Origin of the sequence: Amycolatopsis sp. NPDC047767 (assembly GCF_040704195.1) — a bacterium.
Taxonomy (GTDB): domain Bacteria; phylum Actinomycetota; class Actinomycetes; order Mycobacteriales; family Pseudonocardiaceae; genus Amycolatopsis.
In genome coordinates this window covers 1-55,844 of the sequence record NZ_JBEYSJ010000032.1, presented here as the reverse complement: position 1 = coordinate 55,844, position 55,844 = coordinate 1, and the positions used below count along the sequence as shown (strand labels likewise).

At 70.7% G+C, this 55,844-nt stretch carries 60 protein-coding genes and 2 tRNA genes; 23 read left to right on the top strand and 39 right to left on the bottom strand.

Annotated features, from left to right (window positions below; translation table 11 throughout):
• Positions 1-68 precede the first annotated feature (68 nt).
• Positions 69-815 carry a trypsin-like serine protease gene (locus tag AB0878_RS38850; protein WP_366586023.1) on the top strand — a complete coding sequence of 249 codons (747 nt, stop codon included), beginning with the start codon at positions 69-71 and terminating at the stop codon, positions 813-815.
• Between the two features lie 167 nt (positions 816-982).
• Here the strand turns inward: AB0878_RS38850 and AB0878_RS38845 are convergent, their stop codons facing one another.
• From AB0878_RS38845 to AB0878_RS38750, 20 genes are all read right to left on the bottom strand, one after another.
• Positions 983-1,150, bottom strand: coding sequence for a hypothetical protein (locus AB0878_RS38845; protein WP_220245467.1), 168 nt, complete (start codon positions 1,148-1,150; stop codon positions 983-985).
• Positions 1,151-1,189: 39 nt separating this feature from the next.
• Positions 1,190-1,993, bottom strand: coding sequence for a thiopeptide-type bacteriocin biosynthesis protein (locus AB0878_RS38840; RefSeq protein ID WP_366586021.1), 804 nt, complete (start codon positions 1,991-1,993; stop codon positions 1,190-1,192).
• Positions 1,986-4,223: a hypothetical protein gene (locus AB0878_RS38835; protein WP_366586019.1), complete on the bottom strand. Its 2,238-nt coding sequence runs from the start codon at positions 4,221-4,223 to the stop codon at positions 1,986-1,988. Before AB0878_RS38835 ends, AB0878_RS38840 begins: the two co-directional genes overlap by 8 nt.
• Positions 4,224-4,227: 4 nt before the next feature.
• Positions 4,228-5,712 carry a SagB family peptide dehydrogenase gene (locus AB0878_RS38830; RefSeq protein WP_366586017.1) on the bottom strand — a complete coding sequence of 495 codons (1,485 nt, stop codon included), beginning with the start codon at positions 5,710-5,712 and terminating at the stop codon, positions 4,228-4,230.
• On the bottom strand, positions 5,709-8,042 hold the full coding sequence (locus AB0878_RS38825) for a TOMM precursor leader peptide-binding protein (protein ID WP_366586015.1): 2,334 nt from the start codon (positions 8,040-8,042) through the stop codon (positions 5,709-5,711). Before AB0878_RS38825 ends, AB0878_RS38830 begins: the two co-directional genes overlap by 4 nt.
• A gap of 10 nt (positions 8,043-8,052) precedes the next feature.
• Positions 8,053-9,948: an ATP-binding cassette domain-containing protein gene (locus tag AB0878_RS38820; RefSeq protein ID WP_366586013.1), complete on the bottom strand. Its 1,896-nt coding sequence runs from the start codon at positions 9,946-9,948 to the stop codon at positions 8,053-8,055.
• Positions 9,945-12,068 (bottom strand): ATP-binding cassette domain-containing protein, encoded by a 2,124-nt coding sequence (locus AB0878_RS38815; RefSeq protein WP_366586011.1) that lies wholly within the window; start codon positions 12,066-12,068, stop codon positions 9,945-9,947. Before AB0878_RS38815 ends, AB0878_RS38820 begins: the two co-directional genes overlap by 4 nt.
• A complete protein-coding gene (locus tag AB0878_RS38810; protein ID WP_366586009.1) occupies positions 12,065-13,306 on the bottom strand; it encodes a cytochrome P450 in 1,242 nt (413 codons plus the stop codon). Before AB0878_RS38810 ends, AB0878_RS38815 begins: the two co-directional genes overlap by 4 nt.
• Before the next feature lie 127 nt (positions 13,307-13,433).
• Complete coding sequence (locus AB0878_RS38805) at positions 13,434-13,577, bottom strand: hypothetical protein (RefSeq protein ID WP_158688140.1); 144 nt, start codon at positions 13,575-13,577, stop codon at positions 13,434-13,436.
• Between the two features lie 50 nt (positions 13,578-13,627).
• A complete protein-coding gene (locus tag AB0878_RS38800; RefSeq protein WP_220245459.1) occupies positions 13,628-13,777 on the bottom strand; it encodes a thiocillin family RiPP in 150 nt (49 codons plus the stop codon).
• Positions 13,778-13,822: 45 nt separating this feature from the next.
• A complete protein-coding gene (locus AB0878_RS38795) occupies positions 13,823-13,972 on the bottom strand; it encodes a thiocillin family RiPP (protein WP_220245458.1) in 150 nt (49 codons plus the stop codon).
• Between the two features lie 13 nt (positions 13,973-13,985).
• A complete protein-coding gene (locus AB0878_RS38790; RefSeq protein WP_285971290.1) occupies positions 13,986-14,144 on the bottom strand; it encodes a RiPP peptide in 159 nt (52 codons plus the stop codon).
• 41 nt (positions 14,145-14,185) lie between these two features.
• On the bottom strand, positions 14,186-14,329 hold the full coding sequence (locus AB0878_RS38785) for a thiocillin family RiPP (protein ID WP_220245456.1): 144 nt from the start codon (positions 14,327-14,329) through the stop codon (positions 14,186-14,188).
• 40 nt (positions 14,330-14,369) lie between these two features.
• Complete coding sequence (locus AB0878_RS38780) at positions 14,370-14,510, bottom strand: hypothetical protein (protein ID WP_366586005.1); 141 nt, start codon at positions 14,508-14,510, stop codon at positions 14,370-14,372.
• Between the two features lie 297 nt (positions 14,511-14,807).
• Positions 14,808-15,959 (bottom strand): amidohydrolase, encoded by a 1,152-nt coding sequence (locus AB0878_RS38775; protein WP_366586003.1) that lies wholly within the window; start codon positions 15,957-15,959, stop codon positions 14,808-14,810.
• Complete coding sequence (locus AB0878_RS38770) at positions 15,956-16,564, bottom strand: response regulator transcription factor (RefSeq protein WP_285971294.1); 609 nt, start codon at positions 16,562-16,564, stop codon at positions 15,956-15,958. The genes AB0878_RS38775 and AB0878_RS38770 overlap by 4 nt, the downstream gene beginning before the upstream one ends.
• Positions 16,561-17,682, bottom strand: a complete 1,122-nt coding sequence (locus AB0878_RS38765; protein ID WP_366586001.1) for a histidine kinase — start codon at positions 17,680-17,682, stop codon at positions 16,561-16,563. The genes AB0878_RS38770 and AB0878_RS38765 overlap by 4 nt, the downstream gene beginning before the upstream one ends.
• Positions 17,683-17,694: 12 nt before the next feature.
• Complete coding sequence (locus AB0878_RS38760) at positions 17,695-18,552, bottom strand: ABC transporter permease (RefSeq protein WP_366585999.1); 858 nt, start codon at positions 18,550-18,552, stop codon at positions 17,695-17,697.
• Positions 18,552-19,469 carry an ABC transporter ATP-binding protein gene (locus tag AB0878_RS38755; protein WP_366585997.1) on the bottom strand — a complete coding sequence of 306 codons (918 nt, stop codon included), beginning with the start codon at positions 19,467-19,469 and terminating at the stop codon, positions 18,552-18,554. The genes AB0878_RS38760 and AB0878_RS38755 overlap by 1 nt, the downstream gene beginning before the upstream one ends.
• Positions 19,470-19,720: 251 nt before the next feature.
• Positions 19,721-19,803 (bottom strand) — tRNA-Leu (locus tag AB0878_RS38750).
• 130 nt (positions 19,804-19,933) lie between these two features.
• On the opposite strand from AB0878_RS38750, the gene AB0878_RS38745 reads away from it, so the two are divergent.
• From AB0878_RS38745 to pknB, 7 genes are all read left to right on the top strand, one after another.
• Positions 19,934-21,178, top strand: coding sequence for a DUF3662 and FHA domain-containing protein (locus AB0878_RS38745; RefSeq protein ID WP_366585995.1), 1,245 nt, complete (start codon positions 19,934-19,936; stop codon positions 21,176-21,178).
• 101 nt (positions 21,179-21,279) lie between these two features.
• Entirely contained in the window at positions 21,280-21,741 is a 462-nt protein-coding gene (locus AB0878_RS38740; RefSeq protein WP_037718919.1) for an FHA domain-containing protein, read from the top strand.
• On the top strand, positions 21,738-23,141 hold the full coding sequence (locus tag AB0878_RS38735) for a PP2C family serine/threonine-protein phosphatase (RefSeq protein ID WP_364043452.1): 1,404 nt from the start codon (positions 21,738-21,740) through the stop codon (positions 23,139-23,141). The genes AB0878_RS38740 and AB0878_RS38735 overlap by 4 nt, the downstream gene beginning before the upstream one ends.
• Positions 23,141-24,634 (top strand): FtsW/RodA/SpoVE family cell cycle protein, encoded by a 1,494-nt coding sequence (locus AB0878_RS38730; protein ID WP_364043449.1) that lies wholly within the window; start codon positions 23,141-23,143, stop codon positions 24,632-24,634. Before AB0878_RS38735 ends, AB0878_RS38730 begins: the two co-directional genes overlap by 1 nt.
• Entirely contained in the window at positions 24,631-26,094 is a 1,464-nt protein-coding gene (locus tag AB0878_RS38725) for a penicillin-binding transpeptidase domain-containing protein (protein ID WP_366585992.1), read from the top strand. Before AB0878_RS38730 ends, AB0878_RS38725 begins: the two co-directional genes overlap by 4 nt.
• 3 nt (positions 26,095-26,097) lie before the next feature.
• Positions 26,098-27,408, top strand: a complete 1,311-nt coding sequence (locus AB0878_RS38720; protein WP_366585990.1) for a serine/threonine-protein kinase — start codon at positions 26,098-26,100, stop codon at positions 27,406-27,408.
• Positions 27,405-29,414 carry a Stk1 family PASTA domain-containing Ser/Thr kinase gene (pknB, locus tag AB0878_RS38715; RefSeq protein ID WP_366585988.1) on the top strand — a complete coding sequence of 670 codons (2,010 nt, stop codon included), beginning with the start codon at positions 27,405-27,407 and terminating at the stop codon, positions 29,412-29,414. Before AB0878_RS38720 ends, pknB begins: the two co-directional genes overlap by 4 nt.
• A gap of 81 nt (positions 29,415-29,495) precedes the next feature.
• Here the strand turns inward: pknB and AB0878_RS38710 are convergent, their stop codons facing one another.
• The 4 genes from AB0878_RS38710 to AB0878_RS38695 form a co-directional block, all read right to left on the bottom strand.
• Positions 29,496-29,846 (bottom strand): hypothetical protein, encoded by a 351-nt coding sequence (locus tag AB0878_RS38710; protein WP_366585986.1) that lies wholly within the window; start codon positions 29,844-29,846, stop codon positions 29,496-29,498.
• A 379-nt stretch (positions 29,847-30,225) separates the two neighbouring features.
• Positions 30,226-30,870, bottom strand: a complete 645-nt coding sequence (locus AB0878_RS38705; RefSeq protein WP_366585984.1) for a hypothetical protein — start codon at positions 30,868-30,870, stop codon at positions 30,226-30,228.
• Positions 30,858-31,661 (bottom strand): ABC transporter ATP-binding protein, encoded by an 804-nt coding sequence (locus AB0878_RS38700; protein WP_366586115.1) that lies wholly within the window; start codon positions 31,659-31,661, stop codon positions 30,858-30,860. The genes AB0878_RS38705 and AB0878_RS38700 overlap by 13 nt, the downstream gene beginning before the upstream one ends.
• A gap of 8 nt (positions 31,662-31,669) precedes the next feature.
• Positions 31,670-32,314 (bottom strand): aminodeoxychorismate/anthranilate synthase component II, encoded by a 645-nt coding sequence (locus AB0878_RS38695; protein ID WP_366585982.1) that lies wholly within the window; start codon positions 32,312-32,314, stop codon positions 31,670-31,672.
• A gap of 215 nt (positions 32,315-32,529) precedes the next feature.
• Between AB0878_RS38695 and AB0878_RS38690 the strand changes: the two genes are divergently transcribed.
• Positions 32,530-33,849, top strand: coding sequence for an FAD-dependent oxidoreductase (locus tag AB0878_RS38690; RefSeq protein WP_366586113.1), 1,320 nt, complete (start codon positions 32,530-32,532; stop codon positions 33,847-33,849).
• A 12-nt stretch (positions 33,850-33,861) separates the two neighbouring features.
• Here AB0878_RS38690 and AB0878_RS38685 read toward each other — a convergent pair whose 3' ends face one another.
• Both AB0878_RS38685 and AB0878_RS38680 read right to left on the bottom strand, forming a co-directional pair.
• The gene (locus AB0878_RS38685) at positions 33,862-34,461 is read right to left on the bottom strand and encodes a response regulator transcription factor (protein WP_366586111.1); all 600 of its coding nucleotides are present in this window, start codon (positions 34,459-34,461) and stop codon (positions 33,862-33,864) included.
• Positions 34,458-36,320, bottom strand: a complete 1,863-nt coding sequence (locus AB0878_RS38680) for a histidine kinase (protein ID WP_366585980.1) — start codon at positions 36,318-36,320, stop codon at positions 34,458-34,460. The genes AB0878_RS38685 and AB0878_RS38680 overlap by 4 nt, the downstream gene beginning before the upstream one ends.
• Before the next feature lie 169 nt (positions 36,321-36,489).
• On the opposite strand from AB0878_RS38680, the gene AB0878_RS38675 reads away from it, so the two are divergent.
• From AB0878_RS38675 to AB0878_RS38665, 3 genes are all read left to right on the top strand, one after another.
• Positions 36,490-37,200: an ABC transporter ATP-binding protein gene (locus AB0878_RS38675; RefSeq protein ID WP_366585978.1), complete on the top strand. Its 711-nt coding sequence runs from the start codon at positions 36,490-36,492 to the stop codon at positions 37,198-37,200.
• A gap of 2 nt (positions 37,201-37,202) precedes the next feature.
• The gene (locus AB0878_RS38670; RefSeq protein WP_366585976.1) at positions 37,203-37,937 is read left to right on the top strand and encodes an ABC transporter permease; all 735 of its coding nucleotides are present in this window, start codon (positions 37,203-37,205) and stop codon (positions 37,935-37,937) included.
• 93 nt (positions 37,938-38,030) lie between these two features.
• Positions 38,031-38,423 (top strand): SCO5389 family protein, encoded by a 393-nt coding sequence (locus AB0878_RS38665; protein ID WP_366585974.1) that lies wholly within the window; start codon positions 38,031-38,033, stop codon positions 38,421-38,423.
• On the opposite strand, the gene AB0878_RS38660 is transcribed toward AB0878_RS38665, so the two are convergent.
• From AB0878_RS38660 to AB0878_RS38650, 3 genes are all read right to left on the bottom strand, one after another.
• Positions 38,420-39,355, bottom strand: a complete 936-nt coding sequence (locus AB0878_RS38660; protein ID WP_366585972.1) for an LLM class flavin-dependent oxidoreductase — start codon at positions 39,353-39,355, stop codon at positions 38,420-38,422. The genes AB0878_RS38665 and AB0878_RS38660 overlap by 4 nt on opposite strands.
• Before the next feature lie 62 nt (positions 39,356-39,417).
• Entirely contained in the window at positions 39,418-39,576 is a 159-nt protein-coding gene (locus AB0878_RS38655; RefSeq protein ID WP_364174134.1) for a hypothetical protein, read from the bottom strand.
• Positions 39,576-40,469, bottom strand: coding sequence for a class E sortase (locus AB0878_RS38650; protein WP_366585970.1), 894 nt, complete (start codon positions 40,467-40,469; stop codon positions 39,576-39,578). Before AB0878_RS38650 ends, AB0878_RS38655 begins: the two co-directional genes overlap by 1 nt.
• 889 nt (positions 40,470-41,358) lie before the next feature.
• On the opposite strand from AB0878_RS38650, the gene crgA reads away from it, so the two are divergent.
• A complete protein-coding gene (crgA, locus tag AB0878_RS38645; protein WP_220245435.1) occupies positions 41,359-41,625 on the top strand; it encodes a cell division protein CrgA in 267 nt (88 codons plus the stop codon).
• A gap of 118 nt (positions 41,626-41,743) precedes the next feature.
• Positions 41,744-42,115 (top strand): PH domain-containing protein, encoded by a 372-nt coding sequence (locus tag AB0878_RS38640; RefSeq protein WP_366585968.1) that lies wholly within the window; start codon positions 41,744-41,746, stop codon positions 42,113-42,115.
• On the opposite strand, the gene AB0878_RS38635 is transcribed toward AB0878_RS38640, so the two are convergent.
• Together AB0878_RS38635 and AB0878_RS38630 are read right to left on the bottom strand one after the other, a co-directional pair.
• Positions 42,112-42,864 carry a rhomboid family intramembrane serine protease gene (locus AB0878_RS38635; RefSeq protein ID WP_366585966.1) on the bottom strand — a complete coding sequence of 251 codons (753 nt, stop codon included), beginning with the start codon at positions 42,862-42,864 and terminating at the stop codon, positions 42,112-42,114. The two genes, AB0878_RS38640 and AB0878_RS38635, sit on opposite strands and share 4 nt — an antisense overlap.
• Before the next feature lie 202 nt (positions 42,865-43,066).
• A complete protein-coding gene (locus tag AB0878_RS38630) occupies positions 43,067-43,591 on the bottom strand; it encodes a peptidylprolyl isomerase (protein WP_285971318.1) in 525 nt (174 codons plus the stop codon).
• 207 nt (positions 43,592-43,798) lie between these two features.
• Here AB0878_RS38630 and AB0878_RS38625 point away from each other — a divergent pair, with 207 nt between their 5' ends.
• The gene (locus AB0878_RS38625; protein ID WP_366585964.1) at positions 43,799-44,422 is read left to right on the top strand and encodes a hypothetical protein; all 624 of its coding nucleotides are present in this window, start codon (positions 43,799-43,801) and stop codon (positions 44,420-44,422) included.
• 65 nt (positions 44,423-44,487) lie between these two features.
• Here the strand turns inward: AB0878_RS38625 and AB0878_RS38620 are convergent, their stop codons facing one another.
• A complete protein-coding gene (locus AB0878_RS38620; RefSeq protein WP_366585962.1) occupies positions 44,488-44,940 on the bottom strand; it encodes a hypothetical protein in 453 nt (150 codons plus the stop codon).
• A 139-nt stretch (positions 44,941-45,079) separates the two neighbouring features.
• The gene (locus AB0878_RS38615) at positions 45,080-45,616 is read right to left on the bottom strand and encodes a DUF2020 domain-containing protein (protein WP_366585960.1); all 537 of its coding nucleotides are present in this window, start codon (positions 45,614-45,616) and stop codon (positions 45,080-45,082) included.
• Between the two features lie 159 nt (positions 45,617-45,775).
• Between AB0878_RS38615 and AB0878_RS38610 the strand changes: the two genes are divergently transcribed.
• The 5 genes from AB0878_RS38610 (at position 45,776) to AB0878_RS38590 (ending at position 50,117) form a co-directional block, all read left to right on the top strand.
• Positions 45,776-46,186 (top strand): DoxX family protein, encoded by a 411-nt coding sequence (locus AB0878_RS38610; protein WP_366585958.1) that lies wholly within the window; start codon positions 45,776-45,778, stop codon positions 46,184-46,186.
• 66 nt (positions 46,187-46,252) lie between these two features.
• A complete protein-coding gene (locus AB0878_RS38605) occupies positions 46,253-47,170 on the top strand; it encodes a hypothetical protein (protein WP_366585956.1) in 918 nt (305 codons plus the stop codon).
• Between the two features lies 1 nt (position 47,171).
• Positions 47,172-47,810, top strand: coding sequence for a pyridoxal 5'-phosphate synthase (locus AB0878_RS38600; RefSeq protein WP_366585954.1), 639 nt, complete (start codon positions 47,172-47,174; stop codon positions 47,808-47,810).
• Positions 47,811-48,386: 576 nt separating this feature from the next.
• A complete protein-coding gene (locus AB0878_RS38595; RefSeq protein ID WP_366585952.1) occupies positions 48,387-49,271 on the top strand; it encodes a hypothetical protein in 885 nt (294 codons plus the stop codon).
• A 9-nt stretch (positions 49,272-49,280) separates the two neighbouring features.
• Entirely contained in the window at positions 49,281-50,117 is an 837-nt protein-coding gene (locus AB0878_RS38590; RefSeq protein ID WP_366585950.1) for a PHP domain-containing protein, read from the top strand.
• On the opposite strand, the gene AB0878_RS38585 is transcribed toward AB0878_RS38590, so the two are convergent.
• A complete protein-coding gene (locus tag AB0878_RS38585) occupies positions 50,114-50,746 on the bottom strand; it encodes a TetR family transcriptional regulator (protein ID WP_366585948.1) in 633 nt (210 codons plus the stop codon). The genes AB0878_RS38590 and AB0878_RS38585 overlap by 4 nt on opposite strands.
• 73 nt (positions 50,747-50,819) lie before the next feature.
• Between AB0878_RS38585 and AB0878_RS38580 the strand changes: the two genes are divergently transcribed.
• A complete protein-coding gene (locus AB0878_RS38580; RefSeq protein ID WP_366585946.1) occupies positions 50,820-52,229 on the top strand; it encodes an FAD-dependent oxidoreductase in 1,410 nt (469 codons plus the stop codon).
• On the opposite strand, the gene AB0878_RS38575 is transcribed toward AB0878_RS38580, so the two are convergent.
• Positions 52,208-52,870: a dihydrofolate reductase family protein gene (locus AB0878_RS38575; protein ID WP_366585944.1), complete on the bottom strand. Its 663-nt coding sequence runs from the start codon at positions 52,868-52,870 to the stop codon at positions 52,208-52,210. The genes AB0878_RS38580 and AB0878_RS38575 overlap by 22 nt on opposite strands.
• 44 nt (positions 52,871-52,914) lie before the next feature.
• Between AB0878_RS38575 and AB0878_RS38570 the strand changes: the two genes are divergently transcribed.
• Together AB0878_RS38570 and AB0878_RS38565 are read left to right on the top strand one after the other, a co-directional pair.
• Positions 52,915-53,193, top strand: coding sequence for a hypothetical protein (locus tag AB0878_RS38570; protein ID WP_366585942.1), 279 nt, complete (start codon positions 52,915-52,917; stop codon positions 53,191-53,193).
• Entirely contained in the window at positions 53,190-53,885 is a 696-nt protein-coding gene (locus AB0878_RS38565) for a methyltransferase (RefSeq protein ID WP_366585940.1), read from the top strand. The genes AB0878_RS38570 and AB0878_RS38565 overlap by 4 nt, the downstream gene beginning before the upstream one ends.
• Before the next feature lie 252 nt (positions 53,886-54,137).
• Here the strand turns inward: AB0878_RS38565 and AB0878_RS38560 are convergent, their stop codons facing one another.
• From AB0878_RS38560 to AB0878_RS38545, 4 genes are all read right to left on the bottom strand, one after another.
• Entirely contained in the window at positions 54,138-54,758 is a 621-nt protein-coding gene (locus tag AB0878_RS38560; RefSeq protein WP_366585938.1) for a class I SAM-dependent methyltransferase, read from the bottom strand.
• Between the two features lie 237 nt (positions 54,759-54,995).
• Positions 54,996-55,068: transfer RNA gene (locus AB0878_RS38555), tRNA-Ala, on the bottom strand.
• A 36-nt stretch (positions 55,069-55,104) separates the two neighbouring features.
• The gene (locus AB0878_RS38550) at positions 55,105-55,278 is read right to left on the bottom strand and encodes a DLW-39 family protein (protein ID WP_220245417.1); all 174 of its coding nucleotides are present in this window, start codon (positions 55,276-55,278) and stop codon (positions 55,105-55,107) included.
• Positions 55,279-55,561: 283 nt separating this feature from the next.
• Positions 55,562-55,741: a hypothetical protein gene (locus AB0878_RS38545; protein ID WP_366585936.1), complete on the bottom strand. Its 180-nt coding sequence runs from the start codon at positions 55,739-55,741 to the stop codon at positions 55,562-55,564.
• Positions 55,742-55,844: the final 103 nt, after the last annotated feature.

Genomic DNA, 55,844 nt, shown 5'->3' with positions numbered 1-55,844 from the left:
CGGAAGTAGCTGGATAGCGTTGAGGGTCGATCATCGGCGCCCTGCCGGTGGCCCGACGAAGGGAAAGAATGCGCGTCCGCGCCGCACTCACCGCAGCTGCCCTCCTGCCCCTCCTCACCGCCGGCCCGGCCCTGGCCGTCGCCGACGGGTCCGACGTGGCCCCGGGCCAGTACGGCTTCACGGCCAAGCTGACCATGGCGAGCATCCCGCGCCCGGACGGGAGCACGTACACGAGCTTCTGCTCGGGCTCCCTCGTCGCGCCCACGTGGATCATCACGACCGGCCACTGCTTCCACGACGCGCAGCGCAACCGCGTGTCCGGCCCGGTGCCGTACCCGACCACCGTCACGCTCGGCCTGGTGGACGAAGCGAAGGAAGCGGGCGTCACCCGCAAGGCGACGCAGGTGCTGCAGTCCGCGGAGAACGACGTCGCCCTCGTGCAACTCGACAGCGCGGTCCCGGACATCACGCCGCTGACCGTGAACCGCCTGATCCCGGCCGCTGGCCAGCGCCTCACCCTCGCCGGCTGGGGCAGCCACACGGCGAAGAACCCCGTGCCGTCCTCGAAGCTGCAACAGGGCACCGTGCAGATCGCCTCCGTGGGCAGCACCACCGTCGGCGTCCGCGGCGTCGCGCCTTCCCCCACCACCAGCGCGTGCGTCTACGACTCGGGCGCGCCCTACTTCGTACCCTCCGGCAGCGGAGGCCAGCTCATCTCCGTGGAGACGACCGGTCCGGACTGCCCCCACGCGACCGTCGAAACGACGTCACGGGTGGACGTGATCGCGGATTGGATCGCGGCCCGGACTAAATAGGGCGGACAAATAGGTTCGGCCCGAAACAACCGCCCCGGCCGGCGCGGAGAGCGACAGTCAGGATCGCTCTCCGCGCCCCTGCCGGTGGCGGGTCAGTGCGTGACCGCATTGTTCACGCGTAATTTCCGTCGCGGCGCGCGGTCACGTTCGCCGGAATAATCGCGGCTTTACTTGTCCTTTTTCTTCGGTAGCTGGTCGGCGGCTTTCTTGCCCGCCGGGCCGAGTTTGTCGAGGACGGAGCGCACGCCGCTGACCACGGCGTCACCGACGGGGTTCGGGTGGTCGTCGTCCGGGTCGCCGATGCCGCCGGCAACGCCGCTGGAGCCTGAGTCCATGATATTTCTCCCCAACTGTTGTTTTATCGGATTACCCGATCAATTACCGATGCTACGCAATCGCTGCACCCACAACAACCGCGCGATTTGGGCCTCCTCTCCGGGAACTGCGCCGAGCCGGTTGTTCATGAGGTGAACGTGCTGGAACGCCGCCCGGTACGGCGAAACTCGCCGGGCCGATTCGCGGTACTCGGTCCAAAAGCGCTCGGCGTAGCGGCGCAGGGGTTTGCCGACGCGGTCGGTGGCCAGTTCGCGCGTCACGTTCTCGAACAGGCGGCCCGCTTGGCGCACGGCGGCCGGGTCGTCCGGACGGGCGGTGGCGGCCGCGGGGCGCCAGGCGACGGTGCGGGCGCCGCGGCCCGACCAGTACCACGCGTACTGGTGCAGGAAGCTGATCTGCTGGTCGGCGGGCAGGCCCTCGACGATCGCGGCCGTGTGGGCCGCGGCCTGCGTGATGCGGTGGGCGGAAGCGCGGCCGGGCAGCAGTTCCAGCGCGGTGTCGCTGCCCAGGTGCGCCACGCGCTCGGCGAACTCCACGCCGTCGGGGCCGCGGAACTTCGCCAGCTCCGGCTCGTACCAGCGCTTCACGACTTCGGTGCCGCGTTCGGCGAAGCGGCGGTCCAGGTCGGCTTCGACCACGGCGGCCGAGCAAGGCTCAGGCTGAAGCCGAACGCGCAGCTGGAGGCCCGACATGTCCATGTACTGCAGGAAAAACCAGCGCCGCAACGAGTGTTCACCGACCACCGGCCGCACCACCTCGGTCAGCAGCCGCGTCACGGACGGCAAGTCCGGGACGTACACGCGCCAGTAACGCCAGTCGGGCCGCAGCAGGGTCTCAAGCATGGGTCACCACCGTCAGGAACTCGGCCACGCGCCGGGAGCCGGCGTCGGAAACGGCCGGCAGGGCCTCCGTGAGTTCGAGCTCCTCCGCGCCGGCCAGGCCTTTCAGCGCCGTCCACGCCGCGAGCGGGTGGGCGAAGCTGAGCCACTGCGGTTTGCCCTGCGGCACCCCGCCCGCACCGAGACCGCGGACGAACACCTGCTCGGGCAACCCGTGCTCGGCCAGGAACATCCGGCCGGCGCGGAGGAAGTCCACCTCGGGTCCGCCGGCGACATCGGGCAGCGCCGACGCCGGCAGCGTCCAGCGGGCCCGGCGCAGCACCAGCCGCCCGTCGGTCACGCGCTCGCGAAACCCCGCGCCCGGCATCGGCGCCCACGGGCCCAGCGACAGCCACGGATCCGACAGCAGCTGCAGCACACGCGGCACCCCGCGCAGCAGGTGCGCGGGCACGGCGCCGAGGTAGCTCAACGCGGCGGGCCGCCCGGCGGGGTCGAGCACCTCCAACGTCCCCGTGGCCAGGTCGTGGCGCACGCGAAACCCGTCGATCGGCACGCCACCGGGCCCGGCCAAGGGCCGTTCGGCACCCCACGACAGCCACGGCGCCGAACGCACGGCCGGCCGCTGCGTGTCCGTCCAGTCGGCGTGCGCGGTCACCTGGTACACCGCGCAACCGGGGAAACGCTTCTCGTGCAACGAAGTCACGGCCGCCTCGACCCGCGCGGCCAGGCCCGGCACGCCCGCCCAGCGCGAGACGGCGCCGAGGTACCCCGGGTGCACCTGGTTGACCACCAGCTTTTCGCCCGCGACCTGCCAGAACACCGAGTGCGCCGGACGGCCGATGCTCGGCCCGGCGAGGTCGCGCACGTCGGGCTTGGGCACCGCGCAGCGGGAAAGCCACAGCATCGGGTCCAGGTCGCGCACCGCGCGGAACGCGAACTCAGCCAGGTCGGCGACGCCGCCGTTTCCGTAGTGGTGCAGGAAAAACCGGACCAGGTCGTAGTACCCGGCCCGCGGCCGCGCGGTCGCGCCAAGTAGGCCGTCGAGCCGGTCGAGCTCTCCCGCCACCCACGCGGGCGGGGCGGTCTCCGCTTCCGGGCCGTGCGCGACGGTTTCGTGCACCAGCCCGAGCCCGTCGAGCCAGCCGACGCGCGCCGGATCGCGTTCCGCCAGCACGGTTCGCAGCCGGCCGCGCAACGCGAGCACGGCGTCGGCCCGGCGCCGGCCGTCCGCGCTGCCGGCCACGACCTTCTCGGCTTCGGCCAGCGAAGGACGGCCCCACGCGGTGAAATGCCGCGGCTCGTCGAGGCGCCACGGCGGGCTCACCAGCAGCAACCCCTGGTCCACGAGCCGGCGCACGTCGTCGACGGCGCAACCCAGCTCCGCGGCCAGCTCACGCAGGCGCCGCGGCCGAGCGTCGAGGGGCACTGGCCCGGCCAGCGCGGTGACCTCGTCCTCGCGGAAGTACACGCCGTGGCGCATCAGGTGCACGGGCAGCGCGGCCAGCCACTCCGCGCCGACGAGGCGAGTGTCCACATTGGGCACCACCACCGGGTCGTCTTCCAGGGCCGCATACGCGAGCCGCGCCGCGACGCGCGAGGAGCTCACCAGCCGGCAGCCCGCGCCCGGGTCGACCGCGCCGCCGAAGTCTCCGACGCCGACGGTCGTCAACGCGCCGAACGGGCTCGGCTTCACCGTGGTCCGCACCAGGTACGACACGGCGCTGCGGCTGAGCCGGCCACCGGGTTTGCCCAGCTCGGCGCGGCCGGTCAACACCGTGACGAACTCCGGGCTCGCCAGCGCCAGCCCGGCCAGTACGTGCGGGCTGCGCAGGGCCGAAGCCACGGCGTGCTGCGCCGAAGCCAGCTCCGCGCCGAGCGCCCGCGCCGCCTTTTCCAGCAGCTCACGCTCGCGCACCAGCAGCTGGTGCCACTCACCGAGCCGGTCCGCCTCCCCCGCGGCCAGCACTTCCCGCGCGAGCCTGACGCCGGCTTCGTCGGAGCGGTCGTTGAACACGCTCCGACGAAGCCGGATCAGCCCGCGCCGCTGCTCGCGCGACAGCTCGTCGCGGCCGATCACGGCGTGCAACGCATCGCAAACCGGTTCCGCCAACGCGGTTTTGCGCGCGGCGGCGGACTCGGCCTCCTCCAGCAGGGCGACGGTCTCCGGGGCACGCAGACCGTCGAGCACGCTGGCGGGCAGGCCGCAGATCCGGGAGACGAGCAGCTCGGACACGACCTCACCGCCTCCGCGCGGCGAGAGCTTCGGCCTGCCAGCCCGGGTCGAGCTCGCCCCGCCAGTCCTGCGCGCCGTCACCGCTCACCGGGGCGGGCAGCTCGGCCGGGGCACTGCCCAGGATGAACTCGCCGACCGACGACTCCTTCAGGTAGTCCAGCCCGAACGCACTGGCCGCCGCGTCGGCGTCACCGCTGCCCAGACCGCAGCCGGCCAGGCCCATCGCGGTCGCCACCAGGTACATCGTCTGGTACAGCGCGCCGGCGTGCTTGAGCGTCACCGCGTACGCGATCGACTGGTATTTCCACGACAGCCGCTGGAACCGCGAGGTCATGGTCACCAGCACGTCGGGCACGGCCTGGCCGCCGGTCGACAGCGTCGCCACGCGCAGCAGCTCGTCACGCGCTTGCGACTCGGTGTTGATCAGCCGCAGCACGTGCTCGCCGGCGTCGTAGTGGTAGATGCCGGGCTCAAGGCCAGCGCACCGGCGGACGGTGACGTACAGCTCCAGCTCGTACCCCGCACCACCGCAGGGGTACGGCCGGCTCGAACCTTCGTACGGCATCCGCGCCTCGGGCCGCGGGCCGTAGGTGCCGCGCACGCGCGCCGTGCGGTAGAGGAACTCACCCAGCTGCTCGACGGTGATGGGATCTTCGCCGTACGTGCGGATCGACTGGCGCGCCTCGATCGTCTCCTGCAGCCCATGGTCAGCGGCGCGCACGGCGTCGAACGACGGGCGGAACAGCTCCGTGCGCGGTCCTTCCGGCGCGGGCGCCACCGCGGGCAGCGGCTCGATGTCGCCGACGTACGGGAAGCGGCCGCCGAACGCCTCGTCGGTGCGGCCGATCCGGCTGCGGCTGTGGAAGTACAGGTCGTGCACATCCCACTGGCGCAGCACGTCGTCGGAGTCGACGGGGAACTCACCGTCGGCGCCGACGTCGAGGAAGGCCGCGCCCGCCAGCGCGGCCAGCACCGGCCACCACTCGGTGTCCACTTCCGACGTCGGCCGGGCCACGGCGAGCGCCGCCACTGCGCCGGCCAGCGCCGCGTCGAGCAGCACCGCGCGGTACTTGCTCAGCGGCGACTCCACCACCAGCTCGCCGCCGCGGCGACGCAACAGGCTGAACTTGCCCAGCCGCAGCCACGCGCCGGCCAGCTCCGGCAGCTCGGGCCGCAGCCCGGTCACGCCGGTGCGCTCCAGCACGGCCACGCGCTCGCCGCGAAGCCGAAAACCCGTGGCCAGGAACGGTTCCACCTTCGTCAGCACGGTCGCGACCGGCGACTGCGGGTGCTCGGCGGCGAGCTCTTCTTCGGTGTGCAGCCCGGCGCGGACCTGCTCCAGAGCCGCCAGCATCGGGGCGCCGACGCCGCGCAGGCGGTAACCCGCGCGATCGGCCAGGCCGAGCAGGACCTGGTCGTCCTTGGTCAGCACGGCGACGTCGCGGCGGAAGGTGACGGTGTACTCGGCGGTGCGTTCGAGCGTGGTCATAGGAACATCGCAATCGGGTTGAGGTCGGCTTCGGACGGCGTTTCATCGATCCAGCCCAGTTCGCGCGGCACGTCGAAGAGCCGGCCGGGCGCGAAGCGGGGCCAGAAGTGCCGCATCCCCGGCACCAGCACACGCACCACGGGCAGGCCGATGTCCACCCGCGTCTGATCGAGCACCAGCATTTCCATCCCGCGCTCGGCGACGGCCCGCTCGGCGCGCAGCACGTCTTCGCGCACGTCGGTGCTTTGATAGCGCTCGAAGTCGGCCCGGGTGCGCCGGGCGCCTTCGGCCGGGAGCACGTACGGCTGGTTCTCCACGGTCGCGTTCCGCCACCAGTGCAGCTGGTCGGGGTCGTTGTAGGCATAGGAACCAGAACCGTCGGCCTTCATCCCGATCACCGCCGGCAGGAACTGGTTCATCTCCGACAGCGCCCGCCCGATCGCCACCTCCACGTCGAAGTGCGCGCCGAGCGCGAAGAGGATGTCCTGCGCGGGCTTGTCGCGGCGCACGGAAACCGCGGCCACGGACGGAATGCCCAGGTCGTTGGTCAGGTCCAGCACCCAGGTGTCGCGCTCCAGCTCGTCGTAGCGCTGCTGCCACTGCGCGAAGTACGGCACGTCGAACGTCGACAGGTCGATCGCCGGCCGGCGCAGGCGGTGGTACCACCACATCGCCACGGTGTCGCGTTCCACCAGCTCCATGAAGCCCTGCAGGATCGCGTCCTCGAGGCTCGTGCCCGCCGCGCAGCCGTTGGAGTTCGCGCCGGCCTGGAACGGGGTTTTCGGGTTGTGGTAAGCGAAATACAGGCCTGAGGTGGGGAACAGCTTGGTGCGCTGCTCGGTCAGCGACCACACCGGCGACCACTCGATCTCGGCCTGCGGGTCGAGATCGTCGGCGACCCAGTGGAAGTGCGACGGGCGCGAGTTCCACTCCTTGCGGTCGCGGAATTGCGCGTCGCTGTAGAGGTGCAACGCGTTGGGGTGGATCACCTCGGCCGGGTCCAGATCGGCCAGCCGAGCGGTGCGGCGAGCCTCGTCGCCGTGGAACAGCCCGGAGTAGCGCTCGATCGCCTCGCCGACCGCCGACGCCTTGGCCTGCGCGTCGCTCATCCCCTTGCCCGCACTGCAGCTGCGCAGGCCGGCGCGCAGGTCGTTGGCGTTGGCCATGGGGATCGCGAAGTTCTGGCCCGCGGTGTAGGTGTGCAGGCCCTCGACCTCCAACGGCACCTTCACAAGGTTGCTGATCGGTCCCGTGACAGGGCTGATCAGGTGCTCGTAGCGCGCCACGAACTGCTCCGGCGGGCTCGACCGGTAACCACCGTCGCTGCTCGCCATGCGCGGGCGCGGCTCGAGCTGCACGGGCGCCGCCATGCGGTCGGCCTGCAGCTCGGGCTCACCGCACAGCGGGCACTGCGGCCGGCGCTGGAACGGGTGGTGCTCCTGCGTGAGGCTGACCGTGTCGAGCGTGATGACCTCCGACTGCCACGGCGTGCCGTACTGCGCGGCCACCCCGCCCGGCGGCTGCGGCATCGCGGCCCGGCCCGCGGCGAACGCGCCGGTGAGCCACTTGCCGACGTGCAGCGCGGCGAGGCGGTGGGCCAGATCCTGCGTGACGCCGGTGCCGGTCACGGAGTTGACCAGCGCCGGGCTGTCGAGCACTCCGCGCTGGCGCAGGTAGCTCGCCAGCACGTTCTTGTTGGACAGCCGCACCCGCAGGCACTCGTAGCAGCCGGTCACGCCGGGTTCGAAGACCGGGCCGACCCAGATCATGCTGCCGACCGGCTTCACCGGCAGCCACGGCGTGCCCGCCGCGTGGAACTTCGTGCCCCACTCGGCGAGTTCGGGACGCAGGTAGTCGTCGGTGAGCACGACGGTGAAGCCGGCCGGCGCGTCGGGATCCGTGGTGACGCCGGTACCGAGCGCCGCCAGCGCCTCGGTGAACCCGGCCGCGTCGACGTCGCCGGCGGTGAGCACCCGCACGTCCGCACCGGCCAGGCGCCGCACGGCGTCGTCACCGTCCACACCGGACGCTTCCCAGTAGCCGCCCACGCGCGGGTCGACCTCGGGGTCCACCTCGACGACATACCCGCTGCGGCACAACCGGTCCAGCGCCACGTCGATGCGCGCCGGATCGGCCTCCGCCAGCGCCTGCTTGATGCTTTCGCGGCTGTGCTGCCCGTCGACCAGCAGCGGGGCCAGCTGCTCGACCAACGCACCGGCGAGGCGGGTCTGCGTGGTGCGCTCGCTCGTGAGGTACACCGCGTCGCCGGGCACGGTCAGCACCCGCAACGACCGGTTGAACCTCGTGATCCGATTGATGCTCTTCGTCATGGTTGTCCCCTCAGTCGAGCCGGCGGGCGTTGCCCACCAGCCGGGCGAAAGCCGTCGAATGGCCGGACAGCTCGGCGAACGTGCCGAGGTCGGCGATGCGTCCGTGCTCCAGCACGGCGATCCGGTCGGCCGAGCGGATGGTGGAGAGCCGGTGGGCCACCACCACCCGGGTCAGCCGGAGGTCGTCGACCGCGCGCCGTACCCGCTCCTGCGCGGCGGCGTCGAGTGCGCTCGTGGCCTCGTCGAGCAGCAGCACGGAAGGTCGTTTGGCCAGGGCGCGGGCCAGCAGCAGGCGTTGCACCTGGCCGCCGGACAAGCCGCTTTCCCCGTCGGTGACCTGCGTGTGCAGGCCCATCGGCAAGGCGTCGACGACGTCTCCGAGCTGCGCCTGCTCGGCCGCCCGCTGCGCGAGGTCGAGGTCCACCTCGTCCGCCGCGCCGCAGATGACCTCGGCCAGCGTGCCGCGCATGAGCGTCGCGTCCTGGGCGACGTACCCGATCCGCGTGCGCAGCTCGTCGACGTCGCAGGTGTTCACGTCCACGCCGTCGACCAGCACGACACCGCGCTCGGTCCGGTCGAGGCCCAGCATCAGGCGCAGCAGCGTCGACTTGCCCGCGCCCGACGCACCGATCAGCGCCACGAACTCGCCCGGCTCGATGCGCAGGGAGACGTCCGTGAGCAGGTCACGGGTCTGGCCGGGGTAGCGGAAGCTCACGTCGCACAGCTCGACCGCGCCCCGCGCGGCCGGCAGCGGGGTCGGGCGCGCCGGCGTCTCCGGCCGGGTCGTAAGCACCGGCGCGAGACGGGCGTGCACCGGGCCGATGGCGAACAGGCCGACAAGCGCGCTCTGCAGCCGGGTGGCGGTGAGGTTGAGCGTCATCGCGACCATCACCACCGTCCACTGCCCGGTGAACCCCAGGCCGGACGCCATGGGCAGCAGCACCGCGAGCAGCGCCGGGTAGCAGGCCACGGCCAGCGCACTCGCGATCTCCGCGTAGCGCAGGCCGGCGTCGTCGGATCGCTTCTGCGAGCGGAACGCCTTGCTCCAGCGACCGACCACATAGGACTGCGCGCCGAACGCCCGTACGTCGTCGATGCCGAGCATCGCGGGATACACGGCCGCCTGCACGTCGTCCACGGCGGACAGCACCTCGGTGTCGTGCCGCTGCTGGCGCACGGAAAGCCACAGCATCGCCCCGAGCACGAGCCCGAAGATCCCGACCGCCGCCACGGCCAGCCACGGGTCCAGCAGCGCCAGCAACGCGATCGCGACCAGCGCGAACACCGCGTGCAACGCCGCCGTGAGGCCGCCGCTGCCGAGCAACCCGCGCAGCTGGCCGACCCCGCCGGAGAAGCCCATCAGGCGGCGCAGCGGGTAGTCGCGGAAGAACGTCGCGGGCAGGCTCAGCAGGCGCTGCCAGATCGCCGACTCGATGCGGTCCTGGGCCCCGTCGGTCAGGGTCAGCAGCCCGCGCTCGACCACGGCGGTGGTCAGCAGCTGCAACGCGAGCAGCCCGACCAGCGCGCCGGCCAGGTACGGCAGGGCGTCGCGGTTGTCCGCGGCGATCGCGATCGCCAGCACCATCCCGGCCAGCGGCACGACGAACCCGAACACGGTCGCCAGCAACCCGACCACGGCACTCACCACGAGCCGGGCCCGCTGGCCGCGCACGGCGAAGGACAGCAGGTGCCGGCCGGTGCTGCCTTCGTGGGGCAGAACGGCTTTGCGCGGCTCCGGTACAGGCTTCTGGACAACGGTCGGCGCGGGAGCAGCGTCGTCGATCGGCTGCGGCTCGGCCGTTTCGGGCTTGGTCCGACCGGCGACGGCCTGCCGCAGCGACGCCGCCGTCGCGCCCGTTTCCTCGAACCACGAGCGGGTTTTCTCCGTGGGCACCGTCGTGGTCATCCGGCCACCTCCGCGATGTCGCGGTAGCCGCGGGAGTGGGCCAGCAGGTCGTCGTGAGTGCCGTAGACGCGCACGGCGCCGTGGTCGAGCAACACGACCGTGTCGTCGCCGCGGACCTCGGAAAGCCGGTGGGCCACGACGACCGTGGTGGTGCCGCGGGTGCGCAGAGCGGCGTCGATGCGGGCGGCCAATGCGGTTTCGACCGCGCTGGTCGCCTCGTCGAGCACGAGGACACGCGGGTTGCGGGCGAGCGCGCGGGCCAGGGCCAGCCGCTGGCGTTCGCCGCCGGAGAAGTTGCGGGCCTGCTGGCTGACCTGCGCCGCGTCGATCCCGCCGCGCAGCTCGATCGTCTCGGTGAGCTGGGCGTCGTCGAGGGCGGCGGCGATGGCGTCGTCCGGCAGCGCGGTGCCGAGTTCCAGGTTCTCGCGCACGGTGCCCTCGAAGAACGCCGGCCGCTGCGGAACGTACCCGACCAGGAACGGCCGCACCGAAGGCGGCAGATCCGCGCTGCGCCGCCCGTCGACCAGCGCGACGCCCGACCACGGCCGCACGAGCCCGGCCAGCAGCTTCGCCAGCGTCGACTTGCCGCAGCCGCTCGGGCCGACCAGCGTCATCCGGCCGCCGGGCGGCACGTCGAGATCGAGCGAAACCAGCAGCGGCTCGGTGTTGGTGTCGTAGCCGTAACGCAGACCGCGCACGGTGACGCGCCCCGGCCCGACGGCGACGGGCTCGTCCACATCGGACGGATCGGTCTCGGCGCCGGCCACGTCGTCGTAGGCGGCGAAGCTGCTGCGCAGGCCGCCGATCCGGTGCAGCCCCGTGACGAGGCCGCCGGCGTGCAGCTGCCACACGCCGGCCAGCACGGCCACGGTGATCACCTCGCCTGGCGCGACCAGCGCGGTCAGCGCAAGGCAAGCGGCGTAGCCCAAGGCATGCAACGCCGTGACGGCCAGGCCGATCCCGTGCTCACCCAGCGCCGCCCGCCGTTGCGCGGCCAGCACCTTGCGCTGCGCCGAAGACCAGCGCCCGAACGCCTGGCGTCCGCTGCCCTCGGCCTTCACCGTGTCGATGGCCGACAGCACGTTGAGCGAAAGTCCGTCGCGCGCCGACTGTTCGACCATCAACGCCGACTGCCGCTCGGTCCCGGACCGCCGCCCGAACCGCACGACCAACGCGGTCAGCAGCGTGCTCCCGGCCAGCAGCGCGGCGGCCGGCGGAGCGAGCACGGCCAGCACCGTGAGCAGACCGACGACGGCGGCCAGGCTCACCGCGACCGGCAGCACCACCGTGGTCAGCTGCTGCGCGATCGTGTCGGCGATCTGCACCCGCGCCGCGACGCCGCCGGTGAAGCGGCGGTGGAAGTAGCTGCCGGGCAACCGAAGCAGGTGCCCGACGAGTTCGGTGGAGCGCCGCAGCGAGGTGCGCAGCAAAGCGGCCGAAACCAGCCGCTGCTGCGCCCAGCCCGCGAGCGCGAGACCCACGGCCACCGCGGCCAGCCACCACGTCGCCCCGGGCCCGGCGGTCGCCGTGACCAGCGAGCGGGCCAGCAGCGCGGCCACCACGGTCAGCCCGGCCGTGACCACGCCGGCCACCACCGCACCGAGCACCACCGGCAGTCCGGCACCCAGCCAGCGCAGTGCGCGCGGCAGCACCCGCTGCGGCGCACCGCTCGGCTCGAAGCCGGCACCCGGCCGGAAACCCAGGTACAGCCCCGAAAACCGCTCGCGGAACTCGACGATCGACAGCGTGTGCCGCCCGGCCGCGGGATCGTGCAGCCGCACCTTGCCGCCGCGACCGACGCGTTCCAGCACCGCGAAGTGCCGGTTGTCCACGAAGACCACGCCGGGCGCGGCCAGCCCGCGCAGGGTGGCGACGTCGGCCTCGGCGCCGGACAGCCGGACGCGCTTGGCGCTCACCGTCAGGCCGAACTGCTGGCCGCGCCGGGCGAGTGTCGCGGCGCTGATGCCGTCGCGGCCGCCACCGCAGGCCTGCGAAAGGACCGGCCACGACAGGTACTTGCCGAACCCGGCGAGCAGGATGCCGAGGCAGGCCGCACCGCAGTCGGACTCCTCGACCTGGCGGAACTCGGCTCCGGCGCGAGACCGGTAGCGCGTGCTCACCGGGCACCGCTTTCCGCCGGCGCGGGCGCGAACGTCACCGGCAGCTCGCGCGGCGTCGGGAAAGCCAGCGACGCACGCCAGGGCAGCTCGGCCGGCGGACGGGTCGGGGTCGGCAGCCGGTCGTGCACCGCGGTCAGCAGCGACTGCGCGGTCATCGCGGCCAGCGCGCTGCCGAGGCAGTAGTAACTGCCGTGGCCGAACGCGACGTTGCCGGTCATCGGCCGGTCCCAGCGGAACTCGAGCGGCGCGTCGAACTTGCGCGGGTCGAGGTTGGCGGCGGCGAAGGCGAGGATAACGGTGTCGCCGGCCTTGAAGTCCAGCTTGCCGACGGACAGGTCGTGCGCGACCTGGCGCGACCCGAACGCGACCGGCGTGCGCAGGCGGATGGCCTCGGCGAACACGCGTTCGCCGCAGCGCGGGTCGGCGGCCAGCGCCGCGGCGACGTCGGGCTGCTCGGACAGCACGACGAGCGTGTTGGCCAGCGCGGCCGTCACGGTGTCGAGGCCGGTCATGAACAGCAGCAGCACCATGTCCACGGCTTCGTCGGCGGTGAGCTTGCCCGCCTCCTGCGCCTGGGCGAGGTGCCCGATCAGGTCTTCGGCCGGCTCGGCGCGGCGCTTGGCCAGCAGGCCGGCGACGTAGTCGCGCAGCTCGGCGAACTCGGCGGCGGTGATCGGGGTACCCGCTTCGGGGTGCGTCTCGGTGAGGAAACCGGCGGCGAGCTGGCTCATCATGCCGGTGGCCCGCGCGGTGACGAAGTCGCGGTCGGCGGGCGGCACGCCCAGCAGCACGGCGGTGACAGCGGCCGGCAGCGGCGTCGCCAGCTCGGAGACGAACTCCGCCTCACCGCGACGCAGCGGTTCGGCCAGCAGAGCGGCCACCACGTCGTCGATGCGGTCGCGCAGACCGGCCAGCCGACGGCCGGAAAACGCCCCGGTGAGCACACCGCGTAGCCGCGAGTGCTCCTCGGCCGCCCGCACCGACATGGTGCTGCCGAAGAAGCGAACAAACTGTGGGTTATCTCGGCGGACCACGTCGGTGAAGACGGGGGCCGCCATGGGGAAGCCGGGGTGGGTGCACAGGCGGGTCACCAGCTCGTAGCCGGAAATGACCCACATTCCGTCGAAGCGCACCACCGGCGCCTGTTCCACCAGCTCCGCGAAGAAATCCGGAGCCTGCATTCCGAACGGCTCCAGGCGGGCGAAGTGCCGCCACAACCGCTGGACGATTTCCGACATCCCCCAGTCCTTTCAGAACGCGTGTTTTCCCGCACCGCGTGGTCGCCGCCATTCATGAATCATTTTTCGACGGCGACCACGCGGTGTGGGTGGAATAGCTGACCTGCCTCACCTGGAATCAGGTGGCTCAGGTGGCACAGCCGTACGTGCCGAAGCACACCGGGCAGCCGATGCTGCCCGCCGTTCCGAAGCAATTGCTCGCACCGGCCTCGGTGAGCTCCTCGATCACGAGCTCCTCGACCTGCGGGGCCTGCGTGGTAACGTTCTCCATGACAACCTCCCTTCAGAGGTTCGTTTCGCCGCGGATGTCCTGGGGGATTGTCAGCTCGAGCTCGCGGTACCGACCGTGCCCGCCGAGCTCGGGCACCCCGCGGTGCCCACGCTGCCGAGGCAGAAGCTGCCGGCCTGCGCGTCGGAAAGCTGCTCGATCGTGAGCTCGGTCGTGGCCGGCTCGAAGATTTCCTCGTTCATTGCTTTTCCTCCCAACTCAGTGCGTCAGTGGTTCGGATCAGTGCGTCAGTGCGAGCTGACGGTGCCGTAGCTGCCGGCGCTCGACGGGCAGCCGAACGTGCCGGCCGACCCGACGCACCAGCCGGCGCCCGTGGCGTCGGACAGCTCTTCGACGGTCAGTTCCTCGGTGAAGTCCTGCGTTTCCTGCGTCTCCATGACCGTTTTCCTCTCAGGACCAGCTGAAGGCGGTGCCGATGCACGCCGGGCAGGTGGTGGAGCTGATGGTGCCGCCGGTGTTGGTGGTACCGGCGCCGGCGACCTCGCCGAGCTCCTCCACCGTGATGTCCTCGGCGAACGCCTGCTCGACCTGGTTGTCGAACTCGTTCATCTCGATCTCCTCAGGTTCGTGGATCAGTGGTGTGGGACTGCTCAGCCGAAGCTGGACGCCGTGCCGGCGCTGGACGGGCAGCCCGCGCTGCCGATGCAGAAGGCGGTGCCGGCCGCGGTGGTTTCCACCAGCTCCTCGACCTGCAGCTCCTCCACCGCGTCCACGGCGGTCGTGTTTTCCTGCATTCCCTTCACCTCCCTTCAGAAGGTTGAAAGCGAATGGAATTCACGCCTCGGGTTTGCAGGTGACCGTGCCTTGATTCCAGCCGTTGAAGCTGTACCGGTACAGGTATTCCCCGCCGTCGACACCGACGTAATCCCATTTCGCCAGCTCGAAGCCGACGTACGCGTACTGCGTGCTGGGCACGCATCTCGGGGGCGCCGGGACACTGGCCTCAGCAGCGGAAACACCGGATAAAACGGACACAACGACTAACGCGGCAACCAAAACAGTTCTCATCACGCAAGCCCCCCCAGGCTTTTGATTCCCCAGTTTCGTGCTATTCGCTCTGAGCGATTCGCACAGGGGGAACGCTAAACCCAACTCGGTAGGCAAGAGGAGGGTAAATCACACATGTCACCCGTCTGGAGTAGTTAGCTGACAGCTATCTTAGGTTTCTCCTAGGGTTCCCTTAAGGTAGATCAACTATGGGTGCCGGAGCGACTACTCCTCGGTTACAGCGAGTACGGCCCGTGCGGCGAGGGCAAGAGCTCGCCACCCGTCGGTGAGCGCGGCCGGCTCCGGAGCGAAGTCGGGTGAGTGGTTGGTGCCGCGCGCGCCGACGCCGAGCGTCCAGTAGCACAGCGGCACGGTCGTGCCGTCCGGCAGAGCGGCCAGGTGGCCGAAGTCCTCGGCCGCGGCCACGGGCGGCGTCCAGCCGACGCGGTCCGCCCCCAGCCCCGCCAGGTGCGCCGCTCGCACGGCCAGCACGAGCTGCCGGTCGTTGGTGGTCGCCGGCGCCGAGCGCACCGTCACGACCTCCGGCTCCACGGGCGCGCCGGACGCGGCGGCCTCGGCCCGGCACACGCGCTCGATCGCGGCCAGCGCCCGGGCCAGCGCGCCGTCGCTCGCCGCGCGCACGCTCACGCCGAGCTCCACGCGGTCCGGGATCACGTTTGCCGCGTCGCCCGCGTGCACGGAGCCGACCGTGACCACCACGGGATCGGCCGGGTTCGTCTCCCGCGCCACCACCGACTGCAGCCGCACCACGAGGTGCGCGGCCAGTACGACGGGGTCCACGGCGAGGTGCGGCACCGCCGCGTGCCCGCCCCGGCCGTGCACGGTGATCGCCAGCTCGGCACACGGCGCGGTGATCTGCCCCGGCGAATGGCCCACCCGACCGACCGGCCCGGGCACGGCGTGCTGGGCCAGCAACGCGTCGGGCGGGCCGAACACGTCGTGCACCCCGTCGGCCACCATGGCCAGCGCGCCCTCGAGCGTCTCCTCGGCCGGCTGCCCGAGCACCACGACCCGGCCGCGCCACTCCGCTCGCGTCGCCACGAGCTCGCGAGCGGCGCCGACCACGGCGGCCAGGTGCAGGTCGTGGCCGCAGGCGTGCATGGCGGAACCGCCGGCCGCGTACGGCAGACCGGTGCGCTCGGCGAGCGGCAACGCGTCCAGCTCGGTCCGCACCGCGACCGTCGGCCCGGCGCCGTTTTCGAACGCGGCGGCCAGGCCGTGGCCGCCGATTCCGCTACGCACGGTGAACCCCAGCGCGGTCAGCTCGCGAGCGAGCACGTCCGCCGTCCGCTTCTCCTCGCCGGCCAGCTCGGGGTGTGCGTGCAGGTCCTGGTACAGCTCCAGCAGGTCGGTCACAGCCAGCCCGCCTCCTCGGCGACGCGGTACGCGGCCACGCGGTTGTCCACCTGCAGCTTGGTCAGCGCACTCGACAGGTAGTTGCGCACCGTGCCCTCGGCCAGCGACAGCCGCGCGCCGATCTCGGCGGGCCGCAGCCCCGCGCCGGACAGCCGCAGCACGTCCAGCTCCCGCTCGGTCAGCGGCGTCTCCCCGACGGCCAGCGCATCGGCGGCGATCTCCGGGTCGACATGTCGACCGCCGGTACAGACCTTCCGCACGGCCGTGATCAGGTCGTCCGGCGAGATGTTCTTGGTGACGAACCCGCGCACCCCGGCCCGCATCGCGCGGTGCAGGTAGCCGGGTTTGCCGTAGCTGGTGACCACGAGCAGCCCGCAGTCCAGACCCTCGGCGCGCACGGCCTCGGCCACCTCCAGCCCGGACATCCGCGGCATGTCGATGTCCACCATGGCGCCGTCCGGGCGCTCGCGGCGGATGGCTTCCAGCGCGTCGGCGCCGTTGTCCACAGCCGCCACCACGTCGATGTCGTCGGCGAGGCTGAACACCGTGCGCAGCGATTCGCGCAGCAGGGCGTGGTCCTCGGCCAGCACGATCCGCAAGGTCATGAGCTCTTCCTCGGCAGGTCAAGGGGCACGCGGGCGGTGAGCACGAAATCGCCGTCGACCTCGCCGTGCTCCAGCGTGCCGCGCACGGCGGCGAGCCGCTCGGCCAGGCCGGTGAGGCCGTGGCCGGCGCGGGTGCCGCCGGCGTGCGGGCGGTCGTTGCGGATCCGGACCAGGACGCACGAGGGGTCCCGCACGAACTCGACGCGGCAGTTCTCGGCGGCGCTGTGCCGCAGGATGTTGGTGCCGCCCTCGCGGATGGCCGAACCGATCGCCTCCGCGACCGGCCCGGGCAATCCTTCGGGCACGGGATCGGCGACCACCCGGACCCCGGCGAGGCTGAGGATCGACGACGTGCCGCGCAGCTCCTCGGCCAGGCTCGGCTGGCGGTAGCCGGCGATCACCTTGCGCAGCTCGGTCACGGACCCGCCCGCCAGCTCCGCGATCTGCACCAGCTGCGCGCGAGCGGCTTCGGAGTCGGTGTCCATCAGCCGCACGCCCAGCTCGGCCTTCAGCCGCACCACCGACAGCCCGCGGCCGAGCACGTCGTGCAGGTCACGGGCGAACCGCAGCCGCTCCTCGACCACCGCCATGCGGGCCAGCTCGTCGCGGTTGGCGTGGACTTCGGCCGCGTAGGTGACGAGCAGCCCCATCCCCGCCAGCACGACGATCGTCACCAGCGACCGCAGCAGCACCTCGGCCACCGCGTACGCCGGCACCTGCATCAACAGGGCCAGAGCGGCGGTGACGAGGAGCACGACCAGCGGGAAGATCCAGCGCTTGAGCCCGGTGAGGCTGATCGCGGAGACACCGGCGACCAGCGACGGCAGCGCCAGCCACGCCGGCCCGAAGGCCAGCAGCAGCGCGAACGCCAGGCTCGTGGCGATCGCCACGTCGACCAGGTGCTCGCCACGGGCGGCGGAACGGCGCACGACCGCCCAGACGATGCGTCCGGTGCCGGCCAGCACACCCGCACCGGCCAGCACCGCGAAGAGCACGTCGAGCACCGGGGGGTGGGTGCTCAGCCACAGGAAGAACGCCTCGACGGTGAACGCGGCGGTGGTCCCGAGGATCAGCAGCGCGACGACGCGGCCCAGTGTCCCGGGGTTCCACCGGTCCACGTCTCCTCCTGCTCAGCTCGACCGCTTCGGGTCCCATTTGAAGAAGCGCTTGCCCAGGCCGAGGGAAACGCCGATCCAGGCACACAGTAGTCCCAGCGGCATAACGCACGCCCTGAACGACTCCAGGAATCCGACCTGGTGCGGCAGCTGCGCCGTCGCCGGATTCGACGCGAAGTCCCGGCCGAGATACGCGGTGCGCACGATTTCCACGACCGAGCTCGACGGCAGGTACTGCACCGGCACCTGCAGGAAGTGCGGCATTTCGGACAGCGGGAAAACGATCCCGGACGCGAACATCATGAGGAACAGGAATGGCGTCACGATCCACGTGGACACCTCACTGGTGGGCAGCAGACCCGACACCCCGATCGCCAGCACCGCGAACGTGAACGCCCCCAGCACCACGCCGACCAGCAGCAACAGCGGGTTCGCGGGAGCAGGCGCACCCAGGTACGTCAGCCCGAAAACGAGCAGGACGACCACCTGCGCGATGCTCGTGACCGATCCGCTCATCGCTTCTCCGGTCATGATGGCGGTGTCCGGCAACGGTGTGCCGCGAAGGCGTTTGTAAATCAGTTTTCCGCGCCGGCTGGTCGCGGAGTTCACCACGTTGTAGACGATCCAGACGAGGACGAATCCCATCATCCCGGGCAGCAGGTACACGCCGCCGTCGACGCCGGCGATCTCGCCCTTGCCGTGCTGGCTGGCCGGCAATCCGATGCCGAGGCCGAGCGGAATGAGCACACCGGTGAGCGCGAATCCGAGATCGCGCCAGTGCACCTTCTGCGACAACAGGAATTGCGACCAGGTGTAGCGCCAGAAGCCGAGTGAACGACGAGGTCCGGCGTACGCGGGGGCGATGGCGGTCATCAGCGCTCCTTCGCGGTGGTGGCGAGGGCGGCCTCGTCGGCCACCTTGAGGAAAACGTCTTCGAGCGAGTTGCGCCGCACCTCGAGGTCCGAGATCCGCGCTCCGGCGCGAGCAGCCCAGTCGAACAGCCGGTGCAGATCCGACTGCGGGTCCGTGCTGCTGAGCTCGTAGTGGCGCGCGTCCTCCGACACCCCGGCCAGCTCGACCGGCACCGCCACCTCGCTGACGAACGTGACCGTCGACCCGTGGTCCGCGCCGATCACCTCGTCCACGGACCCGTGCCGCATGATCCGCCCGCGATCCATGATCGCGACGCGGTTCGCGAGGTACTGCGCTTCCTCCATGTAGTGCGTGGTCAACAGAATCGCCATCCCCCCGGCGACCATGTTCTCCAGCACGTGCCACGTCCGCCGCCGCGCCTGCGGGTCCAACCCGGTCGTCGGCTCGTCCAGGAACAACAGCTCCGGCCGCCCCAACACCGCCAACGCCAGATCCAGCCGCCGCCTCTCCCCACCGGACAGCTTCCCGACGCGCGTACCCGCGACCTTCCCCAGATCCACCAGCTCGACGGCCTCGTCGACCGACATCGCATCCGCCGTGAACCTCCGCCACGCCCGAATGGACTCGACCACCGTCAGGTCGTCGAAGAACCCGGCCTCCTGCAACATGATCCCGACACGAGGAGCAACCTTCTCCCTCTCCGTCGCCGGATCCACCCCGAACACCCGCACACTGCCGGCACTCGGCCTCCGATACCCCTCCAGCACATCCATCGTCGACGTCTTGCCCGCACCGTTCGTCCCCAGCAACCCGAAGACCTCACCGGCCCGCACCGTGAAACTCAACCCGTGCACCGCGACGAAGGCCCCGTACTCGACCCTCAGCCCGTCCACCTCGACAACCACTTCCCTACCCATGCCCCCACCCTGGCGCCGACCCCCTCGCCACCCCCAGACGCAGCCCTCACCAAGGCACCATGCGTTCCCCACCCGCACCGCATGACAAACCTCATAACCCCAGCTCAACACAACCACTACGGGTCTGAACCACGCTGGGTCAGCACCAAAGGCACCGTGGGGGGTCCGGGGGGCTCGGCCCCCCGGGAGCAATAACGACCGACAAACGGGAGGAGCCCCAGTCGCGCTAGCGACTGGGGCTCCGACCAAGGTGGGCGAGGAGGGAGTTGAACCCTCACGTCCTTTCGGACACACGGACCTGAACCGTGCGCGTCTGCCATTCCGCCACTCGCCCGAGTTGCTTCTCTCTGACAGCCAGCAAAGCGTAGCAGGGGGTTTTCACGGGTTTCAGCGGGGGTCGTGTCGAGGCTTCCTCTCCCGGATAGGATCGGTGCGGAAGCACACGTGCGAGGAGGTCACCCCAGGTGGGTCGGGTAGAGCGCTTCGACAGGCGTCTCGAGAACCTCGTGGGGAACACCTTCGCGCGCATGTTCGGTGGCAACGTCGTCACGCAGGAAGTGGCGGTGGCGCTCGAGCGGGAAGGCGAGGAAAACGTTCGTGAGCTGGCAGGCGGTCGGCAGCTCGCCCCGAATCACTACATCGTGTCCTTGGGGCAGGCTGACCACGATCGGATGGCCGGCGACGAGCAGCGGGTCACTGCGGTTCTCGCACAAGCTGTGGGCGAACACCTCGCCGAGCACGGCTGGGAGACCTATGGTGACGTCGTCGTATCACTCGAGCGCAACGAGGCGCTGCATACTGGACAGTTCAAGACCCGTTCGTCCGTCGATCCCGACGCCCACGCGAGTGGACCCGGTGGCTCGTCACGGTCGGCACGACCCAGCAACGCAGGAGACCCAGCAATGAGCCAGCCCCCCGGATACGGCCAATACGACCAGGGTGACCCGTACGGCCAGCAGGGCCAGTACGGCTACGGACAGCAGGGTGGCCAGCAGCCCGGGTACGACCAGGGCTATGGCCAGCAGGGCGGTTACGAGCAGCAGGGTTACGGCCAGCAGCCCGGCTATGACCAGTACGGCCAGCCCCAGCAGGGCGGTGCCGCTCAGCCCGGTTACGACCAGGGCTACCAGCAGGGTGGTTACGACCAGGGTTACGGCCAGCCCCAGCAGGGCGGCTACGACCAGTACGGCCAGCCGCAGCAGGGTGGTGGCTACGGCCAGCAGGGCGGTTACGACCAGGGTTACGGCCAGCCCCAGCAGGGCGGCTACGACCAGTACGGCCAGCCCCAGCAGGGCGGCGGCTACGGCCAGCCCGCGGCGGACCCGTACGGCCAGCAGCCCGGCTACGGCCAGCCGGCGGCCGACCCGTACGCCCAGCAGCAGCCCGGCTACGGCCAGCCCGCTCCCGCGGCCGGTCGCGCGCTCGCCGCGAGCCTGCAGCTGGACGACGGCTCGAACCGCACGTACTCGCTGAAGCAGGGCGGGAACGTCGTGGGCCGCGGCCAGGACGCCGACTTCCGGCTGCCCGACACCGGGGTGTCGCGCCGGCACCTGGAGATCACCTGGGACGGCCAGAGCGCCACGCTCGCCGACATCGGGTCCACGAACGGCACGACCGTGAACGGGACTCCGGTGCAGACGTGGCAGCTGGCCGACGGGGACGTCATCCGGGTGGGTCACTCTTCGTTGGTGTTCCGAACCCAGGGCTGACCAGAGGCCGGTGACGGGGTTCCCGCAGAATTGTCGTGCGGGGGGATCCGCGGTGCGCGCGCGCCGCGGCTTGCAGGCAGAGTCGGGAGCGGACACAACAAGTGCCAGAGCTGGTCGTTCAACTCACCAGAGTGGGCTTTCTCGTGCTGCTCTGGCTCTTCGTGTTCGCCGCCCTGCGGGTCGTCCGTTCGGATCTCTACGCCGCGTCCGGCCTGCGGGTGCAGGTGCCCTCGTTCCGGCGGAACAAGGAGAAGAAGCCGCGGGGCAGCAAGGCCCCGCAGCAGCTCCTGGTGACCCACGGGGCACTGGCGGGCACCCGTATCGCGCTCGACGGCCGGCCGATCCTGATCGGCCGTGCCGACGACTCGACGCTGGTGCTCGACGACGACTACGCGTCGACCCGGCACGCCCGCATCGCCCTGCGCGGGGAGGACTGGTACGTGGAAGATCTGGGCTCGACGAACGGGACCTACCTCGACCGGGCTAAGGTCACTGCACCCCTCCGGGTCCCGCTCGGAGTCCCCATCCGGATCGGCAAGACGGTGATCGAGCTTCGCCCATGACTCTCGTCCTCCGCTACGCGGCCCGCAGCGACCGGGGCCTGGTTCGTTCGAACAACCAGGACTCCGTGTACGCCGGCCCTCGCCTCCTCGCGCTCGCCGACGGTATGGGCGGCCACGCGGCCGGTGAGGTGGCCAGCAAGGTCGTCATCGCCTCACTCGCCCCCCTCGACGACGACGAGCCGGGCGACGACCTGCTCGGTCAGCTCCGCGAGGCCGTGACCAACGGCAACGCGGCCATCGCCGAGCTCGTCTCCCAGGATCCCGACCTCGACGGCATGGGCACCACGCTCACCGCCGTGCTCTTCGCGGGCAACCGCCTGGGGCTCGTGCACGTCGGCGACTCCCGCGCGTACCTGCTGCGCGGCGGCCAGTTCGCGCAGATCACCCGCGACGACAGCTTCGTCAACGAGCTGCTGGAGCAGGGCCGCATCACGGCCGAGGAGGCCGCGGTGCACCCGCAGCGTTCGCTGCTGCTCAAGGCGCTCACGGGGCACGAGGTCGAGCCGAGTCTCACCGTGCGCGAGGCTCGTCCCGGTGACCGGTACCTCATCTGTTCCGACGGTCTGTCCGGCATGGTCTCCGACGAGACGATGTCCGAGGCCATCCGCATCCCGGACCCGCAGGACTGCGCGGACCGGATGATCGAGCTGGCCCTCAAGGGCGGTGGTACGGACAACGTCACCGTGATCATCGCCGACGTGGTCGACGTCGACTTCGGTGACGACGCCCCGATCGTGGGCGGCGCCGCCGGCGACGGCAGCGACGAGCAGCACCAGGGCGACTCGCCGGCCGCGCGGGCCCGGGCGCTCACGCAGCCGCCCCCTCAGCCGCGGCCGGAGCCGCAGGCGTTCGAGGAGGACCCGAAGGCCAAGCGCCGCAAGCGGTTCCGCTGGCTCGTCGGCGCCGTCGTGGTGCTGATCGTGCTGGCCGCGGCCGCCATCGCCACGCGCTACTTCGTGCTCAGCCAGTACTACGTGGGCGAGGGTCCCGACCAGGAGGTCGTGATCTACCGCGGGGTGCCGGGCAGCATCCTCGGCATCCAGCTGCACTCCTTCGAGCAGGGCTCGTGCCCGCCGGGGACGCTGTGCACCGACAAGCTGCGCGTGCCGGCCCTGCAGGAGGACGCGCGCATCGCCGTGCAGAACGGCGTGAAGCGCGACAGCCTCGACGACGCCCGCACGTACATCGACGACTTCCTGCGCCTGCGCAAGCAGCTGTCCGACTGCCCGCCGGCGACCCCCGGCACCACTTCCGGCGTGCCGACGGCTCCCGGCGGTCCGCCGGCGTCGTCGAGCAGCGCTGTTCCGCCGCCTTCGAGCGGCGCGTCTTCGTCGGCGAACCAGCCTGCGGGGAGGGACTGCTCGACGTCGAGTACGGCGCCGACAGGAGGCGGTAACTGATGGGTCAGCCCCTGGCCGACCCGTTGTCGGCCCAGTTCGCGACCAATCCGCCCCGGGAGCTGCCCAAGCGCCGGGGCACCGAGCTGTTGCTGCTGGCGTTCGCCGCGTTCATCGTCACCCTCGCGCTCGTGCTCGTGGAGGCCAACCAGGAGCAGGAGCTCACGCTCTCGATCCTGTGGCTGGGCCTCGCCTACCTCGGTGTCCTGACCGCCGCGCACCTCGCCGTGCGCCGCTGGGCGCCGTACGCCGACCCGGTGCTGCTGCCGTGTGTCGCGCTGCTCAACGGCATCGGGCTGGTGATGATCCACCGGCTCGACCTGGCCGAAGCCGAGCAGGCCGCGCAGAAGGGCAGCGAGTACAGCCCCGAAGTGACCAAGCAGGTGCTGTTCACGGTCATCTCGCTGGCGCTGTTCGTGGTCGTGCTGGTCGTGGTCAACGACCACCGCACTCTCACGCGCTACGGCTACACCTTCGGCCTGATCGGCATCGCCGCGCTGGCGCTGCCCGCGGTGCTGCCGTCGAGCCTGTCCGAGGTCAACGGCGCGAAGGTCTGGCTGAAGCTGCCGTTCTTCTCGATCCAGCCCGGTGAGTTCGCGAAGATCCTGCTGATGATCTTCTTCGCGTCGTTCCTGGTGTCCAAACGCGACTTGTTCATGGTGGCGGGCAAGAAGGTCCTCGGCGTGGAGCTGCCGCGCGCCCGTGACCTGGGCCCGATCCTCATCGCCGCCGCAGCGAGCATCGGCATCCTCGTGTTCGAGAAGGACCTCGGCACGTCGCTGCTGTACTTCAGCATCATCCTGGTGATGCTCTACGTCGCGACCGAGCGCGTGATCTGGGTCGTCGTCGGGCTGACGTTCTTCATCGGCGGCTGCATCATCGCCTACAACCTCTTCACGCACGTCCAGCAGCGCGTGGAGAACTGGCTCAACCCGCTGGGCCCGCGCTACGACGAACTCGGCGGCTCCTACCAGCTCGCGCAGGGCCTGTTCGGCCTCGGCACGGGCGGGGTCGGCGGAACCGGTCTCGGCGCGGGCCGGCCGGACATCGTCCCGGCGGCGAGCACCGACTTCATCACCGCGTCGATCGGCGAGGAGCTGGGCTTCATCGGCCTGGCCGCCGTGCTGATGCTGTACCTGCTGATCGCGATGCGCGGCATGCGCAGCGCGCTGGCCGTGCGCGACACGTTCGGCAAGCTGCTCGGCGGCGGGCTCGCGTTCACGATGGTGATGCAGATCTTCGTGGTCGTCGGCGGCGTCACGGCGCTGATCCCGGAAACCGGGATCACGGCGCCGTTCCTGTCCCAGGGTGGTTCGTCGCTGCTCGCGAACTACATCCTCGTCGCCCTGTTGCTGCGCATCTCCGACGCCGCGCGCAAGCCGGCCAAGCGCGCCAAGCCGCAGCAGCCCCAGGCACCGATCGCCGAGGCGCACACCGTGCTGGTGCAGCGCCCGCCGGCCGGTGGCAGCCCGAACGGTGACGGGAGGACCGCGTGAACACTCCCCTGCGCAAGGTCGGCATGGCGATGCTCGTCATGATCGTCCTGCTGCTCGCGAACGACACCTACATCCAGGTCGTCAAAGCCGACGACTACCGCACCGACTCGCGCAACCAGCGCGTGCTCTACGACGAGTACTCGCGCCAGCGCGGGCAGATCGTCACGCCCGACGGCGTGGTGCTGGCCGGGGTGAAGGCCTCCAGCGACAAGTTCAAGTTCACGCGCACCTACACCGACGGCCCGATGTACGCGCCGGTGACCGGGTTCTACTCGATCAACTACGGCGCCGGCGGCCTCGAACGCGCCGAGGACGACGTGCTCAACGGCTCCGACCCGCGGCTGTTCGTGCGCCGCCTGTCGGACATGGTCACCGGGCGTGACCCGCGCGGCGGCAACGTGAAGCTCACGATCGACCCGAAGGTGCAGAAGGCCGCGTACGACCTGATGACCCAGCACGGCTACACCGGGGCCGTGGTGGCGATGGAGCCGAAGACGGGCCGCATCCTCGCGATGGTGTCCACGCCGTCGTACGACCCGAACACGCTGGCGTCGCACGGCAAGGACCAGAACACCGCCTGGGCGAACTACTCCAAGGACCCGAAGAACCCGATGCTGAACCGGGCGATCTCGGAGACCTACCCGCCCGGGTCCACGTTCAAGCTGGTCACCGCGTCGGCCGCGCTCGAGGCCGGCATCGGCCCCGACACCGTGATCAACACCGCGCCCAACGTGAAGCTGCCGGGCACCAACACCACGCTCGAGAACTACGCCGGCGAGACCTGCCCCGGCAACACGTTCAAGGACGCGCTGGCGCACTCGTGCAACGTGCCGTTCGCGACCTTCGCGGGCCAGCTCGGCCCCGACAAGATGAAGGCGACGGCCGCCAACTTCGGCATCGGCCAGACCGACCTGACCGTGCCGATGAAGGTGGCGCCGTCCACCGTCGGCGCGCTCGACTCGCAGGGCGCGCTCTACCAGAGCGGCATCGGCCAGCGCGACGTGCGCCTCACGCCGCTGCAGGACTGCCTGCTCGCCGCGACCGTCGCCAACGGCGGCATGGCGATGAAGCCGCAGCTCGTGCAGTCGATCCTGGCGCCGGACCTCTCGACGATCGAGGACACCGACCCGGAGCAGCTCACCGGCACGCCGGCGCTGTCGCCGGAGAACGACCAGATCCTCACGCAGATGATGATCGCGTCGGAGGGCTTCACCGCGGGCAAGGGCAAGGACCCGGCGCTGAAGATCGCGTCGAAGACCGGCACCGCCGAGCACGGCACCGACTCGAAGAACACCCCGCCGCACGCGTGGTACACCGCGTTCGCGCCCTCGGACAACCCGCAGATCGCTGTGTCGGTCATCGTCGAGAACGGCGGCAACCGCGGGCTCGCCGCGACCGGTGGCTCCGTCGCCGCCGAGATCGGCCGGGCCGCCATCGCCGCGCGCCTCGGGGGTGGGTGACCCATGCTGTCCTCGGGTCAGCTGCTGGCCGAGCGCTACAAGCTGACGAACCGGATCGCCGTCGGCGGGATGGGCGAGGTCTGGCAGGCGAGTGACACCCGGCTCGACCGGGTCGTCGCGGTGAAGGTGCTGAAGGCCGAGCTCTCCGGCGACGCCGAGTTCCTGCACCGGTTCCGGACCGAGGCGCGGATGACGGCGTCGCTCAACCACGCCGGGATCGCGGCGGTGCACGACTACGGCGAGACCTTCGCCGGAACCGAGGGTGGCAAAGAGGAAGACGCGCTGCCCATCGCGTACCTGGTCATGGAGTTCGTGGAGGGCGACCCGCTCGCGGGCATCCTCGCCAAGCACGGGCGCCTCTCGGCCGACTACACGCTCGACCTGCTGGAGCAGGCCGGCACCGCGTTGCAGGCCGCGCACGAGCAGGGCCTGGTGCATCGCGACGTGAAGCCAGGCAACATCCTCGTCACGCCGACGGGCCAGGTGAAGATCACCGACTTCGGCGTGGCCAAAGCCGCGCACGCCGCGCCGGTCACGCGGTCGGGCATGGTCATGGGCACGGCCCACTACATCGCGCCCGAACAGGCGCTGGGCCACGACGCCGAGCCGGCCAGCGACGTGTACTCGCTGGCCGTGTGCGGCTACGAATGCCTTGCCGGCCACCGGCCGTTCCTCTCGGAGAACGCGGTGAGCGTCGCCATGATGCACATCCGCGACCTCCCGCCGCCGCTGCCGCCCGACGTGCCACCGGGTGCGCGCGCGGTCATCGAGGCCACGCTGGTCAAGGACCCCCGGCAGCGCTACGCGAGCGGTGGCGAGTTCGCCGCCGCCGTCGCGGCCGTCCGCGCCGGGCACCCCCTGCCGACGCCGCTCGGCCTGGTCAACGCCGCCTACGCGGCGGGCCAGGTCCCCCCGTCGCCGCCCCCCGGGATGCCGCAGGCCGGCGAGCTCCCCCACGTGCCCATCGGTCCTGGTTCCAACCCCGGGTTCCCGCCGCTTTCGCCGGGTTCGGTGCACCCCGTGCACCCGCCCGTGCCGCGGCGGAAGAGCCAGTGGGGCTGGTGGGTGCTGCTCGCGGTGATCGTGGTCGCCGTGATCGTGGCAGCGGCGTTCGTCGTGGCCAAAGTCGTGGGCACCGGCAACGGACAGACACCGAGAAGCGTGGACACAGGCAGACCGGCGCCAGTCGAGCCGACCGGCCGCGCTGGAGGACCGACCGCAGGCGGACCCGCCGAACCGGGTGCGAGCGAGAAGCAGGGCCTGCAAGGCATCATGACCACACCTTGGACGGAATGGAACGGCACACAGAGATGAGCACACCCAGACTGCTCTCCAATCGGTACGAGCTGGGCGAGACGCTCGGCTACGGAGGTATGTCCGAGGTCCATCATGGACACGACGTGCGTCTGGGCCGGGAAGTCGCGATCAAGGTCCTGCGCGCGGACCTCGCCCGCGACCCCCAGTTTCAGGAACGCTTCCGCCGCGAGGCGCAGAACGCGGCCGCCCTCAACCACCCCGCGATCGTGGCGGTCTACGACACCGGTGAAGCCAACACCGACTTCGGGAACCTGCCCTACATCGTCATGGAGTACGTCGAGGGCCGGACGCTTCGCGACATCGTGAAGACCGAGGGCCCGATGTCGCAGAAGCGGGCCATGGAGGTCATGGCCGACGTCTGCGCGGCACTGGACTTCTCCCACCGCCACGGCATCGTGCACCGCGACGTGAAGCCCGCCAACGTGATGATCACGAAGAACGGCGCCGTCAAGGTGATGGACTTCGGCATCGCCCGCGCGATGCACGACGGCCAGTCGGCGATGACGCAGACGGCCGCCGTGATCGGCACCGCGCAGTACCTCTCGCCGGAGCAGGCGCGCGGTGAAGCCGTCGACGCGCGTTCCGACGTGTACGCGGCCGGCTGTGTGCTCTACGAGCTCATCACCGGAGAGCCCCCGTTCACGGGTGACTCGCCGGTGGCCGTGGCCTACCAGCACGTGCGGGAGGACCCGAGCCCGCCGTCGTCGGTGAACCCGGCGGTGACGCCCGAGCTCGACGCCGTGGTGCTCAAGGCGCTGGCGAAGGGCCCGGCGAACCGCTACCAGTCGGCCGCCGAGATGCGCTCGGACCTCGTGCGCACGCTCTCGGGCCAGCGCCCGTCCGCTCCGATGGTGATGTCGGAGGACGAGCGCACCCAGGTGATGAACCAGGACCGCCGGCAGCCCCAGCGCTACGAGGAGTACGCCGACGAGCCGGACGAGGACCCGCGCGTCAAGCGCCGAAACCGCACGATCCTCGCGATCGTCGCGGTTCTGCTCGTGGCCGGCGTGGTGCTGCTGATCTTCTGGCTCAGCGGTGCCTTCCGGGCCGAGACCACCAACGCGCAGATTCCGAACGTGGTGGGCCAACAGGCGGGTGTCGCGAAGTCGAACCTGCAAACGGCGGGCTTCTCGTCGTTCGCCCCGAACAAGAACGTGATTTGCGGCGCGTCGGACCCGAGCACCAACCCCAAGGGCCTGACCTGCACCGACGACATGGTCGACAAGGTCGTCTCGATCGACCCGGGTGCAGGCCAGAACGTCGCGACGACGACGCAGATCCAGCTGTACGTGGGCGCGCGGCCCAATTCGGCCACCGTGCCGGACCTGACCGGCAAGACTCCGGACGACGCGCGCACCGCGCTGGAGCAGGCCAAGCTCGAGCTCGGTGACTCCACCTCGAAGCCGGCCGAGACACCGGACCAGGTCGGCAAGGTCATTTCGCAGAACCCGACGCCGAATTCGTCGGCGCCCGAAGGCACCAAGGTCAACATCGTCATCGGCGGCGAGCTGCAGCTCAAGCAGGTGCCGGACACGACCGGCACCGACTACGACGCCGCGAAGAAGAAGCTCGAAGGACTCGGCTTCACGGTCAAACGGGTCGACGTGGACTCCAACGACCCGAAGAACCAGGTCGTCAATCAGCAGCCGAACGGTGGTCAGGTCGCGCCGGGTTCGACGATCACGCTGCAGGTCTCGAAGGGCGTTCAGCAGATCACGATGCCGGACCTGACCGGTCAGACCGAGGACCAGGCGACACAGACGCTGCAAGGCATGGGCTGGTCGGGCCAGATCCAGACCGAGTCGGTGCACTTCGCCACGGTTCCGCCGAACACCGTGGCGAAGACCAACCCGAAGGCCGGTCAGACGATCTCGCCGACCCAGACGGTCGTGCTGACGATCTTCGAAACCGACAGCGGCGGTGACACCACCACGCCGACCAATCCCGGCAACGGCGGTTCCGGCGGTCTGCCGCCCGGCTTCCCGCCGGTGCGGCATCCATAGCCGGTGAAACGCGACAGGGCCCGCACGGTTTCCGTGCGGGCCCTGTGCTTTGTCCGGAAGTTTCCCGATCCTGGCCGAGACTCAGTCCTGGTCCAAGAACCCGCGGACGCTGGCGAGCACCGCGTCCACGTCGCTGGTCGAACCGCAGTCGACGTCGAGCTCCTCCACCGCCCCGGAGCGCTTCAGCTTGAGCAGCACGCGTTCGTCGCCGCGGCCCTTGCGCAGCCAGCCGAACAGCGAGCGGCACAGCGTGCCCACGGAGCGGCTGCTCACCATGACGACCACGGCGTCACCCGCCGCGTCGTCCGACACGGGTCTCTCGGCCAGCCGGACGCGGTCGCGGAGCTCGTCCTCGGAACGCAGCCAGGAGGCGAGCTGATGCAGCTCATCACCCGAGCCGGCCACGGTGATCGCGGCGATCCCAGCCGTCACGACTCTCCCCTCACGGGTGAACAGACGGCGCGAGGGTAACCGACGCGCCGGCGCGGAGGAAGACCGCCTTCCTGAATTGCGTACTGCAATTTGCATATCACTCCGAGCGATCATTCCGGCCGGGCACCGGCATCCGCCGTCGGCACGGGCGCGTCGTGCAGCCGACGAATGCCGGTGGACCGGTAGACCCACCCGCGGCGCCGGAGCGTTTCCCGACGCCGCGGGCTCTCTCCGCAGCAGTTTTCGCTGCTGGCCGGTGCCACCCGCGTGGGTGAAGGCAAGACATTAGCGTGCTCGGGTGATCTCCGGAAGATCCGAACCGGAAATTGCCATGTGCAATTTGCAGATTCACTCGGAGCACGTTCGAACCGCTCCGAGCTCAGGCCCGCCGGCCCGCCAGCCACCCGACGACGCCGGCACTCACGCCCAGCGCGACCACCGACGTGACCACGGCGAGGACGAGCGCGCCGCCGTAGGGCGCGCTGTTGGTGAGCGCCGTGATCAGCGGGTGGACCAGCGGCACCCACTTGCCCAGCAGGACCAGGCCGAGCACGAGCACGGCCGCGAGCACCGTCCACCCGATGCGCCCGACGAGCAGGCGCGAGCACGGCAGGCCGATCGCGATCCCGAGCAGGCCGCTCGCCAGCAAGCTCACCAGCCCAACGCCGAACGCGTCCCAGCTGAGCTGCCACGTCCTGATCCCCGACCACACGATCGTGATCACCGTCAGTACCACCACGCAGCCGAACACCGCGAATACCGCACCGCCGATGGTGCGCCGGCGGCTGCGCGCGTGGCTGAGCGTGACGAGCCGCTGCACCGGATCTTCGATGTCGAGCACGGCGATCGTGAGCCAGCAGCCGAGGACGACCAGCGCGCCGCTGCTCACGCCGTAGAGCGGCAGCACTGGCGAGTGCGGGTCTGAGTAGAGGATCACCGAAAGCGCGAGGTAGGCCAGCACCGCCGGCAGGTAACGCTGGGAATGGCCCAGCAGCGCGAGGTAGTAGCGGCTCACGGCGAGCACGGCGCCACCTCCCGCACGGACCAGCCGCCCGACAGCGCCCGCAGGAGCACGGCGTCGGCGCTCGTCGCGTCGACGGTCAGGACCACGTGCGGACCCTCGGCGATCGCGTGGCGCACGCCGGGTTCGGCGGTCCAGTCGGTGCCGGTGCCCGCGAGGACGATGCGGGTGGCGGGCCCGGTTTCCGCGCGGACGCCCACGGCCGTGAGCCGGCCGGCTTCGATGCGGTAGACGGCGTCGGCGTTCTCCCGCACGACGGCCGGCCGGTGGTCGGTGAACACCACACTCGCGCCACGCGCCCGCGTCTCGGCCACCAGCTCGCCGAGCACCGCGTGGGTGCCGACGTCGAGACCCGACCACGGCTCGTCGAGGATCAGCAGATCGGGCCGCGGCAGCACGGCCTGCGCGAGGCCGACCTTCTGCGCGTTGCCCTTCGAGAGTGCGCGCAGCTGCGCGTCAGGCCCGCCGACGAGCGCGAGCCGCTCCAGCAGCGGGTCGATCGTCGACAAGTCGGCAAGTCCGCGCATGCGCGCCATGTGCCGCAGGTACGACCGCGCGCTCAGCCGCTGCCCGCCGGGGAACCGGTCGGGCAGGTAGCCGATCGACGGCGTGCCCTCGACCGTGCCGAGGCTCGCCCGCGAAACACCCGCCAGGATCCGCAGCAGCGTGGACTTCCCGGAGCCGTTGGCGCCGAGGATCCCGACCACGCACGCGGCGGGTACGGCCAGGTCGACGCCGTCGAGCACCAGCTCGCCGCCGCCGTACCGCTTACCGACTCCGACGAGCCGGATCAGCGGGGTGGTCACGCAGCGGCGGCCTTCTGCAGCGCCTTCGTGGCGCGTTCCAGCTCGTCGACCTTCTTCGGGTCGACGGCGTAGCCGGCCGAGGCCAGCCACGTGGCCAGCATCCGGTGCCCGCCCTCGGTGAGCACCGACTCGGGGTGGAACTGCACACCCTCCAGCGGCAGCTCGCGGTGACGCATGCCCATCACCACACCGGACTCGGTACGGCCGGTGACCTCGAAGATCTCGTCGCGGATCGTCTCGGGCAGCACGGTCAGCGAGTGGTAGCGGGTGGCGGTGAACCCGTCGGGCAGGCCGGCGAGCACGCCCTTGCCCTCGTGGCGGACCTGGCTGGTCTTGCCGTGCAGCAGCTCGGGGGCGCGGTCCACGGTCGCACCGAAGTGCACGCCCAGGGCCTGGTGGCCGAGACAGACGCCCAGCATCGGCGTGCGCGTCTCGGCGCACTTCGCGATGACCTCGATGCTCTGGCCGGCGCGCTCGGGCGTGCCCGGGCCGGGCGAGACGAGCACGGCGTCGAACTCGGGCACCCGCTCGAGGTCGACCACGTCGTTGCGCCACACCGTGCACTCGGCGCCGAGCTGCGCCAGGTACTGCACCAGGTTGTAGACGAAGCTGTCGTAGTTGTCGACGACGAGTACGCGCATGCGGCCACTTTACTGATCCGGCCAAAAGTAGGCCGCTCCCCCGAGCGAGACGTAGCCGTCGCTGCCCAAGCCATGCGGCCGTGGCTGTGGTCGGATTAGTAAACAACCGGCACAGTGCCGCTCCCACCTGCTGGACCGTACGCCAGATCACAGTGAAAGTTAGGTAGCCCTAACTTACCGTGGGTGCGGTGAGCCGATTCCTTCGCGTAGCGGTCGTGGGCGCCGGCCCTGCCGGTATCTACGCCGCCGACCTCCTGGACAAGTCCGACGCCGACGTGCAGGTCGACCTGTTCGAGCGCATGCCCGCGCCGTTCGGGTTGATCCGCTACGGCGTCGCGCCCGACCACCCGCGGATCAAGGGCATCGTGACCGCCTTGCACAAGGTGCTCGACCGCCCGAACATCCGGCTGCTCGGCAACGTCGACTACGGCACCGACCTGAAGCTCGACGAGCTGCGCGAGTTCTACGACGCCGTGATCTTCTCCACCGGCGCGATGGCCGACCGGCCGCTCGGCATCCCGGGCGCCGACCTCGACGGCAGCCACGGCGCAGCCGACTTCGTGAGCTGGTACGACGGCCACCCCGACGTGCCGCGCACCTGGCCGCTGACCGCCACTTCGGTCGCCGTGCTCGGCGTCGGCAACGTGGCGCTCGACGTCGCCCGCATCCTCGCGAAGACGGCCGACGAGCTGCTCACCACCGACATCCCGGCCAACGTCTACGAAGGCCTGAAGGCCAGCCCCGTCACCGACGTGCACGTGTTCGGCCGCCGCGGCCCGGCGCAGGCGAAGTTCACGCCGCTGGAGCTGCGCGAACTCGACCACTCGCCCAACGTCGAGGTGATCGTGCACCCCGAGGACATGGAGTTCGACGAGGCCAGCATCACGGCGCTGCGGGCGTCGAAGCAGATCGACATGGTCGTGAAGACGTTGCAGGAGTGGGCAATCCGCGACGAGGGCACCCGCCCGAAGCGGCTGCACCTGCACTTCTTCCACGCGCCGGCCGAGGTCCTCGGCGAGGACGGCCGCGTGACCGGACTGCGCACCGAGCGGACCGAGTACGACAGTGAAGGCGGCGTGCGCGGCACGGGCGAGTTCCACGACTGGGACGTGCAGGCCGTGTACCGCGCGGTCGGCTACCTGTCGTCGCACCTGCCGGAGATCCCGTTCGACCACACCGCGGGCGTCGTGCCGAACCAGGCCGGCCGCGTGCTGGACCTCGACGAGAACCAGCTGCCCGGCGTCTACGTCACCGGCTGGATCAAGCGCGGCCCGATCGGCCTGATCGGCCACACGAAGGGCGACGCGGCGGAGACCGTCGCGAGCCTGCTGGCCGACGCGGACACGCTCGCGACGCCGAAGCACGACTCCCCCGACGCGATCCTCGACTTCCTCACCGGGCGCGGGATTCCGTTCACCACGTGGGAAGGCTGGGGCAAGCTCGACGCGCACGAGAAGTCGCTGGGCGAGCCGCACGGCCGGGAGCGGATCAAGGTCGTGGAGCGCGACGAGATGGTGCGGGTTTCGCGCGACTAGCGCGTCAAGGGATCAACTGGCGCCGAGGTAGGCGAGCACGGCCAGCACGCGGCGGTTGGTGTCGTCGGAAGCGGCGATGCCGAGCTTCGCGAAGAGGTTGGCCGTGTGCTTGCCGACGGCGCCCTCGCTGAAGTGCAGGCGCGCGGCGATCGCGGCGTTGGAGCAGCCCTCGGCCATGAGCTCCAGCACCTCGCGTTCGCGCGGGGTCAAGGCCGCGAGCGGGTCGGAAGCGTTGCCCGCCACCAGTTTCGCGATCACCTCGGGGTCCATGGCCGTGCCGCCGGCGGCGACGCGGCGCACGGCGTCCACGAACTGCTCGGCGTTGAACACACGGTCCTTGAGCAGGTAACCGATGGCGCCGGTTCCGTCGGCGAGCAGCTCGCGCGCGTAGAGCTGCTCGACGTGCTGCGACAGCACGAGAATCGGCAGGCCGGGCATCTCGCGCCGGGCCGCCAGCGCCACCTGCAGGCCTTCGTCGGTGTTCGTCGGCGGCATGCGAACGTCCACAACGGACACGTCCGGGCGATGTTCCCGCAGTGCCGCGGCGAGTTCCGGGCCCGAGCCGACCGCGGCGACGACGTCGAAGCCGTGCGCGGCGAGCAGGTGGGTCAGGCCGTCTCGGAGGAGGTACTGGTCCTCGGCGATGACGGTTCGGGGGCGGCCGGCGCCGCTTCCTGGCCCGCCGGTTCCGGGACTGTCTGGCACGGCACCTCCAGGATCGCCTCGGTCGGTCCGCCCGGTGGGCTGGTGAGGCTCAACGTACCGTCGAAAGCCCCCAGCCTGCGCTCGATTCCGCGAAGTCCCGATCCGCGCGCGGCTTCGGCACCGCCGCTGCCGTCGTCGGTCACGACCACGCGCAACACACCGTCGGAGTGCGTCAGCGAGACCGAAACCCGTTTCGCACCACCGTGTTTCGCCGCGTTGCCCAGCAGCTCGCACACGGCGAAGTACGCGCACGCCTCCACCGGCTGCTCGAGGCGGCCGGGCACGTCGGCCGTCACCTCGACCTTGAGCGGGCTGTCGAGCGCGACCGCGCGCACGGCGTCGACGAGGCCGCGTTCGGACAGCACCGGCGGGTGGATGCCGCGCACGAGCAGCCGCAGCTCGGTCAACGCGTCCGCCGACGCGGTGCGCAGCTCGGCCGCCAGCCGTTTGGCCGCTTCGGGATCGCTGTCGATCAGCGCCTCGACCGCGCCGAGCTTCAGGCCCATCGCCACGAGCCGCGACTGGACGCCGTCGTGCAGGTCGCGTTCGATGCGCCGCAGCTCCGCGGCCTGGGCCACGGTGACGTCGGTGCGCGACTGGTCCAGTCGCGCCACGCGCTGCGCCAGCCGCGTCGCCTCCGTCGGACCGAGCCACACGCGGGCGAAGCGGGCCTGCTGCCGGGCGAGCCACGGCGCCGGCGCCAGTCCGGCGACCAGCAGCACAAGCGCGAGCGGCGTCTGCGCGAGCGCGCCGAGGTGCGTCGACACCTCGGGCAGCGGGTACCACTGCACCGGCTGGTCCGGCGCCGTCACGAACGGCCGCCACACCCACAGCGTCGCCAGGCCGGTCAGGCCCCAGCCGAGCAACGCGACCGTCGGCAACGTCAGCAGCAGGCAGACCACGGGGATCAGCGCGCCGCCGGCGAGGTCGCGCCAGGTGGCCCGGTCGCGCAGGACCCACTGCGTGCGGGCGCGCTGAAGGGGCCAGAACGGCTCGTCGTACAGCTGCTTGCCGAACTGGTAGAGCCCGTCGGCGCGCGGCACCGGCAGCCCGGGCGGGGGCAGGTACGGCCGGTCGATGCGCACGCCGGTCCAGTACCCGGCCTCGCGCCGCAGCGTGTCCGTGATCGTCCGGCTGCCCACCACGAGCGACGCGGTCATCGGGGCCGCGCCGACGATCAGCACCAGCTGCCAGACCGAGAAGACCAGGTGCACGCACGCCAGGGCGAGAAGGCCGAACTGGTGGCCAGCCGCCTCGAGGTGGCGGTGCAGCCACCACTTGCGGGCGGGGTCGGCGGCCGGGTGCGGCCCCAGCCAGTGGCGGGTCCAGCGGCCGTACCAGCGCAGTGCGTGGCGTCCGGCCACCACCGACAGCACCGCCGTGACCAGCGCGAACGGCGGGTTGAGCACCTGCCAGCCGAGCTCGCGGCTCGTCGCCGGATCCTCCATGATCCACGTGAAACGTCGGTTCCAGCGGATCCACCACGCCCGTTTGTAGAGCTGGTTGCCGTCGCGGTACCAGCCGTCGCGCTCGCGTTCCGGCTCCGCCGGGGCCGGCCGGTACGGCGTCGCGACCTCGATCCCGCACCACCGGCCGACGAGCTCCCGCGTGCGCGCCGAGCGCCCGCGGGCCCGGTCGATGGCTGGGGTGAAGAAGAAGACCAGTCCGACGCAGAGCAGCAGGAAAGCGAGCAGCTCCACGAGCGCGTCGACCCAGCTCAGCAGCGCGAGGCCGGCGAGGACGAACGCTCGCCGCACGGATTCCATTCGCCGCACCCCCTTTCCCGCAGTCTGACCGAGCCGGGCACTCGGGCGCACTGGCCGAAGCTCCCGTACCGGGGTGGGCCCAGCCCCACCCCCACGTCAGCAAAACCCCACCTGAGCTGGGGTTTCACCGTCATTCTGCCGGACGCCGCGCGCTTCTAGCGTTTGTCGCATGCCACTCATCGAAGTCACCGAGCTCCGCAAAACCTACGGCAAGCGGGTCGCGGTCGACGGCGTTTCGTTCACCGTCGAGCGCGGCGAGATCTTCGGCATCCTCGGCACCAACGGCGCCGGCAAGACCACCACCGTCGAATGCCTCCAGGGCGTGCGCCGGCCTGACAGCGGTGCGATTTCCGTGCTGGGCCTGGATCCCGCGAAGGACGCCGCCCGGCTGCACCAGCGCGTCGGCGTGCAGCTGCAGGACGCGCGGCTGCCCGAGAAGCTGCGGGTGGCCGAGGCGCTGGACCTGTTCGCCGCGTTCTACCCGCACCCGGCCGACGTCGGGGTGCTGCTGCGGCAGCTGCGGTTGGAAGAGCACCGGGCCACGGCGTTCGGCAAGCTCTCCGGCGGCCTTCGGCAGCGGCTGTCGATCGCGCTCGCGCTGGTCGGCGACCCCGAGATCGCGATCCTCGACGAGCTCACCACCGGTCTCGACCCGCATTCGCGCCGCGACACCTGGCAGCTCGTGACCGGGGTGCGCGACGCCGGCGTGACCGTCGTGCTCGTCACCCACTTCATGGACGAGGCCGAGCGCCTCTGCGACCGCGTCGCCGTGTTCGACGCCGGCCGGATCGTCGCCACCGGCACCCCGGCCGAACTCCGTGCCACCACGGGGAAATCCACTTTGGACGACGCGTTCGTCACCCTCACCGGACGGAGTTGACCGTGCACACCTTCACCAAACTCCTCGTCACCGAAGCGAAACTCTTCGCACGCACGCCGATGTGGGCGATCTTCGGCGTCCTGCTGCCGACCGCGGTGCTGGTCGGCGTCGGTTCCATCCCCGGCATGCGCGAACCGAGCGAGGTGACCGGTGGTCACCGCTTCATCGACCTGTGGGTGCCCTCGCTCGTGGTCGTCGCGCTCGCGATGCTGGGCCTGCAGTCGATCCCCGCGGCTGTCGCGAGCTATCGCGAGCAGGGCGTGCTGCGCCGGCTCGCGACCACGCCCGTGCCACCCGCGTTCCTGCTGCTGGCACAGCTGGTGCTGCACGCCGTCGTGGCGCTCGCGGGCGTGGCGCTCATGCTGGTGACCGCGCGCGTCGTGTTCGACGTGCCGCTGCCGCGCCACCCGCTGACCTACGTCGTGACGCTGCTGCTGGGCCTGGTGGCGGTGTTCGCGCTCGGCCTCATCGCGGCTTCGATCGCCCGCACGGCGAAAGCCGCGGCCGCGATCGCGATGATCGCGTTCTTCCCGATCATGTTCCTCGGCGGCGTGTACCTGCCGCGGCCGCTGCTGCCCGAGGTGATCCAGCGGATCGGCGCGTACGTGCCGCCGGGCACCCAGCCGTTGCAGGACGCGTGGGTGGGCGCGGGCGTTCAGCCGCTGCAGTTCGTCGCTCTGGCCGCGTTCGCGCTGGGCGGGACGGCGCTGGCCGTGCGGCTGTTCCGGTGGGAGTGATCCACCGAAGTGGTGATGAATACCGTTTTCTCTTGTGGCGTGCTCGGCCGGGCGAGTAGCCAGGAAGGGGAACCACTCACCATGGAGGTTGTCTTGTCTCTGGACGTATCGCCCGCGCTGCTGGAAAAGGCCGAGCGCGGGGAGGTCTCCGACGCCGAGTTCGTCGCCTGCGTGCGGGAGTCGCTGCCGTACGCGTGGGAAGTGATCACGGGCGTGATCGCCGAGGCCGACGGCGCGCCGGACGGCTTCGCCGACAACGAGACGCCGCCGCCGAGCGAGGCCGCCCGCGGGCAGCTGCTGCGCGCACTGGCCTCCGACGCCATCCGCGGCGGGCTCGAGCGCCACTTCGGCGTGAAGCTCGCTTTCCAGAACTGCCACCGGGTCGCGGTGTTCCGGAAGTCCGAAGTGGACGGTGACCGCTACCGGGCGTTCGTCTCGGTGCGCGGGCAGCTGCTCAACCAGAGCCCGGAACTGCGCGACTGTTAAGCGCCGGCTTTTGAATCCCTGAGCGCGGGCAGCACTTCGGCGCCGATCCGCGCGATGTTCTCCGCCGTGCCCTCCGGCGTACCGGACGCCTCCACGAACATGATCACGTGGGCGGCTCCGGTGCGCCGGAGGCTCGTTTCCAGCGTCGCCACGCAGTAGTCCGGATCGCCGACGGGGTGGATCTCGCACAGGTGCTCGGTGTACTCGTGCGGATCCCGCGACGGACCGGGCCGGCCGTCCACCGTCACGTGCGCGCCGAGCCCGTCGGAAAGCCAGCCGGGCAACGACTTCCGCACCACGTCGACCGCCGCGGCACGGCTGTCGCCGACCTGGCAGAGGACGGTGGACACGTGGTTGTTGTGCCCGCCGTACGCCTCGACCGTCGCGGCCTTCTCGTCGTCACCGGCGTGCAGCCCGAGCAGCATCGGCAACCCACGTTCGGCGGCCAGCCGCACGGCGTCGGACTTCGGGCCGCCGGCCGCCACGACCACCTCCGGCCGCCGCCGCGGTGTCGGCACCAGCGGCACCTCGCGGAAGTTGAAGTGCTCACCAGCCGCCGACGCGGTGCCGTTCGCAGCGGTGAGCAGCACGTCGAGTGATTCCGCGAAGCCGCTTTCGTAGCGTTCGAGCCCGGTGCCGAACACCTCCAGGTCCTGCCACGGCCCGCCGCGCCCGACGCCGAGGCGCAGGCGGCCGCCGGACACCGCGTCGAGCATCGACCACTGCTCCGCGAGCGCCACCGGGTGCGTCGTCGACAGCACGCTCACCGCCGTGCCGACGGTGATCCCCGACGTGCGCCCGAGCACGTGCGCGGCGAGCGTGATCGCCGACGGGCACACGCCGTAGGGCAGGAAGTGGTGCTCGGCGAGCCAGACGTCGTCGAAGCCCGCCGCCTCCGCGGCCTCGGCCGCGCGCACGGTCCTGAGCAGCACTTCGGCGTCCTCCTGCCCCGGGAACCGCCCGGAGACGAGGAAGACGCCGAAGCGGGTGTGCCTCAGTTGTCCACCGACACTTCGTTGAACGGCAGCAGCGGGTCGAGCCACGGGAACACCACGAACATCAGCAGGGCGATGATGCCGAGCACCAGCACGACGGCGATCGTCAGCTTCGCCGCGAACGGTCCCGGCAGGCGCCGCCAGATCCACGCGTACATCAGGAAGCACCGCCGATCTCGGTCAACAGCTTCCCGTAGTCCGCCACCTGCGACTTCGGCACCTGCTGCGTGAGCACGGACGTGATGATCAGCCGCTGTTTCGCGGAGAACTGCGGGTGGCACGTGGTGAGCGTGAGCAGCGAGGCCTCCTGCGCCTTGGGCAGCGTGTCGGCCGGCTTGTACGGCACCGGGTTCACGGCGTCGCCCTGGCTCGGGAGCACCACCTTGCGGCCGAACGTCTGGTCGTAGGCGCCGCCGCCCGGAATGCTCGGGTTGCGCAGCGTCGACACGCCCTTGCACTCCGGCTGCGCGCCCTTGCCGCTGCTCCAGCCGGAGATTTCGTCGTCGTAGGGCAGGACCTTGTAGATGTAGAAGTCGGTCTGCGTCTCGATCACGATCTGGTCACACGAGCTGAGGTTGTCCAGGTCGTTGAACGGCGCACCCTTGCCCACGCGGTGACCGGCGACGCCGAAGTTGCCGGGCTCGCCGGGCAGCGCCGTGCCCTTGTAGTGGCCGGGCCCGATCGCGAGCGAGTCCTCGCCGGTGCCCTCCTGGATCGTGAAGTTGAAGTCCGCACCGAACGACGGGATGTGGATGCGCGCGAACGCCTTGCCGTCGACGAGGCCGGGGTGCAGCGTGCGGTCCTTGGCCCAGTCGCCCTCGAGCTGGTCGCTCGCCGCCGACTGCTTCTCGGCCGAGAACAGGTCGGTCACGTAGACCTCGTAGACCATGAACAGCAGCACGACCAGGCCGAGCGTGATGAGGATTTCCCCGGCCGTCCGAATCGCGACGCCCCCCTTGCCCAACGGCGCGGGCTCGGGCTTCTCCTTCACCGCGGTGGCGGTTCCCCCCGCCTCGACGGCCGCGAACACCTCGGTGGGCTGATCGGCCACGACGGGCCGCGGCCTGCGCCTGGGGTCCGGCCCAGCTCCGCCGCGTGGCGGCTGCGTCGGCCGCCCAGTCCCGCGCGGCGGGGTGCCCATGCGTTCGGTGGGCGGATTCCCGGCCCGCTGGGTGCCCCGGGGCGGAGTGCCCATGCGCTCGGTCGGCGGGTCCCCGGCCGACTCGATCCCGCGGGGTGGCGTGCCGGGTCCCTCGGCCCGCGCGCGCCGGCCCGGCTCGCTTGGCGGCCCGCCGGCGTCGGGCCCGGCGGCCATCGGTCCCCCCGCGCCCGGCGCGGCGCCTCGGCGGCCGGCGCCTCCTGGCCCGCTGCCTGCCTGCCCACCTGCGTCGTGGCCACCGGCGTCGGCGCCTCGCGCGCCGTAGGCCGGCTCACCGGCGCCCCGTCGGGCGCCACCTGCGTCCGCGCCCGGCGTGCGCCCCGGCTCGGTGCCGTTCTGCTGAGTGGGACGCGGCTGCCGCTGTTCGGGTGATCTGCGCTGGTCGGCCTGCCTGCTTGCCGGGTCGCCCGCGACGCGGCGCGCGGGCGGGGGCACTCTCCGGGTGGGGTCCTCCGGGGGCTGCCTGCGTGGTCTCGCGGCGCCGTCGGCACCGGGCGGCGGCTGGCGTCGCCGCTGGCCGTCGGGCCCTGGTGCGGGGCGGCGGCGGTCGTCTTCACCCGGCCAATCCTGCGTCGTCACGCAAGCTCCTCTCACACCGCCGGTGGAACTGCCGGTGGCGCTATTGTCACAGTCCGGAAATCCGACCGCTCCCGCCCAGTGCTCTGGAGCCGTCGTTTACGTTAACGTGTTCACGTGGCGCTGGTTGCGCAACCCGACGAGCGGGACGCCCGCGAACAGGCACCGCCACCAGGCAGAGCCAGAACAGCACGCGAGGAACACGATGCCGAAGTCCAAGGTCCGCAAGAAGACCGCGTACACCCCGCCCGTTGATCGCCGGACGCCGGTGAAGGTCAAGGCCGCGGGCCCGTCGAACCTGTTCTACAAGATCGTCATGTTCGGCCTCATGCTCCTCGGGCTGCTGTGGCTCATCGTGAACTACATCGCCGGCGACAAGATTTCGTTCCTGACGTCTCTCGGGAACTGGAACTTCGGCATCGGTTTCGCGGCGATGATCGTGGGCCTGCTCATGACCATGCGCTGGCGCTGATCATTACTCCGGATGGCGGCTTGACACCGAATTACATCGGTGTGACTCATCCCCAGTGTGGATAACCTCTGTGGATAACTACCCCACCTCGTGGGCACCCCGTTCGGCCCTTGTGGTAGTGGCCTGGCTGGTCACAGTCCTGCTGCTCGCCGGCGCGGTGCTCGACGGGCTCTTCGGCGACGGCAAGGGCGCGGTGCTCATGGGGCTCGCCACCGTCGCGATCGGGGCGTTCGCGGTGCACTGGAGCGTGGTGCGCCCACGGCTGTCCGTCGACGCGGACGGCCTGGTCACCCGCACGCTCGGCGGCACGCACCGCCTGCCGTGGGACCGGACGAGCATCCAGCTGCGCACCACCCGCCGGCTGGGCCGCGACGGCGTGACACTGGAGCTCGAACACGACGACGAGCTCTACATCTTCGGCCGCGTCGACCTCGGCGAAGACCCGCGCGACGTCCTCGACGCGATCACCGCCCTGCGCGGCGCGTTCTAGCCGGCCAGCGCCGAGAGCTCAACGCCGCGGTAGACGACCAGGCCCAGCAGCGCCACCACGATGATCGCCACGCCGATCGCCTGCCACCGCACGCGGTTGCGCTCCGGCGCGTAGAGCAGGGCCACGGCGACGAGCGCACCCGTGATGAGCCCACCGACGTGGGCGAGGATCGAGATGCCGGGGATCGAGAACGTGATGTACGCGTTGATCGCCAGTGTGACCAGCAAGCCGGCCGGGTTGAGCTTCAGCTTGACGACGATCACCGCGTAGCAGCCCAGCAGCCCGAACAGTGCGCCTGAGGCGCCGCCGGAGACCTGGAGCGGGTTGTCGAAAAGCAGCACCGCGACGGACGCGCCGAACATCGATACGAAGTAGAGCGCCGTGTACCGGGCTTTCCCGAAGACCTGCTCCAGCGCGCGGCCGATCATCCACAGCGAGAACATGTTCGCGGCGATGTGGATGATCCCGAAGTGCACGAAGCCCGATGTGAAGATCCGCCACCACTCGCCGCCGACGAGTGTGGTGGCGGGCTGCATCCAGCCGAACTGCTCCAGAGGCGCATTGCCGTTGTCGAAAAGACTCTTCGTCTGCAACGCCGTGATCAGGTAGATCAGCACGTTGACGGCGAGCAGCGTCGTCGTGATCACGACGGAGTCCGTCGGCCGGGCTCCCGCGATCGTGCGCGTGCCCATGCCGGAGTTCTGGTACTCGCGGTGCTGCTGCCGCGTCTGCTGCGAGCCGGCGTGCACGCAGTCGGTGCACTGGAAGCCGACGGGGGCTTCGCGAAGACAGTCCGGGCACGCCGGACGTCCGCAGCGCGCACAGCTCAGGCCGGTCGGGCGGTTGGGGTGCCACCAGCAACCGGGGAGCGCAGCCTGCGGAGGGTACGCGGGGGGATTCGGCGGTTGGTTCACGATGACTCCAACCTACCGAAATCCCCCCGAGACGGCCTCAGGCCTCGATGGTGACCTTCTCGATGACGACGTCGGACAGCGGCTTGTCCGCCGGGCCGGTCGCCGCGCGCGCGATCGCGTCGACGACGTTGCGGGACTCCTGGTCCGCCACCTCGCCGAAGATCGTGTGCTTGAAGTTCAGGTGGGTCGTCGGCGAGACGGTGATGAAGAACTGCGAGCCGTTGGTGCCGGGCCCGGCGTTCGCCATCGCCAGCAGGTAGGGCTTGTTGAACTGCAGCTCGGGGTGGAACTCGTCGCCGAACTTGTAGCCGGGGCCGCCACGACCGGTGCCGGTCGGGTCGCCGCCCTGGATCATGAAGCCGTCGATGACCCGGTGGAAGATCGAGCCGTCGTAGAACGGGCCGGAGTTCGTGCCCTGCGCGTTCGGCTGCGTGTATTCCTTGGAGCCGTCGGCCAGCCCCACGAAGTTCGCGACCGTCTTCGGCGCGTGGTCGGGGAGCAGGTTCACGTGGATGTCACCCTGATTGGTGTGCAGGGTGGCCTTGCGGGCGCTTTCAGTCACGCCGCCATCGTGCCATCCCTTCCCACATTTGGGGGGTTCAGGGGGCTCGGCACGGGGGAACCCCGCGGCAGGACCGCAGGAAGATGGGCATTTCCCGAGGTTTCACCGGTTCCCGATGGGGGAAGACACAGCGTCACGCCGGGAAAAAGGGCACGATAGGTTACGGGCAACAGAGCGATATCAAAAACGATTGGTGAGGTGAAGGCCATGACCCGGGCCGCAGATTCGGTGAGCGAGTCGGTGAAGGCCGGCGCGGTCGGCCTGCGCAAGCGAGCCACCGAAGCGGGCAAGGCGGGGGCAGCTTCAGCGGCGAAGGCCGCGGAAGCCGGCGCCGAAGAGTTCGCCAAGCAGAGCCGCCGGGCACGCAAGAAGCTCGCGAAGAAGACCGAGCTGACGCGCAAGGAGCTCAAGAAGAGCTCGGCCGCGGCTCGCAAGGAGGCCCTCGCCCGCGTCGCCGAGCTGAAGAAGCCCGGCCGCAAGGCGAAGAAGGCCGCCATCAAGGCCGCGAAGTCCGCCGGTGAGTCGAAGCGCCGGGGCAAGAAGGACTTCAAGGCCGCGAAGAAGGACTTCCGCGCCGCGCTGGTCGAGGCGAAGTCTGCGGCCAAGGGCACGCGCAAGCGCCGCCGCTGGCCGTGGCTGCTCGGCCTGGGTGCCGTCGCCGTCGGCACGGCCGTGGTGCTGAAGTCGCGCCAGCAGGAGCCGCCGGTCGCCCCGGCGCCGCCGAAGGCGACCCCGCCGGCTCCTCCGGCGAAGCCCGCTTCGGAGACCAAGCCGTCTCCGGCGAGCAACGGCAAGGCCCCCAGCACGTCGGCCGCCGAGAAGAAGAACTGAACCACACGCGAAGAGGGCCCCGGGATCGCCGTCCCGGGGCCCTCTTCCGTTGCTACTGAGGCAGATCAGGCCATCGCGGCGTGCTTGTCGATGAGCTGGCCGAGGCGGGGCAGGGCCTCCTCGACGTTCTTCTTGCCGTTCGGGCGCAGCTTCGAGTAGACCTTCTTGATGCTGTCGCGGCTGCTGCGGTCGGCGCGCGAGTCGGTGACGCTCAGCAGCGCGTCGGCGGCCGCGTCGGAACGGCTGGTCAGGTAGGCACCGAAGTCGTTGCCGCCCTGGGCGCGGTAGTCGCCGTAGAACGGCTCGAGGGCCACGGCGAAGTCGTCCAGCAGGGTGTCGACGGCCGAGGGGATGATGCCCGGCTTGATCTTCTTGACGGCGGCGAAGCCGGTTTTGACAACGGCGCCGGAGACCCCGCCCTTGTCGGACACCTCGGCGTCCACGAGGCCCTCGAGGTCGGTGACGACCGACGGGCGACGGCTGGAGTCGAGCAGGATTTCCTTGAGGGTGTCAGCCACGAATCTTGTCCTTGTCGTAGAGATGGCGAAGTGCTTGTGGTGCCGGACGGGCACCCGCCCGCGCGAGTGCTCCAGGGCCTGCGCGTGCCGCACAGGGTAATACAAGATCAACTTCACTCACCCGTGTGGAGGCCACTACTCAGAGCTTCAGGGCCGCGATAGCCTTCTTGGCCACTGTGCGTGCTTTGATGCTCTGCTGTTGGTTACTCGTCACGATGACCGCGGCTCCCCCCTTCGAGACCGCGTACACCACTCCGTCACCAGCCGGCTGGTAGCCGCCCTTCCACCCGGCGGGGTCGGAAGCGGGGTTCGAGGTGTCGACGGGCGCGGCGCGGTTGACCAGTTTCGTCGCGACGTCCTTCGTGCCCACGTACACCTGCACGGTCACCTGGAGCCCGCCGTCGGGGCGGTAGAAGAAGCACGACGGGTGCGGCTTGTCGTCGGACACGCGTACGGTCGTCACGTGCTGGCCGTTCGCGTCCTGCACCGTCTCGGCCGAGAGGTATGGGCACTTCGCTTCCCGGGTCGGCTGCGGATCGGGCGGCAGGCCGGGCTCAGCCGTGTGCTTGGTGGTCGTCGGCGGCGGCGCGGGCTGCGCGGTGCCCGCGATGGGGGTCGACACGCTGCAGCCGGCGAGCAACGCCAGGGCGGGCGCGAGAGCGAGGATTCGTCGCATAGCGCGCACAGTCAATCATGTCCAGTCACACGAGAGTGAAGAGCGAAAGGTTCAAGTTTCAGCGAGTAAGGGATCTTTCACTCACTGTGGTGATAGTTGAGGCTTGGCTTACCTACCCTGGCAGTCACGTATTTTCCGACTGCCAGGGAGACGACAGCCGTGAAACTCTTCGACAGAGGCCGTGACCACGTCCTCGCGCTCTTCCGCATCGTCCTCGGTTTCCTCTTCTTCTGCCACGGGGCCTCGACCGTGTTCGGCCTGTGGGGGCACCACGCCACGGCCGTCGGCACGTGGCCCGGCTGGTGGGCCGCGCTGATCCAGCTCGTCGGCGGCGCGGCCGTGACGCTCGGCATCGGCACGCGCGTCGCCGCCGTGATCTGCTCCGGTTCCATGGCCTTCGCGTACTTCACCGTGCACTTCGGCAAAGCCGTGCTCCCCATCGAGAACGGCGGCGAGCAGGCCGCCATCTTCGCCTGGGCCTTCCTCCTGCTCGCCTTCACCGGCGGCGGCCACTGGGCCCTGACCGACCTGTTCCGCCGCACCCGCGGAGTCCCTGTCCCCGCCGCTTGACACCCCCGGCCGCCCGGCGTGCGACGATGGGCGCCGGGCGGTCGTTGTCGCGGTCAGGGGGTTCGAGTGTTCACGCCGGATCAGTACCTGCACGTGGTGGCCGAGCGCGTCCAACGCAGCGGCGGACGGCTCAGCACCGTCCAGATCGGACCCGTGACCGCGGCCGTCGGCCTGTTTACCGAGTCGATCATGTTGTCCACCATGAACTACTGCGTCGTCGCGGCCGCGTACCCGGAGATCGACGCGCAGACGTTGTTCCAGTTCACCGGCCTCGCCACCCAGCACGCGCGCGCCAACGTCCAGGGCACCGTCGGCTGGACCGCCGCCTCCGTCGTGATCGCGGGCCTGGTGGGCCGCGTCCACCCCGACGCCGCCACGGCCGCCTCGGCCAAAACCGCCAACCAGTTCGGCGGCGAGACGCGCATGGTCGCCGTCGACCCGTACGCCGGCATGACGTACGCCTGGGTCGGCGGCAAGTTCTGGGGCGCGGCGGTGCAGGGCTCGGTCAACGCGAAGCTGCTGTTCTGCTTTCCCCAGCCGACGGAGGCTTACCAGCAGCTGCAGTGGCAAGCGCAGTGGCAGGCTCAGCAGGCCGGGTACAACGCCGGTCCTGGCGTGGCCGGGTACGGCGCGGCTGGTTACGTTGCCCCGGCCCCTGGCTCGAACAGCCCTGGCGCGGCTGGTTATGGCACGGCCGGCTACGGCGACAACACCCCTGGCACGGCTGGCTACGGCGCCCCCGGCCTTGCCGCGAACAGCCCTGCCACCCCCGGCGACGGCGCCCCGGACTCCGCACCGAACAACCCCGGTTCAGCCCCTGGCACGACCGGTCCGACCGCCGGCGGCCCCGGTCCCGGCGGCTTCCCCGGCCAACAAATCCCACCCGGCTGGCAACCCCAACTCCCGCCACCCCCGGCCGCCGGCCCACCCGGCCCGCAGCCACCGCTCTACCCACCACCAGGCCGCCCACCGTACGGTCAGTGACATGGTTTCCCTACGCGGCTGGCAATCATTCCCCGAACAACTCCCGCCCTTCGACCCGGACACCGCCCCGGAAACCCCCGAAGAGCTGTTCCTCGAGTGGCTCACGGAAGCCGGCGAACACGTCCTCGCGCCCCACGCGGTGACCCTGTCCACAGTGGACACCGACGGCTTCCCCGACGCCCGCGTCGTGATCCTCAAGGACGTCGCCCCGTCGGCCTGGGCCATCGCCACCAGCTCGGAAAGCCCCAAGGGCCACCAGCTGGACGCCAACCGACACGCCGCCCTCACCTTCTTCTGGCCCGCCCGCGGCCGCCAGGTCCGCGTCCGCGGCACCGTCGCCCCGGCCGCCCCGGAGATCTCCGCGGCAGACTTCCTGGCCCGCCCACCCGCCTCCCGCGTCGAGGCGTTCATCGGCCACCAGTCCGAGCCCCTCCCGGACCCCGCCAAACTCACCGAAGCCGCCGACGCCGCCGCCCAATGGGTCGCCGACAACCCCGACGCCGCCCCCAAAACCTGGACGCGCTACCTCGTCACCCCCACGACGGTCGAATTCTGGCAAGCCTCACACGACCGCCGCCACCTCCGCCTCCGCTACCTCCGCGACGCCAACACCTGGACCCGCGAACGCCTCTGGCCCTAACCCGACGCCTGCCAGGACCGCCGCCCCACCCCGGCCAGCTCACTTTGCCTTCCCACCCGGCGACCCGCCTTCGGCTCTCACCGCCAACCAACTTCGCCGATTGACACCAACCCGGCTCGCTCCGGATCCCCACCACCACAGACAGCTCCGCACACCGGCCGCGACAGCCCCCTGACTCGAACGCCACCTCACACCCACGCCGCCACTCGCTCCACGCCCCGAACCGCCGCACAGCCCCGCGAACCCCTCGGCCCCGCACGACACGCCCCCGCCCTCCTCGGGGGGCGTCCCCAGTCCCATTCTATCGAGGTGAGGGGCCAAAAATCGGCCCCGCGGGAATCTGTGGACAGCTTCAGCACAGGGGGGTCGATTGTGGATAAGTCGGCCGAGCAGCAGGCCGGCGAGCGCGAAAGGTGCTAGCCGAGGGCGAGGCAAGCGGGCGTCGACACCACTCCGCCAGCGCGCCTCAGGGGGCTGGTCGCGCAGGAGGGCGCGGATGAGCGCTTCGGTCATGAGCGGTCCCCCGGTGTCCGAACTGTTCAATACGCGCGCGCGGGGGCGTGCGACGGTGGTCGTATGACTGTGAACCTCGCTGCTGCCGCGTCCTTCCTCGCCGCGCACGGGCGGCTGCTCGACCGCCGGCGGTTCGAGCTGCTGTTCGGCGGAGGAGACGGTGATGCGGAGGCCGTGCTCTCGGCCGTCGCGGCATACCGCAATGCCGACGGCGGTTACGGCTGGGGCCTGGAGCCCGACCTGCGCGCGCCGGAGAGCCAGCCGGGCGGGGCGCTGCACGCGTTCGAGGTGTTCGAGGACATCGCGCCGAAAACCACGCCGCTGGCGCTGGAGCTGTGCGACTGGCTGGAGTCCGTGTCGCTGCCGGGTGGCGGGTTGCCGTTCGCGTTCCCCGTCGCGGACCGCGCCGGGAGCGCTCCATTTTGGACGGATGCCAACCCGACGAAGTTCTCGCTCCAGAGCACGGCTTTCGTCGCGTCGACGGCGTTACGCGTCGCGGCGCACGACAAGGCCGTGGCGGAACACCCGTGGCTCACCGCCGCGGTGTCGACCTGTCTGGAAGCCATCGCCCGAGTCGAAGAGCAGCCGCACGCGATCGAGCTGTCGTTCGCCATCCGGTTCCTCGACGCCGCGCACGCGACCCGCCCCGAGGCCGACGAACTCCTCGACCACCTCGGCAAGTTCCTGCCGCCCGACGGCATCCTCCACGTCGCCGGCGGCGGCGAGGACGAGGTCCTGCGGCCTCTGGACTTCTCGCCGATCCCGGGCCCGTCGCGCAAGGTGCTCGACCCCGCCGCGATCGCCGCCGAGCTCGAGCGCCTCGAGTCCCAGCAGCTCGAAGACGGCGGCTGGACGGTCGACTTCGCCAGCTTCTCGCCGGCGGCGTCGCTCGAATGGCGCGGCTACGCCACCGTTCGCGCGATTTCGGTGCTGCGGGCCAACTCGTAGTGTGAGGGCGTGCTGCCGCAGGACAGCCACGTCCACACCGAGTGGTCGTGGGACACCGTCACCGGGTCGATGGTCCAGTCGTGCCAACGCGCACTCGCGCTCGGGCTGCCGTCGGTGGCGTTCACGGAGCACGCCGACCTCACGCCGTGGCTCATCCCCGAGCCGATCCGGCCGCACCTGCCCGACCACTTCCGCGTGCGGCTGCGGACCGACGGCGTGCTGGAGCCGCCGGCCCTCGACGTCGAGGGTTACCTCGCGTGCGTGCAGGAGTGCCGCGAGCGGTTCCCGGACCTGCGGATCCTGTCGGGCGTCGAGCTGAGTGAACCGCACTGGCATCGGCCGGAAGCGGACGCGTTGCTGGCCGCGCACCGCTTCGAGCGGGTGCTGGGCTCGGTGCACTCGCTGCCGGAGGGGACTCACCACTACGAGCTGAGCGTGATCGCGGACCGCCCGGCCGACGCGACGCTGCGCGCGTACCTGGGCGAGGTCCTAGGCCTGGTGGAGTCGACAGCCGATTTCGAGGTTCTGGCCCACATCGACTACGCGCTGCGCACCTGGCCTTCGTCGAAACCCTTCGTCGCCGCGGACTTCGAGGAGGAGTTCCGCACGGTCCTGCGCGCGCTGGCCGGCAGCGGGCGCGCCCTGGAGCTCAACACGAGAGTCCCCCTGCCGCGCGACGTTCTCCTGTGGTGGGCCGCCGAAGGTGGCCGGATCCTCTCCTTCGGCAGCGACGCCCACGCACCCGAGCTCGTCGGCCACGCGTTCGCCGAGGCCGCCGCGTTGGCGGCTTCGTGCGGTTTCCAGCCCGGCCGCACTCCGCACGACTTGTGGATCCGCCGCGGTTAACTCTTGCCGAGCGTCCCGAGGCCGTTCATCAGCAGGTCGAAGCCCAGTTCGGCCGCCGCGACCGCCTCGGGGTACGCGTCGGTCGCGGTGACGCCCTTCGCCATCCGGTGGTGGTTCTCCAACGACAGCCGCCACTGCACGGCCGCGATCTGCGCGGCCGCCAGGCGCGCCGTCAGCGGCGACAGGTCCGGTGAGTCGCCCAGCTCGGCCGCCAGCGCCAGCTCCCCGCTTTCCCGGAACCGCAACAGGCTCGGCAGCAGGGTCGGCGTGCCCATGATCAGCCGGTACAGCGCCAGCACCTGCGGAAGGTCGCAGAGCCCAGTGATCGGGTCGTGGCGGCGCAGGCCGTCGAGGAAGTGCGCGCGCAACGCGGGAAGCGGTGCGTCGCGGTGCGCGCGGACCACGCGCGCACTTTCGTGCTCGTGGTCCGCCATGCGGTGCAGGACGAGGTCGTCCTTCCCCTGGAAGTAGGCGAACAACGTCCGCCGCGACACCTCAGCGGCCTCCGCGACCTGCGAGATCGACACCTGGTCGAAGCCGTGCTCGAAGAACAGCTTAAGCGCGGCGTTCGAGATCGCCTCGCGCGTGCGCTGCTTCTTCCGCTCCCGCAGGCCGGTCCGCTCGTCCACGAAAACAGGCTACCGCCTTGGTGCACTCAGGGCTATATTGCACTCAGTCTACTTATGCACTGAGGAGCACTTCATGGACGTGATAGTGGTCGGGGCGGGCCCGGCCGGGTTGACGCTGGCGCACGAGCTCGCCCTCGGCGGCGCCGAGGTCGTGGTGCTGGAGAAGCTGACCGAACGCATCGAGCAGACGAAGGGCGGCACGATCCAGCCGCGCACCGCCGAGCTGCTCGACGCGCGAGGCCTGCTCGACGCGATCCGCGAGCGGCAGTTCGAGCGCGCCGCCGTCGGCGGGCACTTCGCCGGGCTGCCGGTGCCGCTCGACTGCACGCCTTGGCAGACCAGGCATCCCCATACGATCGGCATTCCACAGTGGAAGGTCGAGGAGGTGCTGGAGGCGGCGGCGACCGCCCGTGGCGCTCGCGTGCTGCGGGGTCAGGAGGTCACCGCGGTCCGCGCCGACGACACCGGCGTCACCGTGACCACCGACCGGGACCTGCGCGCCCGGTACGTCGTCGCCTGCGACGGCGCGCACAGCACCGTGCGCAAGCTGCTCGACCTGCCGTTCCCCGGCCGTCCCGGCACGTACCGGGCGGTGCTCGCCGACGTGCGCCTATCGGCCGTCTCCGAACTGGTGCCCGCGCAGGCCGGCCACATGAGCACGATGACCAGGACCACCGCCGACCACTGGGGCATGCTCGTGCCGACCGGCGGCGACCACTACCGCTTCACCTACGGCAAGCGCGACGAAGCTGAGCCGCCGATGACCGCGGAAGCCGTGCAGCAGGCACTCACCGCGATCTACGGCGAACCCACCACCTTGGCCGAGGTCCGCACGATCTCCCGCTTCAGCGACGCCACGCGCCAGCTCGAAAACTACCGCCACGGCCGCGTTTTCTTCGCCGGCGACGCCGCCCACATCCACGGGCCGCTTGGCGGGCAGGGCCTCAACCTCGGTGTGCAGGACGCGTTCAACCTCGGCTGGAAGCTCGCCGCGACGCTTCGAGGAGCCGCGGACAGCCTCCTCGACACCTACCACGCCGAACGCCACCCGAAGGCCGCCCGCGTGCTGCACCACACGTCGGCCCAACGCGTTCTCGCCGTGCCGAACCCGGACCCGGATTTGCGTGCGCTGAGCGAAATCTACACCGATCTTATGCGCCTGCCCGACACCAACCGCTACCTCGCCGGGATGATGTCCGGTTTGGACGATCCCACTCGGCTCCCCGACCTGGACCTCGTGACCGCCGACGGACCGACCCGCGTGGCCGAGGTCCTACGCGACGGGCGCGCCGTCCTGCTCGATTTCACCGGCGACGTCGAGCTCCCCGTCGGCTGGGCCGAGCACGTGAACCTGGTGCGCGCCAAGGCAGACACCGCGTTGCCGGCCGTGCTGCTTCGCCCCGACGCCGCCGTCGCATGGCGCGGTGACACCCCGCTCGAAGACGCCCTGCGCGCGACGTTTCAGCCGGCCTTCGGTGCGTAGCGGATCAGCACGACGTCGCCGATCGCCCGCGTGTCCAGCAGTTTCATCCGCCCGCCCGGGTACAACGCGGGCAGTAGGAACCGCGGCGCGGCGGCGGCGCCGACCACGAGCGGCGCGATGGCGAGGTGAATCTCGTCGGCCAGGCTCTGCGAGAGGAACGCGGTGTGGATCTGCCCGCCGCCTTCAACCATGAGCCGCCGGACGCCGCGCCGGCCGAGGTCGTCGAGCAGCGCGCCGAAGTCGACTTGTGGTCCGAGCGCGACGACTTCGGCGAGCTGACCGAGCCGTTCGCGCGCGGTCGGGGCGCCCGTTTCGGTGGTGTAGACGAGCTTTTCCGCGCCGTGGTGCCAAAACTTCCACTGCGGATCGACGTCGCCCGACGCCGTCACGGTCACCTTCAACGGATACGCGGGTTTGCCGGCGCGCACGCGTTCGGCTCGACGTTCTTCGCTGTTGACCAGCAGCCGCGGGTTGTCGGCGCGGATCGTGCCCGCGCCGATCAGGATGGCGTCGGACTCCGCGCGCACCTGGTCGACGCGGTCGAAGTCCTCGGCGTTGGACAGCAGCAGCCGTTCGGGGGTCGTGTCGTCGATCGCCCCGTCGACACTCGTCGCGACGCTCAGCAGCACGTGGGGACGCATCGGCTCTCCTTTTTCGGTTGACCGGCCAGGCACAGTAGATCTTCGTGACCCACGACGATACGAACACCCTGCGCCGCCTCGCCGGACTCGCCACGCCGATGGCGCTGCGCGTCGCCGTGACTCTCGGCCTGCCCGCGCGCCTGCTCTCCGCCGCGGGACCGTCCGAACTGGCCGCCGAGCTCGGGGTGAACCCGTCGCGCTCGGCCTCCTGCTCGACCACCTCACGACGCTCGGCGTCCTCGAGCACACCCCCACCGGCTACCGCACCACCGCTTACGGCGACCACCTCCGCGACGACTTCACCGCGACGCTCCTCGACTTGAACACCGCCGGCGGGCGCGCCGAGCTGGCGTTCGTCGAGCTCGCCCACAGCATCACCACGGGCGAAGCCGCCTACCCGCGTCGTTACGGCCAGGACTTCTGGGCGGATCTCGCCGAGAACGAGGATCTTCGCGAATCCTTCGACCGCCAGATGACTTTCCGCATCCGGGAGCAAATCCCGCAACTCGTCGCCGGCTACGACTGGGCACGGTTCTCCACGATCGTCGACGTCGGCGGCGGCCGCGGCGACATCCTCGCCGCCATCCTCACCGCGAACCCCGGCCTGCGCGGCCACCTGCTCGACCTCGCCCCGACCGCCGCCGACGCCCGCCGCACCTTCGCCGCCCACGCCCTGGACGCCCAGGTCACCGCCGGCAGCTTCTTCGACCCGCTCCCGCCCAGCGCCGACGCCTACCTGCTCGTCGACATCCTCCACGACTGGGACGACACCCACGCCCACCGAATCCTCGAGCGCTGCGCCGAGGCCGCCGGCTCGACGGGCCGCATCCTCGTCGTCGAACCCGTCGCCGGCCACCAGGCGGACACCGCAAGCGCCCTCGCCATGCTCACCATCTTCGGCGGCCGCGAACGCCGCCTCGACGAGTTCCGCGCGCTCGCCTCGGCCCACGGCCTGAGGCTGGACGCCGTCACGGACCTGACTTCGCAACGCTGCCTGCTCGAATTCCACCAATAGGGTGCGCGCGCGATCGTCGCCCATCACCACGACCGGCAGCCGAGCAAAGGGGAATCGAACCCCTGACCCCGCCTGCAAATGCCCGTCCGCAGATCCCGGACGACCTGCCGAGATCTCATGGCGCGTCTACCAGCGGTTTTGCGAGACCGTTCCCGCGAGTCCACGCGTGCACCCCGTTGATCGGGCACACACGAGTCCGCGCTACTCGCCGCTGGCCTCCGGCATTGCCGGGCGTCGCGCGGCGAGCAGCACCTAGGGGCGCGGTTGCGGCGGCTGCGCAGGGATCCGCAGGTCGGCGATCAACTCCAGACCGGCGTCGGCCAGCATTCCGGCCAGCTCTTCGGGGCGGTACAGGTGAGTCGTCCAGGACACCGGCAGGCCGCCGTAGCCCTTGGTCCGCGGCACGTCGCCGTCGCCGACGTGCGTGCCAACAAGAGCCTGACCACCGGGCACGAGCGCCTCAGCGAAGGTCTTCAGCACACCGGGCAGCTCCTCACGCGGAAGGTTGAACAGCGACCACCAGCCGAGCACGCCGCCGAGCGATGCCGGCGCGAGGTCGAGTTCGGTCGCCGAAGCGACGGAAAACCGCAGGTCGGGGTAAAGCCGCCGGGCGTGCTCGACCATGCGCGGCGACAGGTCGACGCCCGCAGCGTCCAGCCCGAGCTCGGTGAGGTGCGCAGTGATGGTGCCCGGGCCGCAGCCGACGTCCAGGACCGGGCCGAGCCCGCGGACGGACTCGGCGAAGGCAGCAAGCGCGGCCCGTAGCCACGGCTCCTCCTCCAACCGACCCACTCCAAGCTCCACATAGAGGTCGGCGACCCGGTCATAGGACTCACGGACCCGCAGAAGATCGGATGGCTGCACGGAGGGCACCGTATCGAGGCATGACGAACGCGACCAGAGACGCTTGCCAGCTCTGAAGGGCGCAGAGATTGAAGGCCGCACTCGGCGCGAGCGCGACCACACGATCGCGGACTCGATGAGCCGCAACATCGAGGCCGCGCGTGAGCGCCCGCAGGGGCACGGCGGGAGGTACGGCCGCCGGATACTACGAAGGCCAGGTCAAAGGAGATCCCCTCTGAACTGGCCTTCGTCGTGTTTCTTGAGCTGTGGAGCTGAGGGGAATCGAACCCCTGACCCCCGCCTTGCAAAGGCGGTGCTCTACCAATTGAGCTACAGCCCCGGGCACGGGTGCCCGTGGGTCACCCGCGCGGTGAAGTCAGTTGCGGGAAGCGTCCGCGGCCTTGGCCGGGGTGCTGCCGTTCGCGGAGACCGGGCCCGTGGGGGCGGTCGCCTGGCGCCAGAGGTCCGCCTCGGCCTTGGCAGCCTTGTTGCGCTTCACGACGAACAGAACGCCGCCCGCGACGACTGCGAGTGCCAACAGCTTCTTCATCCGAAGCCCCCTTTTCCAGCTTGCTTCCGTACCCCACGATGCTACTGCACGCGCTGAGCGCCGGATCCGGCGGTTCCAGGGCTTGGTTCCACGTGGAACCACCGGCGACCCGCGTCACAGGCCGAACGGAATACCTCCGGTGGGTGCGCCGTTGAACAAACTGGTCGGTGCGCCCAACGTGTCCCCCGGGCTCACACCTTTGCCTTCGCGGAATACCGTTCGGCTGGAGCCGCGTCGTGCCTTTCGCCGAGAGGCGACCGTGCGCGCGCCGATCGCAGACATGTCAGCCCTGCCGGCCTTCTCTTCCCGGCAGGGCTGACTTGCGTCCGGCGAGCCTCGCGCGCACCCCAGCCAGACCCGGCTCCACCAGGCCCGGCTGCCCCATCGCGACGCCGTGGGTCACCTCGAACCACGGCCCCAGCCGGTGCCACGCCCACGCGCGCCGATGCAGCTCCTCGGTCACGCCCTAGGTGTACTGACCTGTGAGGTTGGGGACGCGGCTGAGTGGTGGGTGGCCTGCGAGTGCGGTGTGTCCGCGGTGGTGGTTGTAGGTGTGCAGCCAGTGT

Coding starts and splice junctions, on each gene's coding strand:
- AB0878_RS38850 (WP_366586023.1), top strand. CDS start 69: ATGCGCGTCCGCGCCGCACTCACCGCAGCTGCCCTCCTGCCCCTCCTC.
- AB0878_RS38845 (WP_220245467.1), bottom strand. CDS start 1,150: ATGGACTCAGGCTCCAGCGGCGTTGCCGGCGGCATCGGCGACCCGGAC.
- AB0878_RS38840 (WP_366586021.1), bottom strand. CDS start 1,993: ATGCTTGAGACCCTGCTGCGGCCCGACTGGCGTTACTGGCGCGTGTAC.
- AB0878_RS38830 (WP_366586017.1), bottom strand. CDS start 5,712: ATGACCACGCTCGAACGCACCGCCGAGTACACCGTCACCTTCCGCCGC.
- AB0878_RS38825 (WP_366586015.1), bottom strand. CDS start 8,042: ATGACGAAGAGCATCAATCGGATCACGAGGTTCAACCGGTCGTTGCGG.
- AB0878_RS38820 (WP_366586013.1), bottom strand. CDS start 9,948: ATGACCACGACGGTGCCCACGGAGAAAACCCGCTCGTGGTTCGAGGAA.
- AB0878_RS38810 (WP_366586009.1), bottom strand. CDS start 13,306: ATGTCGGAAATCGTCCAGCGGTTGTGGCGGCACTTCGCCCGCCTGGAG.
- AB0878_RS38805 (WP_158688140.1), bottom strand. CDS start 13,577: ATGGAGAACGTTACCACGCAGGCCCCGCAGGTCGAGGAGCTCGTGATC.
- AB0878_RS38800 (WP_220245459.1), bottom strand. CDS start 13,777: ATGAACGAGGAAATCTTCGAGCCGGCCACGACCGAGCTCACGATCGAG.
- AB0878_RS38795 (WP_220245458.1), bottom strand. CDS start 13,972: ATGGAGACGCAGGAAACGCAGGACTTCACCGAGGAACTGACCGTCGAA.
- AB0878_RS38790 (WP_285971290.1), bottom strand. CDS start 14,144: ATGAACGAGTTCGACAACCAGGTCGAGCAGGCGTTCGCCGAGGACATC.
- AB0878_RS38785 (WP_220245456.1), bottom strand. CDS start 14,329: ATGCAGGAAAACACGACCGCCGTGGACGCGGTGGAGGAGCTGCAGGTC.
- AB0878_RS38770 (WP_285971294.1), bottom strand. CDS start 16,564: ATGACCTTGCGGATCGTGCTGGCCGAGGACCACGCCCTGCTGCGCGAA.
- AB0878_RS38760 (WP_366585999.1), bottom strand. CDS start 18,552: ATGACCGCCATCGCCCCCGCGTACGCCGGACCTCGTCGTTCACTCGGC.
- AB0878_RS38755 (WP_366585997.1), bottom strand. CDS start 19,469: ATGGGTAGGGAAGTGGTTGTCGAGGTGGACGGGCTGAGGGTCGAGTAC.
- AB0878_RS38735 (WP_364043452.1), top strand. CDS start 21,738: ATGACTCTCGTCCTCCGCTACGCGGCCCGCAGCGACCGGGGCCTGGTT.
- AB0878_RS38730 (WP_364043449.1), top strand. CDS start 23,141: ATGGGTCAGCCCCTGGCCGACCCGTTGTCGGCCCAGTTCGCGACCAAT.
- AB0878_RS38720 (WP_366585990.1), top strand. CDS start 26,098: ATGCTGTCCTCGGGTCAGCTGCTGGCCGAGCGCTACAAGCTGACGAAC.
- pknB (WP_366585988.1), top strand. CDS start 27,405: ATGAGCACACCCAGACTGCTCTCCAATCGGTACGAGCTGGGCGAGACG.
- AB0878_RS38695 (WP_366585982.1), bottom strand. CDS start 32,314: ATGCGCGTACTCGTCGTCGACAACTACGACAGCTTCGTCTACAACCTG.
- AB0878_RS38680 (WP_366585980.1), bottom strand. CDS start 36,320: ATGGAATCCGTGCGGCGAGCGTTCGTCCTCGCCGGCCTCGCGCTGCTG.
- AB0878_RS38675 (WP_366585978.1), top strand. CDS start 36,490: ATGCCACTCATCGAAGTCACCGAGCTCCGCAAAACCTACGGCAAGCGG.
- AB0878_RS38655 (WP_364174134.1), bottom strand. CDS start 39,576: ATGTACGCGTGGATCTGGCGGCGCCTGCCGGGACCGTTCGCGGCGAAG.
- crgA (WP_220245435.1), top strand. CDS start 41,359: ATGCCGAAGTCCAAGGTCCGCAAGAAGACCGCGTACACCCCGCCCGTT.
- AB0878_RS38625 (WP_366585964.1), top strand. CDS start 43,799: ATGACCCGGGCCGCAGATTCGGTGAGCGAGTCGGTGAAGGCCGGCGCG.
- AB0878_RS38615 (WP_366585960.1), bottom strand. CDS start 45,616: ATGCGACGAATCCTCGCTCTCGCGCCCGCCCTGGCGTTGCTCGCCGGC.
- AB0878_RS38600 (WP_366585954.1), top strand. CDS start 47,172: ATGGTTTCCCTACGCGGCTGGCAATCATTCCCCGAACAACTCCCGCCC.
- AB0878_RS38595 (WP_366585952.1), top strand. CDS start 48,387: ATGACTGTGAACCTCGCTGCTGCCGCGTCCTTCCTCGCCGCGCACGGG.
- AB0878_RS38580 (WP_366585946.1), top strand. CDS start 50,820: ATGGACGTGATAGTGGTCGGGGCGGGCCCGGCCGGGTTGACGCTGGCG.
- AB0878_RS38575 (WP_366585944.1), bottom strand. CDS start 52,870: ATGCGTCCCCACGTGCTGCTGAGCGTCGCGACGAGTGTCGACGGGGCG.
- AB0878_RS38550 (WP_220245417.1), bottom strand. CDS start 55,278: ATGAAGAAGCTGTTGGCACTCGCAGTCGTCGCGGGCGGCGTTCTGTTC.